Origin of the sequence: Pseudodesulfovibrio profundus (assembly GCF_900217235.1) — a bacterium.
GTDB classification, from domain to species: Bacteria; Desulfobacterota; Desulfovibrionia; order Desulfovibrionales; family Desulfovibrionaceae; genus Pseudodesulfovibrio; species Pseudodesulfovibrio profundus.
This window is the reverse complement of record NZ_LT907975.1, coordinates 1270515-1327433: the sequence shown is the minus strand read 5'-3', so window position 1 is coordinate 1327433 and position 56919 is coordinate 1270515. Positions and strand designations below refer to the sequence as shown.

At 53.1% G+C, this 56919-nt stretch carries 54 protein-coding genes, 1 tRNA gene and 4 pseudogenes (1 of these 59 cut by a window edge); 34 read left to right on the top strand and 25 right to left on the bottom strand.

Going from position 1 to position 56919, the window contains the following annotated elements; genetic code table 11:
- From DPRO_RS06445 to DPRO_RS06420, 6 genes are all read right to left on the bottom strand, one after another.
- Positions 1-282, bottom strand: the 5' end (the start) of a protein-coding gene (locus DPRO_RS06445) for an ABC transporter permease (RefSeq protein ID WP_097011308.1). 504 nt of this gene lie to the left of the window's left edge; 282 of the gene's 786 nt are visible here — the first part of the coding sequence; its start codon is at positions 280-282; the stop codon falls past the left edge of the window.
- On the bottom strand, positions 279-1169 hold the full coding sequence (locus DPRO_RS06440; RefSeq protein ID WP_097011307.1) for an ABC transporter permease: 891 nt from the start codon (positions 1167-1169) through the stop codon (positions 279-281). The genes DPRO_RS06445 and DPRO_RS06440 overlap by 4 nt, the downstream gene beginning before the upstream one ends.
- Positions 1156-2376 carry an ABC transporter substrate-binding protein gene (locus DPRO_RS06435; protein ID WP_097011306.1) on the bottom strand — a complete coding sequence of 407 codons (1221 nt, stop codon included), beginning with the start codon at positions 2374-2376 and terminating at the stop codon, positions 1156-1158. The genes DPRO_RS06440 and DPRO_RS06435 overlap by 14 nt, the downstream gene beginning before the upstream one ends.
- Positions 2377-3324 (bottom strand): ABC transporter ATP-binding protein, encoded by a 948-nt coding sequence (locus tag DPRO_RS06430; protein WP_097011305.1) that lies wholly within the window; start codon positions 3322-3324, stop codon positions 2377-2379.
- Complete coding sequence (locus tag DPRO_RS06425; RefSeq protein ID WP_097011304.1) at positions 3300-4301, bottom strand: phosphotransferase family protein; 1002 nt, start codon at positions 4299-4301, stop codon at positions 3300-3302. Before DPRO_RS06425 ends, DPRO_RS06430 begins: the two co-directional genes overlap by 25 nt.
- A 147-nt stretch (positions 4302-4448) precedes the next feature.
- Positions 4449-5606 carry a M20 family metallopeptidase gene (locus DPRO_RS06420; protein ID WP_157917381.1) on the bottom strand — a complete coding sequence of 386 codons (1158 nt, stop codon included), beginning with the start codon at positions 5604-5606 and terminating at the stop codon, positions 4449-4451.
- A gap of 177 nt (positions 5607-5783) precedes the next feature.
- Here DPRO_RS06420 and DPRO_RS06415 point away from each other — a divergent pair, with 177 nt between their 5' ends.
- Positions 5784-6287, top strand: coding sequence for an ABC transporter substrate-binding protein (locus DPRO_RS06415; protein ID WP_097011302.1), 504 nt, complete (start codon positions 5784-5786; stop codon positions 6285-6287).
- A 19-nt stretch (positions 6288-6306) separates the two neighbouring features.
- Here the strand turns inward: DPRO_RS06415 and DPRO_RS06410 are convergent.
- Positions 6307-7538, bottom strand: a protein-coding gene (locus tag DPRO_RS06410; RefSeq protein WP_097010824.1) for an IS3 family transposase whose coding sequence is annotated in 2 segments (ribosomal slippage) — positions 6307-7184 and positions 7184-7538 — 1233 coding nt in all. Because the reading frame shifts where the segments join, the coding sequence is not laid out codon by codon here.
- Here DPRO_RS06410 and DPRO_RS06405 point away from each other — a divergent pair.
- The 5 genes from DPRO_RS06405 (at position 7528) to DPRO_RS06385 (ending at position 12716) form a co-directional block, all read left to right on the top strand.
- Complete coding sequence (locus DPRO_RS06405; RefSeq protein WP_232005722.1) at positions 7528-8670, top strand: ABC transporter substrate-binding protein; 1143 nt, start codon at positions 7528-7530, stop codon at positions 8668-8670. The genes DPRO_RS06410 and DPRO_RS06405 overlap by 11 nt on opposite strands.
- 192 nt (positions 8671-8862) lie before the next feature.
- On the top strand, positions 8863-9837 hold the full coding sequence (locus tag DPRO_RS06400) for an ABC transporter permease (protein WP_097011300.1): 975 nt from the start codon (positions 8863-8865) through the stop codon (positions 9835-9837).
- A gap of 9 nt (positions 9838-9846) precedes the next feature.
- Positions 9847-10734 (top strand): ABC transporter permease, encoded by an 888-nt coding sequence (locus DPRO_RS06395; RefSeq protein ID WP_097011299.1) that lies wholly within the window; start codon positions 9847-9849, stop codon positions 10732-10734.
- Positions 10731-11702: an ABC transporter ATP-binding protein gene (locus tag DPRO_RS06390; RefSeq protein WP_097011298.1), complete on the top strand. Its 972-nt coding sequence runs from the start codon at positions 10731-10733 to the stop codon at positions 11700-11702. The genes DPRO_RS06395 and DPRO_RS06390 overlap by 4 nt, the downstream gene beginning before the upstream one ends.
- An 18-nt stretch (positions 11703-11720) precedes the next feature.
- Entirely contained in the window at positions 11721-12716 is a 996-nt protein-coding gene (locus DPRO_RS06385) for an ABC transporter ATP-binding protein (protein ID WP_097011297.1), read from the top strand.
- Between the two features lie 169 nt (positions 12717-12885).
- Here the strand turns inward: DPRO_RS06385 and DPRO_RS06380 are convergent, their stop codons facing one another.
- The 8 genes from DPRO_RS06380 to DPRO_RS06345 form a co-directional block, all read right to left on the bottom strand.
- Positions 12886-13869 carry an ABC transporter permease gene (locus DPRO_RS06380; protein WP_097011296.1) on the bottom strand — a complete coding sequence of 328 codons (984 nt, stop codon included), beginning with the start codon at positions 13867-13869 and terminating at the stop codon, positions 12886-12888.
- Entirely contained in the window at positions 13869-14909 is a 1041-nt protein-coding gene (locus DPRO_RS06375) for an ABC transporter permease (RefSeq protein WP_097011295.1), read from the bottom strand. The genes DPRO_RS06380 and DPRO_RS06375 overlap by 1 nt, the downstream gene beginning before the upstream one ends.
- Positions 14906-16399, bottom strand: a complete 1494-nt coding sequence (locus DPRO_RS06370; RefSeq protein WP_097011294.1) for an ATP-binding cassette domain-containing protein — start codon at positions 16397-16399, stop codon at positions 14906-14908. The genes DPRO_RS06375 and DPRO_RS06370 overlap by 4 nt, the downstream gene beginning before the upstream one ends.
- A gap of 3 nt (positions 16400-16402) precedes the next feature.
- Positions 16403-17578, bottom strand: coding sequence for a BMP family lipoprotein (locus DPRO_RS06365; RefSeq protein ID WP_173806755.1), 1176 nt, complete (start codon positions 17576-17578; stop codon positions 16403-16405).
- Positions 17579-17802: 224 nt separating this feature from the next.
- Positions 17803-19065, bottom strand: a complete 1263-nt coding sequence (locus DPRO_RS06360; protein ID WP_097011293.1) for a radical SAM protein — start codon at positions 19063-19065, stop codon at positions 17803-17805.
- A gap of 209 nt (positions 19066-19274) precedes the next feature.
- Positions 19275-19664 carry a 30S ribosomal protein S9 gene (gene rpsI / locus DPRO_RS06355; protein WP_097011292.1) on the bottom strand — a complete coding sequence of 130 codons (390 nt, stop codon included), beginning with the start codon at positions 19662-19664 and terminating at the stop codon, positions 19275-19277.
- Positions 19665-19676: 12 nt separating this feature from the next.
- A complete protein-coding gene (rplM, locus tag DPRO_RS06350) occupies positions 19677-20105 on the bottom strand; it encodes a 50S ribosomal protein L13 (protein ID WP_097011291.1) in 429 nt (142 codons plus the stop codon).
- Positions 20106-20533: 428 nt separating this feature from the next.
- Positions 20534-21601: an IS5 family transposase gene (locus DPRO_RS06345; RefSeq protein ID WP_097010253.1), complete on the bottom strand. Its 1068-nt coding sequence runs from the start codon at positions 21599-21601 to the stop codon at positions 20534-20536.
- A gap of 720 nt (positions 21602-22321) precedes the next feature.
- Here DPRO_RS06345 and DPRO_RS06335 point away from each other — a divergent pair.
- Positions 22322-22924, top strand: a complete 603-nt coding sequence (locus tag DPRO_RS06335; protein ID WP_097011290.1) for an SLATT domain-containing protein — start codon at positions 22322-22324, stop codon at positions 22922-22924.
- Positions 22925-23439: 515 nt separating this feature from the next.
- Positions 23440-23865 (top strand): annotated as a pseudogene (locus DPRO_RS06330) (IS1595 family transposase); the annotation flags it as partial.
- 173 nt (positions 23866-24038) lie between these two features.
- Here DPRO_RS06330 and DPRO_RS06325 read toward each other — a convergent pair.
- A protein-coding gene (locus DPRO_RS06325) for an IS3 family transposase (RefSeq protein ID WP_097010299.1) occupies positions 24039-25159 on the bottom strand; the annotation gives its coding sequence in 2 pieces (ribosomal slippage) (positions 24039-24883 and positions 24883-25159; 1122 coding nt in all).
- A gap of 72 nt (positions 25160-25231) precedes the next feature.
- Between DPRO_RS06325 and DPRO_RS06320 the strand changes: the two are divergent.
- The 6 genes and pseudogenes from DPRO_RS06320 to DPRO_RS06295 form a co-directional block, all read left to right on the top strand.
- Positions 25232-25459 (top strand): annotated as a pseudogene (locus tag DPRO_RS06320) (transposase); the annotation flags it as partial.
- 169 nt (positions 25460-25628) lie between these two features.
- Complete coding sequence (locus DPRO_RS06315; protein WP_097011289.1) at positions 25629-25988, top strand: hypothetical protein; 360 nt, start codon at positions 25629-25631, stop codon at positions 25986-25988.
- Entirely contained in the window at positions 25985-26221 is a 237-nt protein-coding gene (locus DPRO_RS20715) for an ABC-three component system middle component 6 (RefSeq protein ID WP_097011288.1), read from the top strand. Before DPRO_RS06315 ends, DPRO_RS20715 begins: the two co-directional genes overlap by 4 nt.
- On the top strand, positions 26212-27891 hold the full coding sequence (locus DPRO_RS06305) for a DUF2326 domain-containing protein (RefSeq protein ID WP_097011287.1): 1680 nt from the start codon (positions 26212-26214) through the stop codon (positions 27889-27891). The genes DPRO_RS20715 and DPRO_RS06305 overlap by 10 nt, the downstream gene beginning before the upstream one ends.
- Positions 27892-28324: 433 nt before the next feature.
- Positions 28325-29487 (top strand): IS3 family transposase gene (locus DPRO_RS06300; protein ID WP_097010279.1). Its coding sequence is split into 2 segments (ribosomal slippage): positions 28325-28597 and positions 28600-29487, totalling 1161 coding nucleotides; the frame shifts between segments, so codons are not numbered across the junction.
- A 75-nt stretch (positions 29488-29562) separates the two neighbouring features.
- A complete protein-coding gene (locus tag DPRO_RS06295) occupies positions 29563-30483 on the top strand; it encodes a hypothetical protein (protein WP_097011286.1) in 921 nt (306 codons plus the stop codon).
- A 593-nt stretch (positions 30484-31076) separates the two neighbouring features.
- On the opposite strand, the pseudogene DPRO_RS06290 reads toward DPRO_RS06295, so the two are convergent.
- The 3 genes and pseudogenes from DPRO_RS06290 to DPRO_RS06280 all read right to left on the bottom strand — a co-directional run.
- Positions 31077-31466 (bottom strand): annotated as a pseudogene (locus tag DPRO_RS06290) (transposase); the annotation flags it as partial.
- 168 nt (positions 31467-31634) lie between these two features.
- Positions 31635-32755 (bottom strand): IS3 family transposase gene (locus tag DPRO_RS06285; RefSeq protein WP_407681385.1). Its coding sequence is split into 2 segments (ribosomal slippage): positions 31635-32477 and positions 32480-32755, totalling 1119 coding nucleotides; the frame shifts between segments, so codons are not numbered across the junction.
- A 65-nt stretch (positions 32756-32820) separates the two neighbouring features.
- A pseudogene (locus DPRO_RS06280) lies at positions 32821-33657 on the bottom strand (IS256 family transposase); the annotation flags it as partial.
- A gap of 160 nt (positions 33658-33817) precedes the next feature.
- Here DPRO_RS06280 and DPRO_RS06275 point away from each other — a divergent pair.
- The 9 genes from DPRO_RS06275 (at position 33818) to DPRO_RS06235 (ending at position 40326) form a co-directional block, all read left to right on the top strand.
- Positions 33818-34360: an ERF family protein gene (locus DPRO_RS06275; protein ID WP_197706497.1), complete on the top strand. Its 543-nt coding sequence runs from the start codon at positions 33818-33820 to the stop codon at positions 34358-34360.
- Positions 34350-35567 (top strand): hypothetical protein, encoded by a 1218-nt coding sequence (locus DPRO_RS06270; RefSeq protein ID WP_097011282.1) that lies wholly within the window; start codon positions 34350-34352, stop codon positions 35565-35567. The genes DPRO_RS06275 and DPRO_RS06270 overlap by 11 nt, the downstream gene beginning before the upstream one ends.
- 59 nt (positions 35568-35626) lie before the next feature.
- A complete protein-coding gene (locus DPRO_RS06265; protein WP_097011281.1) occupies positions 35627-35899 on the top strand; it encodes a CopG family ribbon-helix-helix protein in 273 nt (90 codons plus the stop codon).
- Positions 35890-36159: a type II toxin-antitoxin system RelE/ParE family toxin gene (locus DPRO_RS06260; RefSeq protein ID WP_097011280.1), complete on the top strand. Its 270-nt coding sequence runs from the start codon at positions 35890-35892 to the stop codon at positions 36157-36159. Before DPRO_RS06265 ends, DPRO_RS06260 begins: the two co-directional genes overlap by 10 nt.
- An 82-nt stretch (positions 36160-36241) precedes the next feature.
- On the top strand, positions 36242-37225 hold the full coding sequence (locus DPRO_RS06255; protein ID WP_097011279.1) for an AAA family ATPase: 984 nt from the start codon (positions 36242-36244) through the stop codon (positions 37223-37225).
- A gap of 2 nt (positions 37226-37227) precedes the next feature.
- Positions 37228-38196 carry a DUF3150 domain-containing protein gene (locus tag DPRO_RS06250; RefSeq protein WP_097011278.1) on the top strand — a complete coding sequence of 323 codons (969 nt, stop codon included), beginning with the start codon at positions 37228-37230 and terminating at the stop codon, positions 38194-38196.
- A 5-nt stretch (positions 38197-38201) separates the two neighbouring features.
- Entirely contained in the window at positions 38202-39767 is a 1566-nt protein-coding gene (locus DPRO_RS06245) for a hypothetical protein (protein ID WP_157917380.1), read from the top strand.
- Positions 39768-39790: 23 nt separating this feature from the next.
- Positions 39791-40126, top strand: coding sequence for a hypothetical protein (locus DPRO_RS06240; RefSeq protein ID WP_097011276.1), 336 nt, complete (start codon positions 39791-39793; stop codon positions 40124-40126).
- A gap of 14 nt (positions 40127-40140) precedes the next feature.
- Complete coding sequence (locus DPRO_RS06235; RefSeq protein ID WP_097011275.1) at positions 40141-40326, top strand: hypothetical protein; 186 nt, start codon at positions 40141-40143, stop codon at positions 40324-40326.
- Positions 40327-40509: 183 nt separating this feature from the next.
- Here the strand turns inward: DPRO_RS06235 and DPRO_RS06230 are convergent.
- Positions 40510-40585: transfer RNA gene (locus DPRO_RS06230), tRNA-Ala, on the bottom strand.
- Positions 40586-40640: 55 nt separating this feature from the next.
- On the bottom strand, positions 40641-42206 hold the full coding sequence (locus tag DPRO_RS06225; RefSeq protein ID WP_232005720.1) for a glycosyltransferase family protein: 1566 nt from the start codon (positions 42204-42206) through the stop codon (positions 40641-40643).
- A 15-nt stretch (positions 42207-42221) separates the two neighbouring features.
- On the opposite strand from DPRO_RS06225, the gene DPRO_RS06220 reads away from it, so the two are divergent.
- The 3 genes from DPRO_RS06220 to ruvC are packed head-to-tail and all read left to right on the top strand — an operon-like array spanning position 42222 to position 44134.
- Positions 42222-42821, top strand: a complete 600-nt coding sequence (locus DPRO_RS06220; protein ID WP_097011274.1) for an RlmE family RNA methyltransferase — start codon at positions 42222-42224, stop codon at positions 42819-42821.
- 57 nt (positions 42822-42878) lie between these two features.
- A complete protein-coding gene (locus DPRO_RS06215) occupies positions 42879-43622 on the top strand; it encodes a YebC/PmpR family DNA-binding transcriptional regulator (RefSeq protein WP_097011273.1) in 744 nt (247 codons plus the stop codon).
- Positions 43622-44134 (top strand): crossover junction endodeoxyribonuclease RuvC, encoded by a 513-nt coding sequence (gene ruvC, locus DPRO_RS06210; protein ID WP_097011272.1) that lies wholly within the window; start codon positions 43622-43624, stop codon positions 44132-44134. Before DPRO_RS06215 ends, ruvC begins: the two co-directional genes overlap by 1 nt.
- 13 nt (positions 44135-44147) lie before the next feature.
- Here ruvC and DPRO_RS06205 read toward each other — a convergent pair whose 3' ends face one another.
- Positions 44148-44618 carry a hypothetical protein gene (locus DPRO_RS06205; RefSeq protein WP_097011271.1) on the bottom strand — a complete coding sequence of 157 codons (471 nt, stop codon included), beginning with the start codon at positions 44616-44618 and terminating at the stop codon, positions 44148-44150.
- A gap of 140 nt (positions 44619-44758) precedes the next feature.
- On the opposite strand from DPRO_RS06205, the gene ruvA reads away from it, so the two are divergent.
- The 8 genes from ruvA (at position 44759) to DPRO_RS06165 (ending at position 54525) form a co-directional block, all read left to right on the top strand.
- Positions 44759-45379, top strand: coding sequence for a Holliday junction branch migration protein RuvA (gene ruvA / locus DPRO_RS06200; protein WP_097011270.1), 621 nt, complete (start codon positions 44759-44761; stop codon positions 45377-45379).
- Positions 45376-46362, top strand: coding sequence for a Holliday junction branch migration DNA helicase RuvB (ruvB, locus tag DPRO_RS06195; RefSeq protein WP_097011269.1), 987 nt, complete (start codon positions 45376-45378; stop codon positions 46360-46362). The genes ruvA and ruvB overlap by 4 nt, the downstream gene beginning before the upstream one ends.
- Positions 46363-46377: 15 nt before the next feature.
- Positions 46378-48786 (top strand): DNA internalization-related competence protein ComEC/Rec2, encoded by a 2409-nt coding sequence (locus tag DPRO_RS06190; RefSeq protein ID WP_097011268.1) that lies wholly within the window; start codon positions 46378-46380, stop codon positions 48784-48786.
- A gap of 89 nt (positions 48787-48875) precedes the next feature.
- Positions 48876-49754 (top strand): HDOD domain-containing protein, encoded by an 879-nt coding sequence (locus DPRO_RS06185; protein ID WP_097011267.1) that lies wholly within the window; start codon positions 48876-48878, stop codon positions 49752-49754.
- Positions 49755-49921: 167 nt separating this feature from the next.
- Entirely contained in the window at positions 49922-50317 is a 396-nt protein-coding gene (locus tag DPRO_RS06180) for a response regulator (protein ID WP_097011266.1), read from the top strand.
- Between the two features lie 171 nt (positions 50318-50488).
- Complete coding sequence (locus DPRO_RS06175) at positions 50489-51622, top strand: PSP1 domain-containing protein (RefSeq protein ID WP_097011265.1); 1134 nt, start codon at positions 50489-50491, stop codon at positions 51620-51622.
- Positions 51623-51663: 41 nt separating this feature from the next.
- Positions 51664-53616, top strand: a complete 1953-nt coding sequence (metG, locus tag DPRO_RS06170) for a methionine--tRNA ligase (RefSeq protein WP_097011264.1) — start codon at positions 51664-51666, stop codon at positions 53614-53616.
- A gap of 123 nt (positions 53617-53739) precedes the next feature.
- On the top strand, positions 53740-54525 hold the full coding sequence (locus DPRO_RS06165) for a hypothetical protein (RefSeq protein WP_157917379.1): 786 nt from the start codon (positions 53740-53742) through the stop codon (positions 54523-54525).
- Between the two features lie 2 nt (positions 54526-54527).
- On the opposite strand, the gene DPRO_RS06160 is transcribed toward DPRO_RS06165, so the two are convergent.
- From DPRO_RS06160 to DPRO_RS06150, 3 genes are all read right to left on the bottom strand, one after another.
- Positions 54528-55484 (bottom strand): YbgA family protein, encoded by a 957-nt coding sequence (locus DPRO_RS06160; RefSeq protein WP_097011262.1) that lies wholly within the window; start codon positions 55482-55484, stop codon positions 54528-54530.
- A 7-nt stretch (positions 55485-55491) separates the two neighbouring features.
- Positions 55492-56442, bottom strand: a complete 951-nt coding sequence (locus DPRO_RS06155) for a YbgA family protein (RefSeq protein WP_097011261.1) — start codon at positions 56440-56442, stop codon at positions 55492-55494.
- A 174-nt stretch (positions 56443-56616) separates the two neighbouring features.
- Positions 56617-56901 (bottom strand): FeoA family protein, encoded by a 285-nt coding sequence (locus DPRO_RS06150; protein WP_097011260.1) that lies wholly within the window; start codon positions 56899-56901, stop codon positions 56617-56619.
- Positions 56902-56919 lie beyond the last annotated feature (18 nt).

The following is a 56919-nucleotide window of genomic DNA, read 5'->3' as shown; positions in this document are numbered from 1 at the left end:
CAGGTGTTTGCCCCTGAACCGTCTTCGGGCGAACAGGTGTGCAGGGCCGATACAGAGGAGAAATGTGAGAATCGCCGTGAGGAGCGAGTAGCCCAGAGAGGAGAGCAGGTGCCCGACCAGCGGCCCTCTTTGCGTCCACAGGTACTGGATGGCGTGCAGGTTGAACTCCGAAGGGATGACATCGGGAAATTTCCACCTCGGCGCCATGACATAGAGGATGAGAACCACCAGCGGGATCAGGGAAGTGAAGGCTATGAGTCCGAAAAACAGACGATGCCTCATAGTTTGCGCTCCCCTTCATCCAGCCGCGAAGCGATTCTGGTATAGATGACGATGAAGGCCAGAGAGAAAAGGAACATGCATACTAGTATGGCCATGGCAATGGGCCGGTTAACCAGATCACGACGGAAAAAAAGATTGTACACTTCCATGCTCAACATGCCGGGCGAGCTTTCACTGAGCAGAAACGGAATATCGAACGCCCCGAATCCGTAGAGAAATAAAATGATTCCTGCCGTGTGCAGGGCCGGTTTCATGTGCGGCAAGGCAACGCTTCGGAATGTTGATACCGGGGAACTGCCCAGCATGGTCGCTGTCTGGATCAGTCGTGGGTCAAGCCGACGCAGGACGGCGAGGGTCAGGATGATGACAAAAGGCACTTCCTTGAGCACGTAGGCGAGAATCATGCCGAGCCCTAGTCCGCTGTGAATAACGGGTGGAAAGTCGGCTGGTGCATCAATGAATCCGAATTGGTATGCCAGGGAAGCGAAGACACCTGACTGACTCCAGAAAATAAGAACAATAAACGCCACGGATATGTGCGGCAGTATGAGTGGGATTTTATATACGACCGAGAGCCTTGAGAGCTTGTGCGGCATTTGCCAGATTGCATAGGCCAGGACCGCACCGATGGTCACGGAAAGTGTGGTCGACGCCAGAGCGACCCAAAGGGAAAACAGGGCTGATTGAATGAAGTGTGGTTGCAGTAAAGCAGTGTAGGCGGAAAACGGCTCGCCCGTTGTCTGGACCGGCAGAAGGAATCCGAAGGACTGCACCACAGCCATGCCCAACCCTCCCAGAAAAAGCAGAACAAAGGGAATGAGCAGCGGCAAAAGTCTGATGAAGACCTTTGCCGCACTGCTCGCAGATGTCCGTTTATCTGAGGACATTTTCCTCCCAGCCCTTTTCCAGGGCTTCGACGTATTCCGCCGGGATTTCCGGCACGGCCACTTTGTTCAGTTCCTGTGGTGTAAGGGTAGCCTTACCCAGTTCAATGGCTTCGAATTTCTTGCGCTCTTCCGGTGGCAGCGTCATCAGTTCAATGGCAGGAAAGTCGCCCCAATTAGCAGGGTCGAATTTGGAAAGCTGCGCTTCGGGAGACATCAGGAAGTTGGCGACAACCATGGCTCCGGCCTTGTTGGGTGCATTGGCCGGGATGGCCGTGAAGTGCAGGTTGAAGATGGCCCCTTCTTTCAGCACAAAGGTGCGCACCGTGTCGGGGTAGGAGCCGTCAAGTATCTTGGATTGGGCATGCAGGGGATGATAGGACATGTTTATGTCCAGTTCGCCTCGTGCAAACAGGGTATCCATCTCGGCAGAGCTTTTGGGGTATGATTTGCCTTCCTGCCAGAGGTACGGCTTGAGTTCATTGAGGAAAGCCCACAACTTGGGTGCCTGCTCATCAAATTTAGCCTGACTCCAGCCCGAAAGGTACTGATCCGCACCATTGGTTACGGCATAGAACACCTGTCGGATGAAGGCGGAACCGGTGAAGTCCGGCGGCTGGGGATACGTGAATCGACCGGGGTTGGCCTTGACCCACTCCAACAGATCCGCATGGCTGCTTGGGGGCGTAGTGGAGCGGGCTGTGTCGTACTCGAAGACAAACTGCGCTTTGCCGTATGGTGTTTCATATCCTTCGGTAGGATAGCCGAAATCGAAGGATGCCAGTCCTTTGTCGACATACTTCTGGTAGTTGGGCAGTTTGTCTGCATAGGGACCGAATAGGGTCTCGGCCTCTTTGGTGGCCTTGAAATTTTCGCCGTTGATCCAGAGCAGGTCGATGGAACCAACGGTTTTTTCGGCACTCTTTTCGGTAAGGAGCTTGTTGACGAAGACGCCTGCGTCCATGGGAACACGAACCAGCTCGATGCCGTACCGGTTTTTGACTTCCTCTGCCACATACGTGTCGATCCACTTGTTCACATGAGTGAATCCTCCGTACATGTAAAATCGTACGGTACTGCCTTCGGCTGAACTGGTAATTGATTCCCAGCTCGACTCAAGCAAGGCTTTGTCGCTTTGTTTTGGCGGTTCGGACGCGCAGCCCGGCAGCAGGGTCAGAAGCAAAACTATCATAACGGCAAAACGAATCATCTATTTCTCCTTGGGTTGATACTGTATATGCACGCGCTGTCCCTCGCGGATGTCGACCCCCCCGCTGATGACGGTCAGACGCGTTCCTTTCCAATCGACTTCATATTTGTTGGTTCGCCCTGCAAAGATGGCCCGGCGGATGATGCCGCTGCCATTGTCATCGGGCCGGATGGACAGGTTTTCCGGGCGGACGAAATAGCCGCCATCCCGTATTTGAATACCCAGCAGAGCAGCATCCGGCTCGGTAAGAGTGTTCACCGGACCGAGGAATTCGGCCACTTCAAAGGATGCCGGATGTGCGTATACATCCCGGGCCGAGGCGAATTGCGCCAGCTTGCCGTTCAGGATGACTCCAATATCGTCAGACATCAGAAACGCCTCATCCTGATCATGGGTCACGCAAATCGTGGTCACACCGAATTCCTGTTGCGTATCCCGAATGAACTCGGCTGTGCGCATCTTGAGATTGCGGTCAAGGTTGGCGAACGGTTCATCGAGCAGAAGAATGGCCGGATTGACGACCATGGCCCGGGCAAGGGCCACGCGTTGCTGTTGTCCTGCTGACAGGCTAGCGGGATATTCATCCGATTTGCCTGCCAACTGGAAGTGCTCCAGCAGGGTCATGACCCGGGAGTGAATTTCAGCCTTTTTGATCTTTCTGGCCCGAAGGCCGAAGGCTACGTTGTTGAACACCGTCAGATTCGGGAAAAGCAGATAGTCCTGAAAGACCAAAATGACCGGATGTTCCCGACTGGGAGGTTCGCCAAAGGCAAAATGGCCGCTGTCAGGAGACTCCAACCCGGCAATCATTTTGAGCAGGGTGGTCTTGCCGACACCGGACGGTCCGATGAATGACGTGACCGACCCTTTATCCACCGTGAAGTCGATATCATGCAGGATGGGAGAGCCGTTGAAGGATTTGTTTATCTTTTCTGCCCGAAGAAACATTCCATTTTATCCATATTGTATTGAATTTTCACAAAGGTGTCGTTGTTCTTTAGCATCCTGTTGGATTGGGTGTATTCGTAATATGCCATGAAACACCATGACATGGCACGCAGCAGAATCGTTTTTTCCATGACGTCGGCGCATTGCATGGCCGTGTCGAGGTCCATGTCGGTGTCTGCGGCTTCAAGGTAGGCGGCGACAAATGCCTTGCGCCCTTCGTCATCGAATCGGAAATCGGTTTTCCAGAGTGTGGTGGTGGGAACAAGAAAATGCCCGATGTCCTGAAAACGGCTCGATACAACGGCCTTTTCCCAGTCCACGAGCCATCCCTGTTTGGAATCATCGTCTTCCGAAATAATGAAATTGTGCGAGTTGACCTCGGTGTTGACGATGACCATAGGATCATCCTCAAAAAGCGGGGCGGCCTTGTCCGCGAGGTCCATGATCCTATCCAGATAGGAGAGGAGCATGTCCCTTTGCTCTTGCAAAGGATGATCATCAAAGCGACGAATCAACCCTTCGCTCTCCCGGGCGATCTCAAGGACCGGATTGGCCTGGACTATCAGAGCATCATTGACCGGCTGGGCGTGGACCTTGGCAAAGATGGATGCGGCTTCCTGCCAATCCTTTTTGTAATCGAGCGGCACGCCGGGGAGATATTCCATGAGCAACACCCCGTGGCCCAGTTCATCATATCCAGGCTCTGGCTCGCAGAAGAACGGGCGCGGAGTCACGCCGGAGCGCGATAGCGCGTGGAGCACCGCATATTCATATTCAATCTGACGATCCAGTCCGAGCTGGCTGCCGTGATTGATGCGAAAGACGTGCTGCGCCTGCCCATATATTTCATTGATGGTGATCAGGTAATTGGCGTTGTACTCCCCAGCAGCAAGAAAGCGAATCTCCTCTTCCGGGTCAGTGATATGTAGCCAGCCGCGATCACTGAGGAAACTATTGATGGATTGAATCGTGTTCATATCTGAACCTGATAGCAGGTGGCGCAGGATCGGGCAACTTTCTTGTTCCCTGACCAGAGAAGAAAGCGAACTTCTGCCAGAAAAGATGTGACGGAGAAGAAGCGTGCCGCTCCTGAAGGGGTCACCTTCGGAAGCGGCACTTAGAAGCTACTTTTTATATTTGTCGTAGGCTTTGAGAATGCTGACGGCAGTGAGCAGGCCCTGTTTGACCATGCTGTCTGCCAACATGAACTCGTCAGGGGTGTGGTACTTGCCACCAGCCGGTCCCATGCCGTCGAGGACCGGAACTCCGGCTTCAGACACGGTGTTGGCATCGGAGCCGCCGCCGCGGAATGCCGCGGTGACTTCCATGCCGATGTCCCGGCCAGCCTCTTCGACCAGCGCATAAAGATTCATGATGGTGTCATTGGTGACCATGGGCGGCCTGTGGGTGCGAATGGCGACGCTGCCGCTGGTTCCTTCCAGGCTGCATGTCTCGGCGATTGCCTTGATGGATTCCCATACCTTTTCGCCTGCGGTCGGATCGACGAAGCGTGTTTCAGCGCGGATGGTCGCCTTGGCCGCCACGGTATTGGGACCGACGCCGCCTTCAATGGTGCCGATATTGAGCGAGGTGCCGGCGTCCATGTCGTTCAGGGCTTCCAATTGCGTGATCTTCTGAGCCATCTCGACAATGGCCGATGGTTTGGGGTGCGGAGTGTGTCCGGCGTGCGACGGCTTTCCTTCAACTGTCAGATCGAACACAATGCGTCCCTTTCGACCGGTGACCACTTCGCCACCTGATCCCGAGCCTTCCATGACAAAGCAGAAATCGGATTTCTTGGCTTCATCGACAATGAGATTGCGGGATCGGGGTGAGCCGATTTCTTCGTCTGCATTGAAAAAGAATGCCATGGGCATGTCGGTGACTCCGGCAGCCTGGAGTGCCTTGACCGCATATATGCCGATGACCAGACCGGCCTTCATGTCCGAAGTGCCTGGCCCGTATATGGTGTTGCCTTCGTGACGGAAGGTGTCGAATCCCATTTCCGGCGGGAAAACGGTGTCCATATGACCAACGAGCAGCGGCCCCCCGTTGTTTTCGATTCGGGCGTCGTTTTCAGCCAGCAGGTTGTCGCCGGTATCTTCAGTGGTCAGGCGTGAGGTGGCGAACCCCATGTCCGCGAGAACATCCTGAAGGACATCCACGACCTCGTTGACCCCTTCCGGGTTGGCGCTGTGGCTGTTTATATTCACCACTTGTTCCAAAAGGGCGAACATCTCTGATTCATGTTCTGTAAGGTATGTTTTTATGGTATCGATCATCAGGGTTTCCTTTTTTGAAAGTGACGTGTGCGCGCATGATACGGGAAATTGGCGCATTGGCAAAATTTAATCCAGGAAAAACAGCATTTGAGACATTATATGTTAAAAAAGTTGCCTTTTTGACGGTTGTGTGACACTTTTTTGTGCTTTTTTCTGGAAATCAACAAGGAGAATTTTATGAAAAGAAGACTTCTGATCAGTTTCGTTATTCTGGCAAGTCTGCTGCTCGGGGCTTCCGTGGCCATGGCCAAGGATCTGACCCTCGGTTTGAAAGGTGAGCCGACCTCGCTCGACCCGCACTTCCACAACGTCAGCCAGAACAACCAGATGGCTTTGTACGTCTTTGACAAGCTTATCCTTCAGGATTCACGCCAAAAACTGTACCCCGGACTTGCTGTCTCCTGGGAGCCTGTCAGCGACACTGTTTGGGAGTTCAAGCTCCGCGAAGGCGTCACGTTCCATGATGGATCACCGTTCACCGCTGAAGACGTGAAGTACACCATTGAGCGCATTCCCAATGTGCCCAATTCCCCGTCCTCCTTCTCCGGCGCCGTGTCCGCAGTGGAAAAAGTCGAGATCGTGGACCCGCTGACCGTGCGTATCCACACCGCAGCTCCGGCTCCGCTGACCCCGCGTAACTTTGCTTCTTTCGTTATTGTGAGCCGTCCTGAAATAGGTTGACGGTTTTTGAAGGTTTCAATCAGGCTGTGGGGCTAGCCCCACAGCCTGATTCGTGTACATCGTTTGGCGTTCTCATTCCTAGGCTGAGATGTGGCCGTTGTGAATTGTATATCTCAACGGATTCCCTCACCAGGGTATTGAGCTCTGCAAAGTCGTTGCATTTGGTGACCATGAACTCTTGCTTCAGAATTCCATTCATCCGTTCCGCCAAGGCATTTTGATAGCAGTCATAGCCATCTGTCATGGAAGGAACCATGCCGGATTCCTGGAGTTTTCTCTGGTAGACCGAAGAAGCGTATTGGAGTCCTCGATCTGAATGGTGAATTGTATTCACCCTCCTTCGCTTGTTTTCAACTGCCGCGTCCAGCGCTTTGGTTGTGCTTTCCGCACTGAGATCCCGGCTCACGTTGTATCCCATTATCTTCCGGCTGAATGCATCTGTCACCAGCGACAGATAGCATGTTTGCTCACGTGTATTCACGTAGGTAATGTCGCTTACGAACACCTGCTCAGGACATCTCGGTTGAACATCTTTCAACAAGTTGGGATGCTTTTTTAGCCAATGCTTCGAGTTGGTTGTCTTTGTATAGTTTTTCCGTCGCTTGATGAGCATATGCTCTCGCCGCAGCAGGGAAAACAACCCATCACGTCCGAGCCTGATTCCCTTTGCGGAAAATGCGTCCTTCAACAGGTGGTACAGCTTTCGAGTCCCAAGGCGGGGCATCCTGGTCCGCACGTTCAGGACCATGGCCTTTGCCTCCTGATACATGGCTTCCCGTGCATCATGGCGCTTTTCAGCCTGATACACGGACTGCCGACTGACCCCGAGCTGCCTGCAACAAGCAGACAAGCTTATTTGTCTTTCTCTCTGAAGACTTCGTGCAGCTCGGGGGTAAGCTTTTTTCTTATAGAAGTCCCAAACTCGCGGTCGGAAATCTCAATCATTTTATTGAGAAGCGCGGTCTTGATCTTTTCTTCCTCAAGCTCTTTCTCCAGCCGTTTGATCTTCTGGACCGGTGTTTCTCTGGCTTTTGGGTCTTTTCGGGAATGTACCATGGACTTGCTCCAATCAAGGGTGCCGTGCTTCCTGAGCCACTTCAGCACAGTGCTTCGCCCTTGAATACCATAAAGAGCCTGAGCCTGCTTGTACGTCATCTCGCCCTTTTCCACCTGTGCCACAACCGACAATTTAAAGGCCATCGTGTAATCGCGTTGGGTGCGTCTAACTCGCTGTTTGGATTTGTCTTCCATAAATAGGTCCTCTGGGTGTCAACCTATTTCAGGACGGGACATTGTTTCCAAAAAAGCCACCGAAGGAAAGGGTACTGAAGACTTCAACTCCGGTGTAGCCGCCATCGGTACCGGTCCCTACAAGCTGGTGGACTGGGCTCGCGGTGACAAGCTCGTATACGAACGCAACGACAACTACTGGGGTGACAAGCCCGAGTGGACCAAGATCACCGTTCGTCCCATTTCCAACGACGGTACCCGTGTTGCCGCCCTCAAGTCCGGCGACGTGGACCTGATCAACTTTGTTCCCCCGGCAGATACCAAGCACCTGAAGAAGGCAGACAACGTCACTGTTTCCATGTCTCCTTCCACTCGCCTGATCTACCTGCACGTGGACTCCGATCGTGATGATTCCCCGATGGTTTTCGGCAATGACGGCGAAAAGATCAAGAATCCGCTCAAGGACGTTCGTGTCCGCAAGGCCATCTCCAAGGCCATCAACCGCGAAGCCATCGCCGCCCGCATCATGGAAGGCCTGGCTATCCCCGCAGCCCAGATGCTGCCCGAAGGCTATGAAGGCACTTCCCCGAATCTGAAGCCCGAGCAGTACGATCCCAAGGGCGCCAAGGCTCTCCTCGCTGAAGCCGGCTACCCCGAAGGTTTCCGTCTGACCATCCACGGTCCCAATGACCGTTACATCAACGATGCCGACATCGCTCAGGCCATCGCCCAGATGCTGACCAAGGTCGGCATCAAGACCGAAGTCAATACCATGCCCAAGGCCTTGTACTTCGGTAAGGCTTCCGCTCTGGAATTCTCCCTGATGCTGGTTGGCTGGGCCACTGACACCGGTGAGCACTCCAACTGTGTCGGCTCCCTGCTGCACACCTACGACAAGGAGAAGGGCTTCGGTTCTTCCAACCGCGGTCGTTACTCCAACCCGGTGGTTGATCAGAAGCTCGAAGAAGCACTGGTCACCGTCGATCCCGAGAAGCACAATGAGCTGCTGATCGAGTCTGTGGAAGCAGGTATGAACGATCTGGGTATCGTGCCCATTCACTTCCAGGTTTCCGTTTGGGGCACCAAGAAGGGCTTGACCTACAACGGTCGCACCGACGGTTACACACTGCCGCACGAAATCAAGGCCCAATAAATCGTTACGGACCATCAACAATGAGGGGGCGTGTCTTGCGCCCCCTCATTTTCATCTGATAGTGGTTGTTCACAAGACCACGCCTGCGTCTCCACGCACCTCATCCGAATTCTTCGCAGGATCGTCGTCACTCTCTCAGTGACTCGCCGCTTAACTGTGGCGAACATTCAGAACAACCGTATAGGGATTATAATGCTAGCATTTTTAATTAGACGCATATCCCAGAGCGTAGTGGTACTCTTGGTCATGTCGGTATTGGTTTTTGTCGGTGTGTTCTACATCGGCAACCCCATCGACATCCTGATCGCCCCTGACGCCTCGCCTGCCGAGTATGCCCGCGCCGTCAAGGAGCTGGGGCTGGACCGGCCTCTCTGGGAACAATATTTCGTATTTCTGAAAGGGGCCCTGCAGGGGAATTTCGGCAACTCCTTCGTCTACAACGAACCAGCCCTGCAGATTATTCTCGACCGCCTGCCCGCCACCCTTGAGCTGGCATTCACCGCCATGTTCATGGCTGTCTTCCTGGGCATCCCGCTTGGCATGATCGCGGGTATCCAGCATGACAACTGGATCGGTCGCAATATCATGTCCTTTTCGATTCTTGGCTTCTCGCTGCCTACCTTCTGGGTCGGCCTAATGCTGATCATCGTCTTTTCGGTTCATCTGGGATGGCTGCCGTCAGGAGGACGGGGCGAGACCACGAGCTTCCTCGGCATGCAGGTCAGTTTCCTGTCGTGGGAAGGGCTGTCGTATCTGATACTTCCTGCCACCAACCTCGCCTTGTTCAAGACATCGCTGGCCATCCGGCTGAGTCGTGCAGGTGTTCAGGAAAACCTCCAGATGGACTACGTGAAATTCGCCAAAGCCAAGGGATTGTCCAACACCCGTATCATCGGGCTGCATGTCATGAAGAACATCATGATCCCGGTCGTCACCGTGCTTGGTATGGAGTTGGGTAACCTCATTGCTTTCGCGGTTGTTACCGAGACCATTTTCGCCTGGCCCGGCATGGGCAAGCTGGTCATCGATTCCATCGGTGTCCTTGATCGTCCCATCATCGTGGCCTACCTGCTCATTACGGTGACCATGTTCATTTTCATCAACCTTATCGTCGACATACTCTACTCGATCCTTGATCCAAGAGTACGGCTCGGCGACGAACGCTAGGAGGGGAATATGGCAGTAGAATCCGAATCCCTGTTCTGGCAGGCCGTCAAAGAGTTTTTCGAGAGCCGTGTAGCGACCATCGGATTGATCGTCCTTGCGGCGGTCATCTCTGTGGCCCTGCTGGCACCGTATATATCCCCGCAGAATCCCTATGACCTGATGTCCATCGACATCATGGATTCCAAGCTCGAACCGGGCAGCTCGTCATTTGACGAGTCGGTCACGTACATTCTGGGTACCGACAGCCAGGGCCGCGACATGTTCAGCTCCATCCTTTACGGACTGCGCATTTCGTTGGGTGTTGGCGTATTGAGTACAGTGATCGCCCTTGTTGTCGGTGCGATAATCGGCCTGTGGGCCGCCTATGTGGGTGGGAAAACCGATGCCTTCATCATGCGAACGGTTGACCTCCAGTTGAGCTTCCCGGCCATTCTGGTGGCGCTCATCCTGCTGGCGATTCTTGGAAAGGGGATCGACAAGATCATCCTGGCCCTTGTTATCGTTCAGTGGGCCTATTACGCCCGCGCCATTCGAAGCAACGTGCTGGTGGAGCGAAACAAGGAGTACGTGGAAGCGGCCAAATGTCTGGCCCTGCCCCAGCGGCGGATCATGTTCGGTCATGTCCTGCCCAACTGTACGCCGGAGCTTATCGTTATCTCCACGGTGAAAGTCGCCGGTGCCATTGCGCTGGAAGCGACCCTTTCCTTCCTTGGTCTGGGTATGCCGATCACACAGCCCTCACTAGGCCTGTTGATCGCCAACGGCTTCAAGTTCCTTCAGTCCGGGTATTACTGGATCAGTGTCTATCCCGGTCTGGCCCTGCTTATTCTGATCGTGACCATCAACCTTGTGGGTGACCGGTTGCGCGACGTTCTGAATCCGAGGTTGAAACGATGAGCGCACCACTTCTCGATATCAAGGATCTCCAGACCAATTTCTACACCCGTGCCGGTGTGGTCAAAGCGGTCAACAATATATCCCTTACCATCAACAAAGGTGAAGTCATCGGCATTGTCGGTGAGTCCGGCTCGGGCAAATCCGTTACCGGCTTCTCCATCATGGGGCTGGTGGACCAGCCCGGCAGGATTGCCGGCGGTTCCATCAAGTTCAAGGGGCGCGAGCTGGTAGGCCAGTCCGAGGCCGAGTGGCGTGCGTTTCGTGGTAACGAAGTTGCCATGATCTTTCAGGACCCCATGATGACCCTCAATCCGGTGTTGCGAATCGATACGCAGATGATCGAAGCAATCCGCGCCCACGAGAAGGTCTCCCGCGACGAAGCGCGCAGGCGATCAATCGAGGCGCTGGCCATGGTCGGTATCCCGTCCCCGGAAGAGCGCATCAAGGCGTATCCGCATCAGTTCTCCGGCGGTATGCGGCAGCGTGTGGCCATTGCCACCGGACTGCTCAACAACCCGGATCTGATCATCGCCGATGAACCGACAACCGCCCTTGATGTGACCATTCAGGCCCAGATCCTGTCCGAGATGCAGAAGCTCTGCAAGAAGACGGATATGGCGCTCATGTGGATCACCCATGACCTGACCGTCATTGCCGGTCTGGCCCATCGTGTGGCCGTCATGTACGCCGGAACCATCATTGAGGAAGGTCCGGTGCAGGATGTGCTCGATGATCCGCAGCATCCGTATACGGAAGGGCTGATCGGGTCGGTTCCCAGCCGCAACAGGCGCGGTGAACCGCTGTATCAGATTCCGGGCATGACTCCCTCGCTGATCAACCTGCCGGAAGGGTGTCCGTTCCGCATGCGCTGTCCGCGTTCTTCGGATGTGTGCCTTCAGGAACCGCCGGTTACGGTCAGGGAAGACGGACGAAAATATCGCTGCTTCCATCCCGGCAAACAATCGTAAACGATGGTGGAATAATATATGAATGAAACTCCGTTCATCCGCTGTGAAGAGATCAGCCGGATATTTCAGAAGAAACTGGACTTTGCCGCCAAGTTGGCCCGCAAGATGGGGGCACAGATCACCCGTGAACGCGTTCAGGCTGTCGATGGTGTCAATCTGGACATCATGCTTGGCGAAGTAGTGGGTCTGGTTGGCGAGTCCGGCTGTGGTAAGTCGACCCTTGGCCGTATGGTCTGCGGGATTCTTCCCCAGTCATCCGGCAACATTTACTACAAGGGCAAGAACGTGACCGAGATGACTCCCAAGGAGCATCTTGACTATGCCATCAACGTTCAGATGATATTCCAGGACCCGTTCGCCTCCCTGAACCCAAGAAAGCGCGTCAAGTCGATCATCGGTGAAGCGCCGCTGTACCATGGCCTGACTACCGCCAAGGAATTGGACGGCTATCTTGATGGCGTCATGGAACAGTGTGGACTCGATCCGTCCTACAAGAATCGGTACCCGCACCAGTTCTCCGGCGGTCAGCGCCAGCGCATCGGTATCGCCCGCGCCATGGCCGTGGACCCGGAATGTCTGGTTTGTGACGAATCCGTGGCTGCTCTGGACGTATCCATTCAGGCCCAGATTCTGAACCTGTTCATGGACCTGCGCGAGAAGCACAACCTGACGTGCCTGTTCATTTCTCACGATCTCGGTGTTGTGGAACACATATCCGATCGGATCGCTGTCATGTATCTGGGACGACTGGTTGAAATTGCCAAGGTCGATGAATTGTTCGACGCACCGTTCCACCCCTACACCAAGGCGCTGCTTGCCGAAGTGCCGCGACTGGATAAGCGTGCGGTCGAGTTCTCGGCTCTTGAGGGTGAGATCCCGTCCCCCCTCGATCCGCCGTCAGGCTGTCACTTCCACCCGCGCTGTCCGTACGTCATGGACGTCTGTCGCGAGGAAGTTCCCCTGCGTCGCGAGATTGCTCCCGGCCGTTACGCCTGCTGCCACCTCGATTCATAACGACCTGATAAATATGATACTCAAGGCTCCCGGTTGGTTCCGGGGGCCTTTTTTTATGACGTATCAGATGTGTTGGGTTTATGGCCGGAGGATGCGGTGGGTAATGGACACAAAAAAAGCGCTGGCATATGGGCCAGCGCTTTTGAGTTGTTCGAGTTCGGTTCTGGAATCAAAGTCCCTTTTTGGGATCAAAGTCCTGACCGAGGGCGGCAGGTGCTTCCACGGACCATGCTCCAGTGAACTTGTTGAGGAACGGATGGCGTCGGACTATATCCTGAATCCAGCCCATTCTTCCCATGTTCACGGCCAAGAGCGTGAGGATCATCATGGGGAAGGGGGCGACCTGAAAGACGGGCGCGGGGATGGATGGGAAGATTTCCTGTAGATAGATGCCGGAAATCTGCAAACCGGCAAAGAAGAATGCACCAAGTGCTGCACGTACCGGATGCCAGCCGCCGAAAATAACGATGGCCAGTGCGATCCAGCCCGCTCCCTCGCAGCCCTGAGGGCGTCCCCAGCCCGGTTTGACGGCCAGTGAGAAGGCAGCCCCGGCCAGACCGACCAGCGCGCCTCCTGCGAGACAGTAGTACAGACGGACCAGTCGAACACGAATGCCTCGCCCAAAGGCGGCGCGTGGTGATTCACCTACGGCGCGCAGACGCATGCCGCCCTCAGTGCGATACATCCACCACCAGCATCCGAAGATGGTAGCCAGGGCGATGTAGACCACAGGGGATTGCGAGCTGAAAATGGGTCCCATAAGCGGGATTGGACCTATCCCCGGGATGTTCCACAGACCAAGGTCCGGTCCGGGCTGACGCGAAAATGAGTGGCCCAGAAAGTAGGCCAGATCGCGGGAAAGGAGCGTCAGGATAAAGCCGATAGCCAACTGCGATTGGCCGAGGTAGATGCCGATCAGGCCGAGCACTCCGGCAATGCCTGCGCCAACAGCCATGCCTCCGACAACACCGAGCCACGGGTTGTCAAAGGTGGTGGATATGGCGAACGCGGTCATTGCGGCCAGCAGGATCGAGCCGTCAAGGGACAGGTTGATGATACCGGCTTTCTCTGTGAGTGTTTCACCCAGCGTTGCGAGTACCAGCGGTGCGCCAGCCAGAAGAATGGCGGCAATGGTCAAACCAAAGGTTTCCATTAGTCAGCCTCCTTCCGTTGTTTGAGCCAGAGTCGGAGTCCTTGCACGATGAACAGCGAGAGGACCATGATGCCCTGAATAACGCCCGAGAGAGAAGAATCCAGTCCCATCTGAAGTGGCAACTGGATGGACCCGACGTTGAGTATGGCAAAAAATAAACAGATGAACGGTACCAGCGGCAGCCTGAATGATGCCATCATGCCGACCAACAGGGCAGTGTAGCCGTAGTTGGATGAAATGGCGGGCAGCAGTCGGTGGTAGACGCCAAGAACCTGCACGGCACCAGCCAATCCGGCAAATGCGCCACAGATCATGAAAGCCTGCAACAGGCGTCGGCGGGGGCCAAGAGAAAAGAGCGTCGCGGCCTTGGGGTTTTCACCCACGGCACGGAGTTTCAATCCCCATTCAGATCGGTACAGCAGGTAGTAAATGGCGAAAATAGCCGCAATTGCCACGGCGAGGCTGACCCAACTTACCGACAGCTTCCCCAGTCTGGGCAGCCATAAGGAAAAGTCCAGTGGCTGGGTGCCCGACATGGAAGCAACGCCGGGGCGTTTCCATGGACCGAAAATGAGCCAGAGGGTGACGCCAAGGGCCACAAAGTTCAGGCCGAGGCCGGAAAAAATTTCATGAACCCGCCCGAAAACACGGAGCATACCGGCCAGCAATGCCCAGAGAGCACCGCCAAGCATGGCAGCACCCATGGCAAGGGCTATTTCCATGGCCCCGCCATTATCAAAGGGACGCAAGGCAGCCGTGCAGAAGATGGCGCCCATGACAACCTGACCTTCGACACCGATGTTCCAGAGTCGAGCCGTGAAGGGGACCAGAAGGCCCACAGCACATAAGGTGAGCGGAACCCAACCAGCCAGCACGCGACCGATCTTGGACATGGAGCCCACGCCACCCTTGAAGAGCACATAAATGGTCTCCAGCGGTGGAGCGCCTGATGGCAGTGTGACCAGAACGGTCAGTACCAAAGCCAGACCGACGGCAGCTAACAGCCATCCAAGTTGCTGAAGGAAGGATTCACGGATCATGCTACGTCCTCCCCAATATATTTTTTCATGACTTCATCGTACGGTTTACCGGCCATGAGCGCGCCCACCACTTCCATGGTCGCGTGTTCTCTATCAACAATACCGGCGATGGCGCGATCATAGAAGACGATGACGCGGTGCGAGTGTTCAAGCACCTCGTCGAGATCGGGCGAGAAATAGATCAATGATGCACCGTCACGACAGCGGCCCTTGAGATGGTTCCAAACCTGCCTGGCCGACCCTGCATCAAGGCCGCGAGTGGGATGTTCCATGAGCAGCAGCTTGGCGTCATCAGGGATGAGTGAAAGCAGCAGCCGCTGCTGGTTGCCGCCGGACAACTCACTGGCATTGGTATCGGGATGGGCGCGGAGATTGAAGCATTCCACACATTGGGAATCATAAAACTCGGTCAGGTCGCCCTTGCGGTCAGGAAACGCGAGTTTGATGTGTTCCATGAGATTCAATTCGGGGAAGAGGGCCATTTCAAGCCGGTCAGCCGGGACGAACTGGACACCTGCTTTACGCAGGGTATTGAAATCGTTGCTGCGGTAATTGGTGTCGTCCAGGGTGATGGAGCCTCCTGGCATGCGATCAAGACCGCACAGGCCGCGCAGAAACAACTCCTGACCAGAACCGTCAAGACCAGCCAGACCGATACATTCACCCGGTTTCGCCGTAAAATTCATGGGGCCCATGGAATATTTCGGGCCAGCAAAATGCGTGTCTTCCATGACCAGTCGCGTCGTCTGCGGTTGCGCGGACAACTCGGGCAGATCGTCGATCGTGCCGTTGGCAGCTTCGCCGAACATCAGGTTGACCAGCCGTTTCTCGTCGTAGGGCGGTTCCATTGTGGAAACGAGCTTGCCCTGGCGCATGATGAAGATGGCATCGGCCATTTCGTATGCTTCGGATAATTTGTGGGTGACGAGAATGACGGTGTGCTGATCTTCGCGAGCCAGCTTCATGAGCAGATCAAACAGGTCCTGCTTCTGCTCAGGGGTGATGCCGGTGGTCGGTTCGTCGAGAATCAACGTGGTTGCGCCAAGGTCGAGCAGCCTGAGCAGTTCGAGCAACTGGCGTTCGCCGACGGTCAGGGATGATACCGGTTCATCAGGCAGGAAACAGGCGTCCAGTCGGAAGGACAACTCGCCGATGATGTCGATGACTTCCTTCTTGGATCGCTTGGGAGCGCCCAACTGGAAGTTTTCCCATACGGGCATGGCAGGAAAATCGAGGGGATCCTGATAGAGCATGCCAACGCCATATTCGCGGGCCAGTGCCGGTGTCAGGTAGGAAATTTCCTTGCCGCTCATGGTGAGCGTGCCGGATGTGGGACGGGTATGCCCGGCCAGCACGCGCATGAGCGTGGACTTGCCCGCGCCGTTTTCTCCGACGAGGGCGTAAATTCGGCCGGGTTCGAGGGTCAGGCTGATGCCGTCGTTGGCCCGAACCCGGCCGTAATGTTTATGTATGTCGTTGAGAACGATCATGATTTATTTGGGGCTGGACAGTCCCTTCATGCCTTCGAGCAACTGCTGCATGTACCAGATCTGCTTGTCGGTGGCGGTTTCGCCAGCCTTCAGGAACGGGGTGCCGTCCTGGTAGTTCAGAGGACCGGTGAAGAGGTTCAGGGAACCGTCGCCGAGCTTGGCAATGAACTTGTCCAGTTCCGCCTTGACCTCAGGGGTCATGCCTTCGCCGGGCATGAAGCCGATGGGAGACTTCTCGTGAGAGTTGATGTCGGCCCAGTAGGGGGACTTCAGGACAAAGGCAGGCTCATAAGTGCCGGCTTTGACCTGCTGTGCAAGCTCCAGCATGGGCGGACCCCAGTTGAAGTAAGGAACGCCGAGGCAAACTTCGCCCTGGCCTTCGCAAGCCTTTTCGTAGTCGTAAGGGAGAGCCCAGATGGTCTTGCCAGCTTCGCGACGCTGCTTGGCAACAGTGACAACCTCGGGGGTGTCGATGCCGGAGATCAGGACGTCGTAACCGGAATCATACAGGGAACCAGCTACCTGGGCAGGGTCAGCGGTAACGCCGGGGATGTTGAACCAGAAACCGATCCACTTGACGTTGAAGGTCAGATCCTTGGGATCTTTACCGCGGACTTCGGTCCAGGCGTACTTGGCGCCAAGGTAGGCAGCACCCATCAGGCGGCGGGTTTCCTCGTTGATGAGCGGACCAACCACACCGATCTTGCCGGTCTGGGAGGTCATGGCAGCGGTAAAACCGGCCATCATCTTGGAGTATTCCATGCGGCTGAACAGGTTACCGAGGTTCTCGGGAGCGGTGCCGGTCAGGGTGGAGTCGCCGGAGACGTGGACGAAGGTCTTGTCCGGGTGCATCATGGCGGCTTCGAGGATGCCGTCCTTCATGTCGTCGGAACCGGCGATGATCAGGTCAGCGCCTTTTTCAACCAGATCGTCAACGATCTGCGGGATGGTCAGGCCAGGACGATCGGCCGGGTTGACCTTGTCCAGAAAAATGAGCTTGGCGCCATCCATGTGCTTTTCCACATATTGGCCGCCTTCGTATTGTGCCTGGCTGTAGCCCTTATCGTTGTAAGGACCAACCAGAATCAGACCAATGGTAAAGTCTTTTGCCATGGCCAGGCCGGGCACCATGAGCAGTGCCATGAGCGCTGTGGCTATCAGGGTACGAAATTTCAACATCCTCTCCTCCGTGTAAATGGCTGGTTACCGATTGCGTGTGCGTTTGGCAGCCAAAAGTTCATTCGCCGCGACCCTGATTTACAGGGCCAAAAAAAATATGGCGAGAACCAAAAAATTTCGGTTCCCGTTAACCGCAGTATTCTTGGATTATCGATGAAGGTGTGTCAACTGATAGTATGCCTTATTTGCAGAAAACACGCCCTCAGCGACGCTCCTGATACAGACTACCCGAGATAGGGATTGAAATATCCGTATTCTATCCAGGGCAACGCTTTTTTCAGGCGCCGTTTGAAATTCATAAAACCCATGCTGGGTGAATGCCCAAACGGTCTCATGAGATCGAGGTAGAGTTCCGGATCGAGATTGAGATTGCGGAGCTGGATGAAGTCGTAGTGGCCCTTTTCCCCGAGCTCCACCAACGCATCGAATTCCTCTTCGGTGTCGGTAATGCCGGGGAAATAGAGCAGATTCAACGAAACATGCATGCCAACCTCATGCGCTTTGGCAATGGTCTCGCTGACATCTTCAAAGGAATACCCTTTGGGGCGATAGTAGGCTTCGTATGGACCCTTGCGAGCCGAGTTCAAGCTGACGCGGATGGAGTTGACCCCGGCGATCTTGAGCGCTGGCATGGCGGCGGGTTTGGATGCATTGGTATTGACGTTTACGGTGCCGGTGCCGCCGTCTGCACGATACGCTTTGACGGCATCGCAAATCAGTTCGGCTTCGGTCAGCGGCTCGCCTTCGCAGCCCTGTCCGAACGAAAAAATCGGACGTCGTTCACGGGATTCGTGGCGTTGCATGATCTGTACGATCTCTTCGGCGGTGGGCGTAAAGGAAATTCGGCACTGCGGAGAAGGAAACCCGGAATCTTCGGGTTGTTCGGATATGCATCCGACGCATCGTGCATTGCAGGTGCGTGCTGTGGGCAGCGGGCACTCGAAGCGACCAAGAGCAAGATTCTTCGCAGCAGGGCAACCGCTGGTAAGAGCGCAACCGGCCAGATGATTGACCAGTCGGTTCTCGGGCATGTCGCGTATGAGCTGTCGTGCTCCACCATCAACGCGGTCCTGCGGGATGTGGGTAAAAACCTGTCGTTTGTCCTGATCCACTTTTTTGGCGCAGACCCAGAACTTGCCGTTGGCGTAACCTATGGCTCCGTAGGAAAGCAGCGGCAGTATGGGCGCGTCTTCATCGGATTCGTAAGCGGACACGCCCGTTACGGTATGTCCGGGGCAGGCAAAAGCGGCAACCGCCAGTTCCTCCATTATTTCGGCCTGTCCTGTTTCGTCATTGTATCCCATGGCATGTCGTCCTGGGAGCATGAAAAATTCGGACTCCGGCGGCAGCGGGGTGATTTCATCAGGACGTGGCAGGCCAAACTCCTCTCCACGGCGAACCATGAGCAGGAGGTCTGGGTGATCGTATATTTCGCCGTCCGGTGTGGCGAACAGCATGCGCGGTTGTGGCTTCTTTTTTGATGACATAGGGGGGATATACTGGAAGTGAAGAGGTTTGTCCAAATCGGGATGGTTGTTATAATGGGACGATTTGGTGTCGATTTGGTGAGTCGGGGGCGTTGGGCAATCCCTGCTTTACATATGGGCCGAGAGTCAAGTGGTGAGCTGTAAACGGAAAAGGTCGGCACCCATATGGGCACCGACCTTTGATATCTCTTGCTTGACAGGTTCTCGGCTTAACGCTTGGAGAACTGGAAGCTGGCGCGTGCGCCGCGGAGACCGTACTTTTTACGCTCTTTCTTACGAGCATCGCGGGTCAGGAGACCGGCGGGCTTCAGAACAGCGCGGAGTTCAGGATCGATCTCGCAGAGTGCGCGGGCGATGCCGTGGCGCAGGGCTTCTGCCTGACCGGAAACGCCGCCGCCGCAGCAGTTGGCTTTGATGTCGTACTTGTCGAGCATCTTGACCAGCTTCAGAGGCTGCTGAACAACCATCTGCAGGGTTTTACGAGGGAAGTAGTCCTCGAAAGGACGACCGTTGACAGTGATCTGGCCGGTACCGGCGTACAGGCGGGTACGGGAGATCGCATTTTTACGTTTGCCAGTGGCGTAAGTGAAATCGCTCATAGTAATCCCCGATTAAAATTCCAGAGGTTTGGGAGCCTGGGCTGCGTGCGGGTGCTCGCTGCCAGCATAGACCTTCAGCTTCTTCAACTGCTGAGTGGCCAGCTTGTTCTTGGGCAGCATGCCCTTGACGGCGGCTGTGATGACATTCTCAGGCTTCTTGTCCAGCATCTCGCGCAGAGTCTTTTCCTTGAGACCGCCGGGATGGTTGGAGTGCTTGTAGTACATCTTGCTGTCGAGCTTCTGGCCGGTGACCTTGATTTTCTCGGCATTGATGACAACAATGAAATCACCCATGTCCATGTGGGGGGCGAATTCAGGTTTGTGCTTGCCGCGCAGACGAGTAGTGATCTCGGTGGCGAGGCGACCCAGGATTTTGTCCGTGGCGTCGACGATGAACCATTCGTGGTTCGCGTCTTCCGGCTTCGGGCTATATGTATTCATAAGAGTGCTCCTTAAAAAGCAAAAATAGTGGGCGGCAAACGCAGTTCACTTGCTTGCCAGCCTCTCGTGCATGACGTGTAACCTGCCGTAAACCATCAACAAACGTACACGAGCTAAATGTAACGGGGTAAGCCCGCGTAACGCCGGTGGACACGACTGGGAAGTGGTACTTACATAAAATCGGACCGGTCGACAAGGGTTTTCTTGCACTATACCTGGATTTCGTAGGCGTCACTTTTCTGGAAAAGAGTATTCACGAAAGTGCACAGTCCTCATCTTGTCGAGACCTCTGCGCATCCCCTTTTCGCGTCCGTGCCTTGCGCTCCGCACCCAATTTGATGTTCTGACCGCACCCCAGCTTGGGCTCATTCCCGGCCTTTTCCTGCCATTTCTGGCCGAAATGCCGGATTTTGGACGCACCTCTCCCTTCAGGCTCGCGCCAGTCGAACAGCTTTTTTCAAATTGAACGCCATGGCGAGGATGTGGAACTCTCCCTCCACCTTCTCACGACCCACGTATCGGGACCGAAAGAATGCGTAGCCACGTTTGAGTGTGCCGAAGGCCCGCTCGACTATTTGCCGAATGCTGCTGATGTCACGGTTGCGGGTCTTTTCGAAGTCTGTCAGCCTGCCGCCACGAGGCGTCTTGTCCATGGTTCCGTCCTCCAAATCGCGATCAAACAGAATGTCCCGGTTCTTCCCGCTGCAATAGCCCTTGTCCGCATAAACCCGTGCGCCGGGATCAAGGCCGACGCCATTCACGAGCCGCTCGAATTCGCCCGTGTCCGAATGGTTCGCGGGAGTGATGTGACCACAGAGCAGAAACCCGTCTCGACTGTCCGTCGCGGCATGGAGCTTGTAGCCGTAATAGGCCCGATTTCTCTTGCGGAGCCAGGCCGCCTCCTCGTCATCCGAATAGCTGACCCGGCAGTCCACCGGCCCATCCTGTTCTTCGGCGTCCTCGGAACGGTCCTCAGGCATCACGTCGATAACCTTGCGCGGCCGCCGCTGCGACTCGACTACCGAGGCGTCCACCACGGCTCCCTCACGGACAAGAAGCCCTTGTCCTTCAAGCTGGCGGTTAAGCATGTCGAGCAAGGAGTCCAGCACCTTCAGGCGGATCAAACCGTTACGGAAACGGCATATGGTGGTCTCGTCCGGCACGTCGTCCTCGATGGAAAAACCGGTAAATCTGACAAAGGAGAGCCGGTCGAGCAGCGCCTGCTCCACGCCCGGATCACTCAGGTTGTACCAACGCTGCAAGAGCAGAATCTTGAACATCGCCAGAGGCGGATAGGCGGGATTGCCCACGGCGTTGGCCTTGCGCCTGATCTTCTTGCACAGAAAGGCGTTGATGGGCTGCCAGTCGATGAGTTCGTTGATCTCATCCAGAAATGTGGTCTTGGTTCTGCGGTGCCCCAGGAAGTAATCACCCAACCGAGGTCCTTTCTGCCGAATAGCCATGCCTTCCTCCTTTGGATGGAGAAATAATAGCATAATAAATCAAATAGTTAAAGAGTAAAAGTGTGGGATTTGCCGTGCAGAGGTCTCAAAAAAGGCCATTTACATCGATGGAAAACGAAAGGACAAGCAGATCGGAGTAGAGAACATAAAAAGGGCTTTCCTTGAAGACCTCAACGTCAAGATCACTGGCGCAAAGTTTCAGACCAAAAGATACGGCTGGCTCCAGTATTTTTCAGAAATTAATGACAAAAAGATACCGTATCTCATTGATAATTTCGTGCGTGGTCAGTTCAAGCGGTGCTCGGTTTTCCAGGCGATTCCAGATGACCTAAAGAAAGCATCAAGAGCTTTTTATGAGCTTAAATTCAATTGGCGGGATTCAACCTACCTGCATGACTATGAGCTATCGGACTTCAAGGATAAACGTGCTTGGTTGACAAACCGAGGACTGGCCTTGGGACAATTCAGTAAGGACGAGATCGATAGACTATACGACTATCATGTTGGACGGTTTTTGAATCAAATCGAAAAGGATATGGGAGTTGACTACAGAATTTGAGGAGGGGGATCTCCACCAGAGAACCTGCGACAGCTTTAATGAGGTCGCGGCTAATCTAACCTACACGTTTAAGTACAGCTAACCGAACGGGCATGACCCTAGTAAGTACAAGAACCCCTGAGCATTGCTTTGGATGGTAAGTGCTTTAAGGTTTTTCCCCTCCTCATCCTTTTATCGACACAACGAGAGGCAATATGCGAAAGAAACTTGAAGCACTGTCCAACAGAGTGTGGAGCACTGAAAAATCACGCTACACTGCGGCTGAAAGATCAAGAAAGAAGCACCAAGCCCTTGTCTTTGCTATTTCATTCCTATCAATTTTCCAGGTAGTTATCGCAATATCAACAATTTGTGGGTATTACATCCCCTTTGTTGGTGAAAGTAAGTCAGAATACTTAACCTTGATGGCATCTGTAATCATTCTCGTGATCGCCAACCAAGATTCCTTGAGCAAACTACTAAGCCATTCAGACAGCTACCATAGATGTGCCAATAGGCTCCACAGGCTGCAACAGGCAATTGCTATTGAACTAGGCAATGAGGCTATTGACCAAGAAAAAGTTCAGGACTTTGCTGATCGATACTCTGAGATAATAGACTGCCATGACCTTAACCACCTGCCTGTAGATTACAGAAAAATGATCTCAGAATACCCAGATGACTTTTCCACAACTCGCTGCGCTAGAAACTATTATCGGCTGATGTACTTTATTAATATTTACATGCTCCCAACAGTATACTGCGCTGCTCCATTTGTGGTTGTCCTGATAGCAAAAAAAGTAATCTCAAATTCATAATAATTAGAGATTTTGACGAACTAATCTATAAGAGCGTATGGTCTGCACAAAACGCTCATGGTGCACAACGAAGAAGAGGTAACGCTTTGCTCGAACTGTTCAAACTATCTCTTAAGGCTGGTGGAGGATTAGGCACAATAGGTGCTGCCTTGTTCTATTTTGTGCACACTGAATTAATCAAGTCAGACTTATTTTCAAAGCTATCCCCAGATCAGGCATTCCAATACTGCCTATATTCATTGGGACTTGCAGCACTATGCTCGATCTCCCTCTTCTATATTCACTATAAGCAAAAGAACAGTCGAGGAGTACATGCCAGCAATGGGTCCATAGCTGTCAGTAATAGTGGTGACAATAGCACAATTAACATAGGGAATGCAGGACGGCGCGATGGTTCTAGACAATAAAAATATTTCCGCGTCGGATGACTCCGTAGCCTTCGCTAACTATGGAGATCACACAACAATTAATGTCGGGGCTGTACCAGATAACTCCTTTGGGTTATCGGTATGGCAATGCGAAAAAGTCGTTTGAGCAAGGACAAGCAGCTTCGTTTAATCGAACATTTTGTGGCTGGCACGACAGCTCGTTGCGCTGCCGATCTGGTTGGTGTGAACGTCAAAACAGCCGCCTATTACTTTCACCGGCTCCGGGAAATCATAGCGGTAGAAGAGTCCTGTGAAGGGATGGATTTTGGCGAATTTGAGGTCGATGAGAGCTACTTCGGTGGCAAGCGAAAGGGCAAAAGAGGACGTGGGGCGGCTGGTAAGGTTCCTGTTTTTGGAATCCTTAAAAGGGGCGGGAAGGTCTATACACAGGTGATTCCTGATGCGAAAGGTAAAACCTTGCTTCCCATTATTCAGGAAAGAATCCAGCCAGACAGTGTGGTTTACTCGGACTGCTGGTATGGCTACAATGTCCTTGATGTGTCAGCGTTCAAATGCGCCTCCCCCCATCCTTTGGACCACTGATCGGCCATTTTAAGGTGGAGTCCTGCGTCCGAGTTTGTGCCTCCGTGGAGGCGGTTCGCCGCAGCCGTTGTGGAGCGTAGCCCGTCCCCGCAGGGGCGGCCCGAAGGGCCGAGGGCGGAGCGGAGCAACGGCTGCGAGCCAAGTCAATGAACATTCAGGTTGCCTCTGTATACGGCAGCGGGAGTTCTTTTGTCCAACGACGAATGTCCGCGCTCTTCGTTGTAATACCGAAAATAGCGCGTAAGCCCATGGTATAGCTCGATTCCATCAGAATACGCCTTGGGGTAAACATCCTCGTATTTCACCGTCCACCACAACCGCTCGATAAATACGTTGTCGATTGCACGGCCTTTGCCGTCCATGCTGATTGCAATGCCCTTGCTCTGCAAAACGCCGGTAAATTCACGGCTCGTGAATTGCGCTCCCTGGTCCGTATTGAACATCTCTGGCGTGGAGATGCGCAATGCCTTGCTCAGTGCGTCCACGCAAAACGAACTGTCCATGGAATTTGACAGTTCCCAAGCCAATACGAATCGGCTCCACCAGTCAATCACTGCCACCAGATACAGAAAGCCGCGCTGCATGGGGATGTAGGTGATGTCAGCACTCCAGACTTGATTCTTTCGCTCAATGGCAACTCCTTTCAGCAGATAAGGAAACACGGGATGCTCCGGGTTGGGGACACTCGTATGCGGCCCTGGAGTAATCGCTTGCAAGCCCATCAGCTGCATCAGTCGCTCAACTCGCTTGTGGTTGATCTGATGGCCTTGTGTCTTCAGCCAATCCGTCATGCGCGGCGAGCCGTAATCCGGCTGACGCAGATACTGCTCGTCGATGAGACGCATCAAGGCCAAGTTCTCATCGGACTCGGCTGCAGGTTTGTAGTAAAACCCCGAGCGGGAAATGCCTGCCAACTTGCATTGCCGCCGGATGGAATACTCCCGATCCGGTTTGATCCACTGGCGGCGTACCTCAAGCGGCAGGCTTACAACTTTTTTTCAAGCCACTTGATATCCATCTTGAGCCGACCGATCTCCTCGAACAAAGGTGCGGTGACCTCCTCCTGGCTCTTGGCTTTCTTGCCACCGGAAAAGATTCCTTCGGCATTTTCAAGGAGCTGCCTTTTCCAGGTGGATATCTGGTTGGGATGCACTTTGTACTCCGCAGCCAACTGCGCCAACGTTTTCACGCCACGGATAGCTTCCAGCGCGACCTTGGCCTTGAACTTATCCGAATGCTTCCGTCTTTTGTTGCTCTTTGTCATACGTCCTTCCTTATCGGTTTAAGGACGCAGATTCCACTTTAACCGGTGGTCCGAATTTCGGGGGAAAGCGCAAAACACTTCCGAATCAACCACTCGAAGCTGTTTGCAGATAGCCACAACCACATCAATGGAATCGAGAATTTTTGGAACCAGGCCAAACGCCATATGAGGAAATTCAACGGCATTCCAACCAAGCATTTTTCTCTGTTTTTAAAGGAATGCGAGTGGCGTTTTAATAACAGCAATCCGCGAAGCCAGTTTAAACAACTGAAACAGTGGGTTAGAAGACATATGGGCTAGTTATCTGGTACAGCCCCTTAATGTCATTAAAAACGGCTGCGAAATCAATTCACTACTCAATCCACTAATTGCAGAAATCGTCAACAAGCACTCTCTCGACTACTCATCTTCTGCCAAACACACCCTCCCTCCAGAAACAGAAGAAAAAATTGAATATAACACCGTAAAGGTGTTTGCTGAAGAAATTCGTGAAAATGCTGGCTATATGGTGCTCGTCGAAGAAGCTATCAACAACCTTGATGACCTGACACCAAACGCAAAAGACACTTTTCTTTGGGCTATTAGCCAAAAGTATTCTCAGATCAGAAAAGAACTCTTCCTCCAAAACTCAACAGACCCCAGCGACATCGAAGCTAGGCAAGAGCTTATTTCTAGCAATGCCGACAAAATTCTACATGCTGTATCAGAAGAAATCGAATCGACCTCCTCTCAGCTTAACTACCCTGTAGAATTGAAAAAAGTTGCTCGGGAATTAATCGTTATCTATGGTTTTATTAACTGCAAGATTCTAGAGAAGCCTCCAGTATGATTATATACAATACTCAGTCGCCACAAAAAGCATTGTATCTAGTCGGTGCAAACATACTGGCTACAGTTCAAAAACACAAAATCTCCGAATCTAGCGTACAGAGGCTTCATGAGAAGTATAATGAAGCATACGATAGCATCTCGTTCTCATATTTTATGTATGCACTCGACTGGCTCTTCCTTTTGGGAAGTATTTCTATGAACAATAACGGACATATCCAGATATGCAGCTAATTAAGTTCCAGTTGTTTAGCGGTGACAAGCTAATCCGAGACATTCCTTTCAAGAAAGGACTAAACATCATCACCAACCAAGATGCTGCTGGAAATCAGATTGGGAAAAGCACAGCATTGCGTGCCATTGATTTTTGCCTTGGTGGTGACATCCATCAGCTTTGGACAGACCCTGAGACAAAAGCGGCAAACAAGGATGTAAAGCAATTTTTGACATCTGGAAATGTAGTCTTTCATTTAGTGGTTTCCATCAACGGCTATCAAAGCACGATAACCCGCTGTGCAACTCTAAAAGGACGGCAGATTAGAATCCTTAGCACCATTGATGGGACTGAATACACGACTGACACATCTTTTCAGCAAGTGCTACCGTCAACACTTGGCCACACTGTGGCACGTCCAACATTCAAACAAATTAAAAGACGTTTTTTTAGAGTTTTCAAAAAGAGCTCAAACCAAACACTCAAATACCTTCATTCATACACATCCGACGACGAATACCGTTTCGTCAACTTATACCTTTTCGGATTTGACGGTGAGGACAAACTCCAAAAAGAGTACAAGCTTAATAAACGCCTTTCAGACATTCAAAGCCGCCGGAAAGCTATACTCAACGCACGCCACCTCGCCCATTATGAAAAGCAACTCGCTAGCATAGACAAAGAGATTCAAATCCTTTCAGAGAAAGAAGAAGCGATTGATATCACTGGCGTTCAAGAATCTGTAATCCAAAAATTACAAGAGGTACGGTCGAAAATTGCCAACCTTTCATCCAGTGTCTCTTACCTAGAAATCAGATTAGTCTACTACAAAAAAACCATTGATGAATACGAAAACAAAGTCCAACAAGTAGACACACAGACTATAAGAAATATTTATGAAGAGGCCAAAGCTCTCATCCCAGACCTGTCAAAATCATTTGAAGAGACTGTCGCCTTTCACAATTCGATGCTTGAAAGCAAAGCCCGCTATGTAAAGGACCAAGTCGAAAAAATTGAAAAAGAACTTACGACTCAGCGACTCGAGCTAAGAGCACACCTAAAAAACGAGGAGAGACTGGTAAAAGAGGTCGCAGCAGCAGGTCAACTAGATGGCTTCATCTTGATCGAAAAAGCAATCCAAGAACAGCGAGAAAAACGGGGACAAGTTAATTTTGTAGTACTAGAAGTCAAACGTATTGATTCAGAATCAGAGCATCTCGATAGTGAACTGAAAAGGCTTCGAGCAATCAATGAAGAACTTGAGAACTCATTTAACAACAAGATTGCAGTCTTCAACAAGGAGTACACACCCCTTGCCCAAAATGTTTTTGGTGTCCCCCTCAAGCTTGAAAAGGAATCCAGTGATGACGGAAAAATCACTTTCAGTATTCAAAAGGAAGATGAAATTTCAGGTGATGGCGCACCTCGCGCCGCTGCAATGACTTTTGAGTTAGCGTTGGTGAAATACTCACAAGAAACAAACTCAAAACTTCCGCAATTCACAATGCAGGACTACATCGAAGCCGTTGATGACGACAAGATCGAAAAGCTTTTTAACTTTGCAAACAAGAACAAAGCGCAAACAATCGTGGCGGTTCTAAGCTACAAACTACATCCCTTAGGCGAAAAATTCTGTGACTCAAATACTGTTTTGACTCTTTCACAGGCTGACAAATTCTTCAAAGTATAGCATCTCGCAAGACAAGCAGTTTATTGCATTCATATGAACAGAAAAGAGTACTTTGAATCACCCGAAGGACAACGTCACCTGTTCGCCAAAAGGCGCAGAAGACGTCTTATGTTCACTTGGGACCTCGAACCCCGAAGACACGGGAAAATCAAAAGAAAACAAAAAATAGATTTCGTTAATCATTTGGTCCAGGAGATGACTGACCGAACTAGGAAAGCATACAGATCAAACTTAGCATTAAGCATAAATATTGACGTTTCATCCCAAAACCCACCGTCAATTGAAAAAATCCCTAAAGGGTATATCGACCTGTTGCATCAAAAATACCATCAGGATGATCCTTCTCTCTTGCCTCAAGGTGACAGGGAGAAGTGGCCTCGGAAAACTGGACCACTCGATAAGGTGGACATAAACTGCCCGAAGGAGGCAATTCATGTCCAAGACGAGAAAACGTTTCAGCGCGGAATTCAAAGCCCGAGTCGCCCTGGATGCCCTGTCCGGGGAACACACCCTGTCGGAACTCGCCAGCAAGTACGGCGTACACCCCAATCAGGTTTCCCAGTGGAAGAAGCAGGCCAAGGAAGGGATCGTGGCGTCCTTTTCAGGCAAGGCCGTCGGCCGTCAGGATAACGGGGCCCAGATCAAGGAGCTTCACGCCAAGATTGGCCAGCTCACGGTGGAGAAGGATTTTTTGCAACAAGCCTTCGCCAAAATTTGAGCTGTGAGCGAAGGCGAGAGGTGGTCGACAAGACTCACCCCGAGCTCAGTATCCGGCGGCAATGCCGAATTCTCAAGCTGTACCGATCGACGTACTACTACGAACCGATCGGCGAATCTCCGGCCAACCTGGCCCTTATGCGCCGAATCGATGAGTTGTTTATGGAGCTGCCGTTTTTCGGTTCCAGACAGATGCGTAATACCCTACGAGACGAAGGGCAAAGGGTCGGTCGTGAACGGGTACGACGTCTGATGCGTAAAATGGGCCTGATGGCGATTTACCAAAAGCCAAAGACAAGCCATCCGCATCCGCAACATAAGACGTATCCGTATTTGCTGCGGCACAAGGCGATTACGAAGCCCAATCAGGTTTGGTGTGCCGACATCACGTATATCCCCATGACACGCGGCTTCTTATACCTTGTGGCGGTCATGGACTGGCACAGTCGGGCCGTCCTGTCGTGGAGGCTCTCAAACACGATGGATGCTGATTTCTGCGTGTCTGCCTTGGAAGAAGCCCTGAATCGTTATGGGGTGCCGGAAATCTTCAACACCGACCAGGGATCACAGTTCACCAGCTACGAGTTCACACGGACGCTCAGAGAGGCTGGAATTCGTATCTCCATGGACGGTCGAGGCCGATGGATGGATAATGTGATGATCGAGCGTCTGTGGCGTTCGTTGAAATATGAATGTGCTTACCTGCGTGAGATGGGAACCGGAAGCGAACTGCGGCAAGCCTTGGCTTGGTGGTTCGATTTCTACAACAATCGACGTCCGCATTTTGCTTTTGACGGCAAGAAGCCGATGGAGATATATCAGAACCGTTCCAGGCCAGAGGGGGTACCCCCTCTGGCCTGGAACGAAAGAGCGGCGTAGCTCGTAAACGTGTCCACCTTAAAATCGTCGCTCAGTGGTCCGAAGAACCGAGGCCACTTCTGGGGTCGGCTGCTGATGAAAGACGACTCCCAAATAAAATTTCTAAGTGTCAACTTCTACTTTTTAAAAGAAGTGGACCCAGTTAAGCACATGAAACCTTGCTTACGACTCAAGGTTGATAAGCTTGACCACCTAGTCCAGGACTTAGCCCTATTAAACAATTTGTCCCCCCACCACCTAGATGAAGGCAATAGGTATCATCAAGAGCATGATTCCTCTTTTGATCCAGCAGATTATGATGGTGTGTTAGGAGACAAAGCAATCGCTGCGATGCAATACATGAGCGACAGCCAAAGACAAGAAGACCTCTTGGGAGTTATCGACTTCAATTTCGGCATGTTTGAAACGTTGATGTCCGGCTATGAAACTCATGAAGATTATTTGAAAAACTTAAAACAGGAACTTTACAAGATTCACCGCAGGCAAATCCTCGGTTTGCCGAGCTGTGTAGCACTGGGTTCTCCACCGTTGAAGCAAGGTGATTCCTCAGACTTCAAAGAACGGATTGAACAAAAGTTAAAAAAACAGATGGCAAAATACAGGCTTCAGAAGCCTCTTCTGCACCCTATAAGCTGCACAATAATTGTCATACAACCAGATGAAACCCAATACGCTGGAAAACAGAAGGATATTGACAATTACGCCTTCCATTTCATTTTGCCTACTGTCCACCAAGAACTTGCCCCACTCACCACTCTTGGCGGCATATTCAATGACACTTATCTGCATTCTGAGGACTTTGAAGGCTTTCCACCACAAAAGGGGCTACCAAAGAGCGTATTGCAATATACTATTATTGAGATTCCTCGACTGAACGACGACCCTAAAGAAGGTTCGGTGTTTATGTTTTTAGGAAAAGGTAGATTCCATGAATGCTATTGGAAAGAACTAGACCACAAGATTGATAAAGCCCTAGAAGGCGATGGACTATACTAAATCTGAGCCTCATCCTTCAAAAACCTGACCCATCCCACTTCTCAAGCAAATCCAAGAGGATAAGCGCATATAGCCGGAAGCCGCGACAAAATCGCACATTCCAACCCTGCGCGATTACTACCTAAAAATAAAAATGTGTCCGATGGATGTGTCCGATGTTTTTCGGACCAGAAAATAGAACAAGGATCTTAACCTAAACGATTAAGATCCTTGTTCTTTACTGGCGGAGCCGAAGGGACTCGAACCCTCGGCCTCCGGCGTGACAGAGCGCCAGCCGTTACCTGCTTTTCAAAAAAATACAGATATATATCACCTCCATGAGAGCTAGTTCTTTTTAGCTTCGGTTTGACCAACTACCCCAGTGTCGCATCTCGCGACACTGGGGTTTTATCTTTTCGAGGAGGTAATCATGAATTCCCAAATGAGTTCACCAGAAATTACGGAATTGGCGGAGGCGATGATTCAAGTGCAGCAGACTCTTTCTCCTGCGCTCAAGGATGCAGAGAACACTTTCACCAATAGTCGGAGTTGTGTCCCGTCAAGTGGTGTAATTCCGTCTTAGCTCCCAGGGTTACTACCTTCCTTTCGATCCCCTACGCGGCCTCTTCCAGGCCCAGCTCCCCCCGCGGGGGGAGCTGGGGCCGGGCGGCGTTGAGTTTGGCCATTGAGGCTTCGCTGATATAGCGCCGGGCCTCCATCCACTCCTCGTTCTCTTCGATCAGTACGGCGCCAACCAGGCGCTCCAGCGACCTCTCGTCAGGGAAGATGCTGACCACTCGGGTGCGGGCCTTGATTGTCCGCATGAGGCGCTCCAGCATATTCGTGGAGTACAGTTTGCGCCAATGCTCTGGTGGAAACGCCATGTAGGTCAGCACCTCGTCCTCAGCCTCCTCCACGAGCTTTGCCACGTCTGGAAATTTAGGCTCAAGCGCATCGACCACATTGCGCAGTTCCCTACGGGCCTCTTCCAGGGTGGGCTGCGCCTCCCCCCATCCTTTGGACCACTGATCGGTCTTTTTAAGGTGGAGCCCGGCGTCCGAGTTTGTGCCTCCGAGGAGGCGGGTCGCCATAGCCGTTGTGGAGCGTAGCCCGTCCCCGTAGGGGCGGCCCGAAGGGCCGAGGGCGGAGCGGAGCAACGGCTACGAGCCAAGTCAATGAACATTCAAGTTGCCCCTGTATACGTCAGCGGGAGTTCTTTTGTCCAACGACGAATGACCGCGCTCCTCGTTGTAGTACCGAAAATAGCGCGTAAGCCCATGGTATAGCTCGATCCCATCACAGTACGCCCTGGGGTAAATATCCTCATATTTCACCGTCCACCACAGCCGCTCAATGAAGACGTTGTCGATTGCGCGACCTTTGCCGTCCATGCTGATTGCAATTCCCTTGCTCTGCAGAACTCCGGTAAATTCACGACTCGTGAACTGCGCTCCCTGGTCCGTGTTGAACACCTCCGGCGTAGAGATGCGCAAAGCCTTGTTGAGCGCATCCACGCAGAAAGAACTATCCATCGAGTTCGATAGCTCCCAAGCCAGCACGAAGCGGCTCCACCAGTCTATCACTGCCACCAGGTACAGAAAGCCGCGCTGCATGGGGATGTAGGTGATATCAGCGCTCCAGACTTGATTTTTTCGTTCAATGGCAACTCCTTTCAGCAGATAAGGAAACACGGGATGCTCCGGGTTGGGGACACTCGTATGCGGCCCTGGAGTAATGGCCTGCAAGCCCATCATCTGCATCAGTCGCTCAACCCGCTTGTGGTTGACCTGATGCCCTTGTGTCCTCAGCCAATCTGTCATGCGCGGCGAGCCGTAATCAGGCTGACGCAGGTACTGCTCGTCGATCAGACGCATCAGGGCCAAATTTTCATCGGATTCGGCTACAGGCTTGTAGTAAAATCCCGAACGGGAAATGCCTGCCAACTTGCATTGCCGCCGGATGGAATACTCCCGATCTGGTTTGATCCACTGGCGGCGCACCTCAAGCGGCAGGCTTACAACTTTTTTTCAAGCCACTTGATGTCCATCTTGAGCCGACCGATCTCCTCAAATAACGGTGCGGTTATCTCCTCCTGGCTTTTGGCTTTCTTGCCACTGGAAAAGATGTCATCGACATTCTCAAGGAGCTGCCGCTTCCACGTGGAAATCTGATTGGGGTGCACTTTGTACTCCGCAGCCAGTTGCGCAAGCGTCTTCACGCCACGAATCGCCTCAAGTGCGACCTTGGCCTTAAACTTGTCCGAATGTTTCCGTCTTTTGCTGCTCTTTGTCATGCGTCCTTCCTTATCGGTTTAAGGACGCTGACTCCACCTTAACCGGTGGTCCGAATTTCGGGGGAAAGCGCAGGCTGGGCGAAAATGGTCTTGAGCAACGCGGACACCATTGGCTGATAGCGCTTGGAAACATGAGCCAGCATGGAGCGCATGAAGTGAACGCGGCAACGCTGCCAGCTTGTTCCGGAAAAAACTTCGGTGATGGCCCGCTTCAAACCTTCATGGGCATCACTGACTATCAGTCGGACGCCCTGCAACCCACGGCTGGTCAGATCCTGCAGGAAATCCCGCCACAGGAGATAGCGTTCTCCCATCGTGGGCTCCACTCCAAGCACCTCACGGTGGCCGTCCATGCGTACGCCAACGGCCACCAGCACCGCCATGCTTGTCACGCGGCCTTCCCGGCGGACCTTCTCGTAGCGTGCATCCACAAACACATACGGGAACTCGCCCTCCAGGGGGCGGGACTTGAACGCCAAAACCTCAGCCTCGATGTCCTGGACCATGCGCGAAACGAAATTCTTGTCCATCCGCTCGATGCCCATCTGCTGGCACAATCGTTCCACACGGCGCGTGGACACGCCTTGGACGTAGGCTTCCTTGATAACGCCGATCAGGGCCTTCTCGGAGCGCCTGCGGGGTTCCAGGAACGTCGGAAAATACGACCCCTCGCGGAGCTTCGGGATGTGCAGATCAATGTCGCCGACTCGGGTCGTCCACTGACGCTCCCGGTAGCCATTGCGGTGCGTGTTCCGCTCCGCCTTTCGTTCGCCGTAGCCGGCTCCAGCTATTGCGCTCACCTCAGCCTCCATCACTTCGTGCACGATCGCCGTGACCATCTCACGCAGCCAGTCGCCGTGGGACTCGACGAAAATCTTGTCGAACCCGTCCCGACCTGTCATTCTCTTCTCAGGCATGCCGTTCGTTCCTCCTTCGGGCTTGTTTTAGCTACAAAACCCTATGGAACGAACGGCGGCCTCTTTCAAGACCTTGAGGCTTTACCCCCAATTACACCACGTCGTGGGACACTACCATAGTCGGTATGCAACGCTTCATTCTGTCATGAATGCCTGCAGTGATGCTCTGCTTCAGCACGGCATCTGGCTGACCCAGTACCCGGTATCGGTCGAGGCGAACCAGCTTGGGCTGGTGACCAAAATCGTCCATGCTGAGACAGGACAATGGCAGGCATCATTGTTAACCATGCCGCTGCCGAAGAATGATCCCCAAGGATATGGCTCGGCCATGACCTATGCTCGTCGATATGGATTGTCGGCTTTGATAGGGATTGTGACCGAAAGTGATGATGATGGCGAAATGGCATCTCATCAAAGAGAATCGTACAACTCCTCATTTTCACCCCGTAGCCACGGGATGAATTCGGACGATTCACAGCCGAAATCGGTTGCCGTGGGTAGTGGTACTGGTATGGTTAATCTGCCTCGTCTTGATGGCGTACAGTATCGAAAAGGTACAGCCAGTGACGGCAAGCAATGCGTGCTTGCGACCGGTGATACCCACGCGAAGAAAGAATTCCTGCGTAAAGCCGGATTCCGCTGGGATGGCAATCGTAAGGTCTGGTGGAGGTATGCCGATGCAGCCTGATACAATCAAAGCACAGGAGCTGATGCGGCTGCTGACACAAGGCCTTCTGGCCCACGCCGAGGAGAAGACCGCCAGTGAACTTGGAAACCGCAGCCAGTACATCGGCATGTCAGACATCGGCAAGGGGGTGGAGTGTATGCGGGCAGCCGTTGCGAGTAAGCTCGGCATATCCGCTATTCCCGCCACAACCGACGTGGGGGAACTTGCCCATGAGGATCTGGTCCGTGTTCTTGGGCGACAGATCATCCTGCAGCGTGGTCACTGGCAGGAGTATGGCATTGAGAAGGCTCTCACAGCTACCGGCGTGAAGCTGGTGCCGCAGCTTGAGATCTCTATCGAGCACAATGGCGTGACTATCAAGGCTCACCTTGACTTCACCCTGGTTTGGGGTGGGAAACGACCTGCTGTCCGGATTTTGGAACTCAAGAGCAATGGGCGCATTCCGGAGTCACTTTATGCGTCGTACGAAGCGCAGCTCTATGGCCAGGTTGGACTGCTTAAGTCCTGCTGGGCACAGCCGTGCTTTTCAGTTCCACAGACGGATTTACGGCAAGTCACATTCCCGCAAGCCATAAAGAAAATGTTCGGCGTGGACCTTCCCGAGTCATCGGATAACGTGGATGTCGAGGCTTGGGTTCTTTCAATCTCCATGTCCGAAGTGAAACCGTTCGGGCCATACTTGCCGGATATGGATATGCTTGAGGCATGTATGCAAACGGCTGTGGCAATCTGGCGGGCGGCGGAAGATGTGCGAGCAGGCAACCTGGGGTTGAGTGATCTGGATTACTGCCGGGGCTTTCATCCCTTATGTGACTGGTGCGATGTCAACGGGGACTGTCCCAAGTTTCAGGCCGCGAGCATCCCCTCGGATTCCGCTTGCGGCTTGGAGTTGGAAGAACTTGCAATGCTCAAGGAAAGAAAGGCCGTCTTGGAAGAACGCATCACAGATGCTGAAGAACGTATCCGGCAGACGTACAGTTTGATCGGAACACAGGACTGGATCTCGACCGGCGCCCACCGTTTCCGGGTCACAACCGTAGCTGGTCGAAAGACGCTGGATCGCTCGCCGGTGGTGGATAAGTTGGCCTCATTGATCGGCGATGAGCTCAAGGTCCAAACCGCTTTGGAGCAATGTGAAAAGGAGGGAAAGCCGCATGATCGGCTGTACATCGGCAAGATCAACAAACCATTGAAGTTAGCAGCCTGAGTAAAAAAGGTTTACACTTCACCCCCTGTGGCATAATGTAGCTACAGATTGGAGGAGCAATGCAAGAAACAATTCGGGCGAGGGTCGATACCGCCCTCAAGAACAAGTTTGAAGCCATAGCCAAACGCGAAGGCAAAAATTCAAGTCATCTCCTGCGGGAGTTCATGGCTGACTTTGTGGCCGAGCATGAGGAGCAGGCGAAACGTCGCGAAGAAACTCTGTTGGCCATCGAAAGCATAGAGGCTGGGAGGTTCGTCGAAGGCGACGAGGTCTTTGCTTGGATGGACAGCTGGGGAACTGAAGCAGAAACGGATGCTCCGGAATGCGAATAAGGTTCTCGCCCGAGTCCGTTCAGGACTTGAAACGGCTCCACGACTTCCTGGCCAAGCATGACGTTGAGACAGCCAGCACGACTGTGCTCAACCTGAAGGCTGCCATCAACCGATTTATTGAAATGCCCCGTATCGGGCGACCTCTTGAGGATATCGAAAACGTCCGTGAATTCGTATTTGGTCGCTATGTAGTGCGCTACCTCGTGAAAGACGAGTCTGTGTATATTTTACGACTTTGGCATTCGAAAGAATCAAGATAACCGTTAAAAAAAATACAATTAAACCAAGCCCCGGATCTGCGCAAGCAGGTTCGGGGTTTTCTCGTTTCCAAAGGAGAAAAGCATGACTGATATTCTCAAGGAACTGCAATCTTTGCAGCCAATCGATCATGACGCCGGTGAAATTTTCAGTGGCAAGAAGTCCAAACGCAAGGTCCGTGGATTTGCGTCCGCATCTTCGTTCACCCCTGACCTTAACTCTGAGTACCTGTTCCATGATTCCAGCCGAGACGCGGTCGTGTGGTTCATGGATTCGTCCGACCCGCTCTATGTGTTCGGCCCTGCTGGCAGTGGAAAGACCAGCCTTATCAAACAGCTTGCCGCCAAGCTCAATTACCCCGTCTTCGACATCACCGGACATGGGCGACTGGAGTTCCCGGATATGGTCGGCCATCTGACCGTGGAAGACTCGAACATGAGTTTTCAGTACGGGCCATTGGCCCTGGCTATGAAATTCGGAGGGCTCTTCCTCCTCAACGAGATCGACCTGCTCGACCCGGCGACTGCTGCTGGCCTCAACGGAATTCTGGACAGCGATCCGCTGTGCATCGCTGAGAATGGAGGTGAAGTGATAAAACCCCATCCATTGTTCCGATTTGCAGCCACAGCCAACACTAATGGAGGGACGGATGAAACCGGTCTCTATCAAGGCACACTTCGGCAGAACCTGGCTTTCATGGACCGCTTTTGGCTCTGTAAAATTGGCTATCCCAAGCCTAAAGATGAGCGAGAACTGCTACACCGAAAAGCTCCCAAACTCCCGAAAGAAGTACGGACCAAGATGGTTGAATTTGCCAATGAGATTCGCAAACTTTTCATGGGTGAAGCTGATGGCAATTACCGTGACACCATTGAAGTGACGTTCTCGACCCGTACCCTCATTCGGTGGGCAGACCTCACTGTCCGATTTCAACCTCTCGCAAGGCAAGGCATTCAGCCTGTGACTTACGCGCTTGATCGCGCTCTTGGCTATCGTGCAAGTTCCGAAACCCGGACCATTCTGCACGAACTGGCTCAACGCATATTCCCACAAGAAAACAAGGAGTAATTATGGATACCCATACGGACATCACTGTGCTCGACAATTTGATGGCCTTAAATCTGGATGTAAACATCTGGACTGCTCGGAAGAAGCTGACACCGGCAGATTTTGGTGGTGCTGATTTGCCGCCTGAAGAGCTTGCTTCTCTTGGCAGCAAGAAGATCTGCAACCCTCAGGAGCTACGTATCTTCGGTACGCTCAAAGCGCGTGCAGTCAACCTGCTGGATAGAACCGGTGTTCGCTTCCTCGGTGGATGGGCCATTCCTGAAGATAAGGCTGATGACATTGTGTCTGAGCTGACCGTGATTCGAGATGACTTCCTGGCTGCAAAGGAACAGTTCCTCAATCGTTATGACGAGGCTGTGCGGGACTGGATCTCACAGCATCCTGGTTGGGAGAGTTTGATCGGTAGTTCTACCGTCAGTGCGGATTATGTGCGTAGTCGTATCGGCTTCAAGTGGCAGTTGTTCAAGCTGTTACCTCCAACCGATGATGCCGTACACCAGGGGTTGCAGGATGAAGTCAAAGACCTTGGTGGGACTCTCTTCGATGAGGTGGCTAAAGCCGCTACCGACACATGGAAGAGGTGCTTTGAAGGGAAAGACAAGGTGACGCATAAGGCGTTGTCTCCTTTGCGTTCCATCCACTCCAAGTTGTCTGGCCTGAGCTTCGTAGAACCTCGTGTTGTGCCGGTTGTGGACTTACTGGATACGACATTCAACCGTGTGCCTGCTCGCGGGTACATCCATGGCAGCGTATTGGTTCTGTTGCAAGGCGTGGTCTCGCTCCTACGTGATCCTGTGACGCTAATTGCCCATGGTCAGAAAATCCTGGACGGTCAGGATGCAGCCGACATCTTGTCTGGCCTGGTTGCGGATACGATCCCGGTTGTGACTGGTGAAATACCTTTGGACACCACTGACTTTGTTCCTGAACCGGTGCACGAGCATCAGATAGACAGCCACGGGTTGTGGTGATCGACATGAAGAATCAACTCATCATGCGATCATTGCCCATGGTGGCCTCGGTGCTTGGGCGCAAGTACGGCGTAAAAGTCGTCATCGGCGGCAGAGGGGCATATACGGATGGGAACACCATCCACCTGCCCGCATTGCCATTGGAATGCAGCGAGACGCTAATAGGCTTGGCTCGCGGTTACATCGACCATGAGGCCGCGCATATCCGAGAGACGCGATTTGACTGGCTCAGGCTGGCGAATCTGACTCCCTTGGAGATGCACGTTTGGAATACGTTCGAGGACTGGCGCGTTGAGCACCGGCTGGCCCGGCTATTCCCCGGCTGTCGGTCGAACTTCAACTGGCTCATCCGGCATCTTTTCGGGAATGCATCGGAAAACTCAACCAACCCGGCCATGGCCATTTTGAATTGGCTGTTGCTGTCGGTTCGGGCATGGGACGTACCGTCACTGACCGAACAACGGGACGATGTCGGCGACTTCCTTGAAGCCAATTATCCTGGCCTGATCGGGCGGTTGAATCATGTCTTGATAAAGGTGAATGCGTACTGCGATTCCACTCAGGACTGCATCCTCTATGCTCGGGAAGTCGTTTCGCTTCTCAAGGAGAAATTGGCTTCTCAGCCCCGGCAAAATGGGGGATCGAACTCAGGTAATTCGGCTGAAAAGGGGACGCCTAATGCACTACCTTCGGACGCTTTGAAACGGTTGATTCGTTTTGATGAGAATGATCTCCCTGATGACCTAGGTGAACTCCTGGCAGGCAGGCTGCGTAGGGAAACACCCAAAGAATTGGACGAATCCCTTCATGTCGCACAAGTTGGCATCAAGAAGACAAAACCTCTTGAAGCCGAGGATACTGCCGCAATAAGGCGGGCATCAATTGCCCTGCGGACGCAACTACAAGGTCTGCTTCAGTCGTCAGTAATGACTCGAAGCAAGGTTGGTCGTAATGGCCGATTGGATGCACGGCAACTGCATCGCGTGTCGGTGGCTGATGCTCGCGTGTTTAAGCGGGATGGTCAGCGTGTGGGTATCGACACCGCCGTGCATATCTTGCTGGATTGTTCCGGCTCCATGCGGCGGCGTATCGCGCTGACCACACAGGTCTGTCATGCCGTGGCCACGGCGCTGGATACCATTGACGGCATCAGTGGGGCTGTGACGGTATTCCCGGCAGGTTCTCCCACAGATGGTGGAAATGATAATGGCACTGGCCCCACTGTCTGCCCGATACTGAGGCATGGAGAACGGCTTCACGCCAACTTCGACATGAGCGCTACCGGCTTTACGCCTCTCGGTGAAGCCTTGTGGTGGGTTCTTCAGCAAGTGCAACCGCTTCACGAATCCAGGAAGATCATCCTTATTCTAACAGACGGAGATCCCGATTCTTTCAATTTGGCACTCGATGCCATTGAAAGTGGAAGGCGTTTCGGCGTCGAAATCTACGGACTGGGCATCATGTCCGAAGCCATCTCCAAACTGCTTCCCGATCATAGTCGTACTATCAACGACTTGACTGAGCTGCCCCCTGCCATGTTCGGTATGCTTTGTGGAGCACTTCTCAAATAACCGCAAACAATCATGAGGAGAATATGGATAAAGAGATCCCCAAATGCCCGAGCTGCGAAAGTTCGGCTTTCGTCGTTTTGGTAAATACCACCCAAAAAGCTGGAACCGCTGCTGGCGGCGTAGCCGGAGGATGTGCTGGATACTACGGCGCGTCTTCTGGCGCAGCGACAGGGGGAGTTATCGGCTCGGTGGTCCCGGTCTTCGGCACCTGCCTTGGAGTCCTTGCTGGAGGTTTGGCCGGAGCCCTTGCGGGCTTCTTTGCAGGTTCCGCTGTAGGCAACCAAGTCGGCGAGCACATCGATCGACATGTCATCTGCAAATACCGCTGCAACCGCTGTGGCACTGAATTCGAAATATAGACAAAGGTGATATCATGTGTGATTTATGGGTCTCCATCGGTGGAGTTGCTGTTGGCGTTATGGTTGTGACCGGAGTCTTCGTCAGGGAAGAGGGTGAAAAGTTTCGTTTCGTTGAACACGATGAGGACGAATTGGAGGAAGAGGACAATGAGAGTGGAGAAGAATCAAATGACGAAAAGTTGATTGTTCGGGAAATGTAAGAACGAAGAGTCGCTGGCATGTGCCGGTGACTCTTTATTTTTTATGGATTGTGCATGTTCTTACTATTGGTATTATCAATACACAGAGGGTGAGTACCGATAAGAAAAGTTGTACAGGGGTTGTACAAAATGACATAAAACAAAAATACTCTCAGCTAAGCGGCTGAAAGGATTTTATGTTTCTGGTGGAGACGAAGAGATTTGAACTCCCGACTTCTGCCTTGCGAAGGCAGCGCTCTCCCAGCTGAGCTACGTCCCCGGATTGATAGATTCCATTAGCCCGTTTTCTGCATTGAAACAACCCCCCTGTGGGATCAGGGGGATTGGATGGTCTCCAGAATCGTTGTGATGCGGTGGGCGTATGTGTGGTTGTTGAGGATATGCTGCCGCCATGCGTCGCGCAGAGCGCTCTTTTCCTGGGTTTCGTGTTTGAACTGAGCAAAGAGGGTGGGGATTTCACTCGCGGTTCGGAATGTAATTGGATCGCAGAGGTCCTCGGGGAAAAGTTTCAGGCCGGGGTTGTTGTCGGTGAGCAGAAAACCGCCGGCGGCCCAGACGTCGAAGTGACGCTGTGTCAGTCCGGCAGGCAGTTGGAGGCCCGTGATATTCAGGGTCGCCGCAGCGGTTCGATAAATAGCGGGCAGGTGGGCGTAGTAGTCGACAAACGGCCGCGTATCTGCCGTGATGCCATTAATGATCGACCATTTGTCATCGCCGAAAATTACGGTCGCATCACCGGCAGCGGACAGGCATCGAACCTTCCACGTGTATCCCGCGACTTCGGCCCCGATCCCCACGTGGCGGATATTGTTGCCGGGCCAGAGTTGGGCGCGGATATGCTCCTCCCACCAGTGGAAATGCGGGCGTTCCCCTTCGTCGAGCATGGCGACGGCGTTTTGCAGCAGGAGTTGATTGGGCGTCAGTCCGGCGAAGAATCGGTTCTTGCCCGGAAATTCGGAGCGTCCGACAAACACAAGCCGATCCTCAAGTCCTCCCGCGTGATCGGGGAGCGTGCCGCCCTGATCGAAAAATCGGGGCGAGGTGGCGAGCGGAAGGTGAGTGACATGGCTCGCACCGTACTTCATGAGCGGGCCGATAAAGGAGTGGTCAGTGACAAAAAGATTCGCTTCTTTCCAGTAACCGGATTTGACACTGGTCAGGATGTTGAACGGATTGTCCACCAACCAGATGGCAACCGGGACGCCCGCCTCTCGCAGCAGGTTGAACCCCAGTCCAAACGGCTCCAATCCCTTGAAATTGACGGAGAGAAACAGCTCGGGCGTTTCCTGTTGCAATAGATCGGGCAGCACGGTGCCGGGGGAGCGTTCCAACTGCTCGCGATCCAGTGCGCGTACCGTATAGCCTTGTTCTTCAAAGGCTGCGGTCAGCTCCTTGCTCAACAGGTCGGCTTCGCCCAGGGGGAGCCACACGGATTTGCTTGTCGTTCCCGGCTGGAGTCGCGAAGTGGCGGTGCGTGCCGTCAACGGTCCCCAGAAAGAAGGGAAAGCCTTGAGGCCGGGGCGGTATCGAATGATGGTGCATTTGCCTGCCATCTCAGGGGTGAACGCCTCGGGAGACAAAGGCGACATTGTGGCCGGAATACGGCTGTCCCACTTCTCAATCTGTCTCGCGATTTCAGGGTGTTCTATGTATCGGGCTTCGATATTGCGTGGAAAATAGTCGACCAGTTTGCCCGGTGCGGGACCAAGGCCGAGAAAAACCGTTTGAGGGCCGCCCGGTATGACCTCGAATTGTCCTTTGTCGTCAGGCAGCGTCTGGGCATTACCCAGTTCGTTGGTGATCGTAATTCTTTTTGGTCTGTTCACAACGGCACACTTGGCTTTTGTGGCGTATTCGGCTAGGTAAACGCTCCACGCCACATGGGAGTATTACCTATGAAACAGTATCAAGACAAATATTTCAAGCGGGCCAAAAAGGAAAACTACGCCGCACGGTCCGTGTATAAACTCAAGGAAATGGACAAGCGGTTTCGTCTTTTCAAAAAAGGCCAGACTGTCCTGGATTTGGGCGCAGCCCCCGGCTCCTGGACACAATTCGCCGGTGAAAAGGTCGGTAAAACCGGTCACGTGCTCGGTGTCGATATTCAGGAAACCAAGCATTCCTTCCCGCCGAACATAACCTTTTTGCAGGCAGACGTCTTTTCCGATTCGCCAGAACTGCTCGAAGCCATGGAACCCCATCGGCCCTTCGATGTCATCATCAGTGACATGGCTCCGAAAACCACTGGTATCAAATTCGCGGATCAGGCCAATTCCCTGGAATTGTGTGAACGCGCCTTTGAGGTCGCCCTCAAGTATCTGAAGAAGGGCGGTAATTTCGCCGTCAAGATTTTTGAAGGCGGCGAGACAAAGGAATACCGTGATTCCTTACGTCCATACTTCGGAAAAATCAAAAATTTCAAGCCTTACAGCTCACGCTCCGAGTCCAAGGAGATATTTATCGTGGCGCTTGGCTTTAAGGGCGCGGACGTATAAGATAACCGACCCCGATAACAATAGATCATATTGTATTGACCATATTCAGGAGGAAACATGGCCGGACATAGTAAATGGGCTAACATTCAGCACCGCAAAGGGCGTCAGGACGCCAAAAAGGCAAAGTTTTTCACCAAGGCCGCCAAGGATATCATTCTTGCAGCCAAGGCCGGTGGCGGCAACCCTGAGGACAACTCCGCCCTCCGGCTCGCCATCCAGAAAGCCAAGCAGGTGAACCTGCCCAAGGACAAGATTGAAAACGCCATCAAGAAGGGCACCGGCGAACTGGCTGGCGGCGATATTCTTGAGATTCTCTATGAAGGGTATGCTCCCGGTGGTGTCGCTATTCTGGTCGATGTCGCAACCGACAACAAGAATCGTGTCGTTGCCGAGATTCGTCACGCCTTTTCCAAGCATGGCGGCAACATGGCTGAAGCTGGCGCTGTGGCATACATGTTCAATAAAAAAGGCGTCATCGTTTTTGATAAAGAAAAATACACCGAAGACGAACTGATGGAAGTCGGTCTCGAAGCTGGTGCAGACGATATCATTGACGATGGTGACACCTTCACCGTTCAGACTGAGCCCGGCGATTTCATGGCCGTGCAGCAGGCTTTCACCGATGCGGAAATGGAATTCCAGAACGCAGAAGTCAGCCAGGTCCCCGAGAACCTCGTTCCCGTGGATGTCGAGACCGGCAAGAAAGTCATGAAGTTGTATGACACTCTGGAAGACAACGATGACGTTCAGAAAATCTACCTGAACGCCGACTTCCCTGACGAACTGTTCAACGAAGAATAATGAGCGGCAACGGTCTGATCGTTATTGGTCTCGACCCCGGTTCACGGGTGACGGGATATGGCATAGTCCGCGAAATATCCGGTCAGGCCGAGCTTATCGAAACCGGCACTATCCGTACTCCGGTCAAGAAAGACATGGGAACGCGGCTGGGTGTCATCTTTGATAAACTCGATGAGTTGATCAAGCTCCACGGTCCTGTGGAGGCGGCCATTGAAAACGTTTTTGTTTCCAAGAATCCTTCGTCTGCCCTCAAACTGGGGCAGGCGAGGGGTGCGGCCATGGCGGCATGTGCCACCAATGGCCTGACCGTCTCCGAATATGAACCGTCCAAGGTGAAAAAGAACATCGTTGGGGTCGGCAATGCTCCCAAGGATCAGGTGGCGTTCATGGTCGCCCACTGCCTCAGTGTCAAAAAGCCCAAGTGGGCTGAAGACGCCTCGGATGCTCTGGCGGTCGCCATCTGCCACCTCAATGAGCGGCGGATGCGCAAGCTGACCTGTACGCAGCGCTAATACTCAGCAGGCGCTATTTGTTTTTCCCTTTGCCCTTGTTCTTATTCTTGTTTTTATTCTTGCCCTTTCCTTTGCCTTTCCCCTTTCCAGCAACGGACGGGTGAACGCCGCATTCTTTGGCAATGCGCCCCCACCCCATGCCGGAATCGCGCATGGACTGGATTTGCGCCCTTGAAGTGCCGCACTCGCGGGCAAACGCATCAAGGCGAGCCGTGTCCAGTTTTTCCTGTGAGCGGCGATAGCGTGTTTCCGCTTCCTCCACACGATCCCTGGCCTGTTCTTGTTCTGCCTGTGTGCCGTTGCGGAGAATGACATCCAGCACCTCTTTGGCCTTGCGGACTTCTTCCGAGGCTTGGGTGGTCTCCTGAACGATGGCTTCGCCGACCAGGCTGATTAGTTCATCCTGCGCCGTACGAGGGTCCTGCGCATATGCGATGGCGGGAAGGAGAAGAGTGATAGCGAGACTGTAAAAAAGACGTTTCATGCTGGTTGCTCCTGTTTTTTCGCACTATATCAGACAATGCAGATTAATCCACCAGCGTTATTTCGTGCTGATTTATTGTTCGCTTAATCTTTGAATTGCACACGCTAATGCGGTAATACCTGCTTCAACGGAGGCGATTCATGATCGGATATCTTCAAGGAAAAGTTTTGTCTGCCACAGATAAGGGACTGGTGGTACTGACTCCGGGCGGAGTCGGATACGAAGTGGCCGCACCGACGTCGGTGCTTGCCAAGGTCCCGGGGCGCGGTGGTGATGTCGAGATGTACATTCACACCCAGGTGGCGGAAAAAGCCATTGATCTTTTCGGTTTTCTGGAAGCAGACGATCTGGAATTGTTCAGGACGCTGATTTCCATCGACAAGCTTGGTCCCAAAAAAGCGTTGGCCATTCTTTCCATGTTTGATGCGGAACATCTGCGGGAAATCGCATTCCGTGAAGATGTGACCATGCTGTCCACGGTGCCGGGCATCGGCCCGAAGTCGGCCAAGCAGATTTTGTGGCACCTGAAGGACAAGGTGAAGAAGCTTTCGCCCACCACGGGCAAGCGTGCTTCCGCGGCTTCCGCCCCCCAAGGTCCGCAGGGTGAATATCTCGATACTCTTGCAGGGTTGAAGGGGCTGGGGTACGCTGAGGATGAAATTCGTCCCATGATCCTCGAAACATTTGAAGCGGAACCAGACCTTGACGCCGCCGGTGCCATCCGCGCGGTATTGAAGAAAATCAACGCAGCACGTTCATGAGTAATACCCACCAAGAAGAAAACGTCCGACCCAGGAAGCTTTCCGATTTTATCGGGCAGCAGGACCTGCGAGAAAACCTCGATATTTTTATCCGGGCGGCCACCGAGCGTGAGCGTCCTCTGGACCATACGCTGTTTTACGGCAATCCCGGTCTCGGCAAAACGACTCTGGCTCGCATAATGGCTTCCGAACTGGGCGTGAATATGGTCTCGACCTCCGGGCCTGTCATCGAACGTTCCGGCGATCTGGCCGCTATCCTGACCAATTTGGATCGCGGAGATATTTTGTTCATCGATGAAATCCACCGCATGCCAGCCACCGTTGAAGAGGTGCTCTATCCGGCCATGGAAGATTTTCAGATCGATCTGGTCATCGGTTCCGGCCCCGGTGCGCGAACGGTCAAACTCGATCTGGAACCGTTCACACTGGTCGGTGCCACCACGCGCCTCGGGCTGCTGACTTCTCCCTTGCGGGATCGATTTGGCTCCATCTTCCGCATCGAATTCTACTCCCCGGAAGAGTTGGCACGTATCGTCGAGCGAGCTGCCACTATTCTTGGTGTGGAGGTTGCCCCGGACGGCGCCCTTGCCATTGGTCGCCGGTCTCGTGGAACCCCTCGTATTGCCAACCGGTTACTGCGTCGTGTGCGGGATTACGCACTGGTGCAGGGCGACGGACGGGTGACCAAGGAAATTGCCGAACGTTCTCTGGATCGCCTCGATGTCGATCAGTACGGTCTGGACAACATGGACCGAAAGATCCTCATGCTGATGGTCGAAAACTTCAATGGTGGTCCTGTGGGACTGAAAACCATAGCCGCTGCATGCGCTGAAGAAGTCCGAACCATCGAGGATATTTACGAGCCGTATCTCATCCAGTGCGGTTTCCTCAAGCGTACACCGCGAGGACGTGTCGCCACACCCAAGGCCTACAAACACCTCAAGTTGCGTCGGGAAGACGACGATCAGCACATGCTTATCTAAGCGGCGGATACGTTTGTGTCGCGCTTGCTGACCGAGGAACGCCCCCGTTTTGCTGCTGGCCTGCTGCCGTGGCAGAGCTATTTTCTTGCCTTTGTCCTTGGTGTTTTCGCTTTTCGATACCCTGTGGCTTCCAGTGCCGCACTTTTTGCTCTCATATTGGTCGATACGACCTTGCGCGGCTGGCTGCGACGGCTGCCGGCACTGGCGTTCCTGCTCTGTAGTGTGTTCGGATTCGCCTATGCAGCCCAGTGGGCGCCGGAACCGGTTGATCCCCCTCAGTGGATGATGCAGCGCGATGCCGTGATCATCACCGGGGTGGTGGAGCGAGTGGAGCCGAGGCCCGGGCATCGGTTGCGTCTTGTCCTTGGCGAAATAACCGCTCAGTCACAAGATGGCACAGCCATTCTGCCGGGACGGTTGGCATGGAGTTGGCGCAATCCCGATCATACCCCGGTTCCCGGGCAGTCTGTTACGGCCCGTCTTCGAGTTGTGCCGGTCCATAATTTCGGCAATCCCGGTGCGTGGGATTACGAGTGGTACTGGCAACGGCAGGGAGTGTTCTGGCGCGCATGGCCGGTGGGGCGACCCGCTTTTATCGAGTGGGGCGCAGAGCCGGAGAGTTGGTTTTCGGGGTGCAAGCAACGGTTGCGTCATACGGTGGCACAACTGGTGCCGGATACCCAGGGCGGAGCCATGGTCCGGGCATTGACCACTGGTGACAAATCCGGCCTGGATGTGGAAACCACGGATGCAGCGCGCAAGGCCGGGCTGGCGCATACGCTAGCGTTGTCCGGCATGCATGTGGGGTTTGTTGCGTGTCTGGGATTGGCCCTTGCATGGGGTGTGACACTGCTGTTCCCGGGGCTGCTTCTCGTTATACCAAGACAGAAATTGGCCGTGCTGATCGCCATCCCGCTTGTGCTTGGGTACGCATGGTTAGGCCAACCCTCCCACTCGTTGATCCGGGCCACTATCATGTACGGCTTTTGGGGATTGCTACTCTTTCAGGGGCGAGGGCGCATACTGCTCGACGGGTTGTTCTTTGCCCTTGCCGTGATTGTCGCCCTATCACCACTGGCTGTCTTTGATCTTTCCTTGCAGATGTCGGCCACAGCGGTGGCGGGAATCGGACTGCTGTTGCCCTTCATCACTCCCTTGTTCGGCAGGAAGGAGCAACTATGGAAAAAAGGGCTTGCCTGGGCTGGCGGTCTTCTTGCGGTGAGCATCTGCGCCAATATAGCGCTGCTCCCGATCATTTCCTGGTACTTTGGAACGTGGTGTCCCAATATTCTTCTTAATCTCATCTGGCTTCCTGTATTGGGCTTTATTGTCATGCCGCTCGGTATTATCGGTATGCTCCTGTCTCTAGTCGGCTGGACTGTCCCGCTTGGAAAAGCGCTGCTGACCATTGCGTCTTCGGCCATGGATATACTGCTGTCAGTGCTGCACTGGGTGGGCGATATGGGCATGGCTCCGGCGTTCTCCGTCCTTCGTCCGTTGTGGCCTGAAATCCTGGGGTGCTTCATTTTGTTGGTCGTGGTCATCGTTGCCTTGAGCAATCGACGCCTGTTCGTTGGATTGGCTGGAGTGGGGTTTGTGTGCCTTGTCGCTCCTCACGTCACAGTCATGGTGAGCGATGCCCGGGATGAGACTCGCGTTTCCGTTATCGATGTCGGGCTGGGACAGTCGGTGCTTGTTTCCGTGCCGGGCGGTCGGCAGTGGCTCATCGACGGGGGCGCTGGTTCCAAATATTTTGATATAGGTGAAGCCGTGGTCGCCCCGTATCTTACCTATGGACGCCCGCCCCGACTGGAAGGGGTGTTCATGAGTCACCCGGATGCGGATCATAGCCACGGGCTGCCGTTTATTCTCTCCCGATTCGATGTGGGGGCATTCTACACCAACGGCATGCTGCCTCGCGGTCAAACTGGCAAGCGCCTGCGTGCGGTCCTGGATCGCCAGCAGATCACCCCTGTGGTCCTTGGCGCAGGAGATGTGATCGAATTGACGGAAGATACACAGTTGGAGGTCCTGCATCCTTCTTCATCGTTCAAGGGAACGCACGCCAACGAGCGGTCACTGGTGCTCAGGTTGGTTCAAAATGATAAGGGATTGGCGTTGATCCCCGGTGATATAGAGGAGAAAGGGGTTGGTGCACTTTTAGAGGAGGCTGCTCCACTTCGTGCGGAGGTGTTGGTCCTGCCACATCATGGAAGCAAATCCAGTCTGAGTACGGAGTTTTATCAGCGGGTCGCCCCATCCCTGGCTTTATGCTCAAACGGTTTTCTGAATCGGTTCGATTTTCCGCACGAGGCAGTGACGCAGTCTGTGGGCGTTCCCGTGTTGACCACGGGGCGTCATGGATTGCTTGCTGCCTGCTGGGGAGAAGGGGAATCGTTGAAAACACGAGTCTTTCGTCCCTGAGTCCTTGCCAATAAACGGCATTCTTGTAATAAATGAATGGTCGTAATCAGGTCTGCCCAATCAATTATTCTGGCCTACTGAGAGATGTCATGACGTCGGTGATAGAAAAACATGAGACTCGTCAGCAACTGCTCGACGCTGTTGAGTTGATGCCCGAACTTCCCAAAAGTGTGAGGGAAGTGCTGAGGTTGTCCAACGATGCCACGACATCGCAGAAGGAATTGGTGGATGTGATCAAGCGAGACCCGGTGTTCACGCTTAAGATGTTGCGCCTGGTGAACTCTCCGTATTTTGGGTTGTCTCGTGAAATAACCTCCATCAATCACGCCAGCGTCTATCTTGGCTTGAACACGCTCAAAAATGTTGCTGTTTGCCTCGGTATAGTTGGTGTTGTTCCGCACTTCAATCCGGCAGGGCTGGAGATGGGGGCCTTCTGGCTGCATTCCCTTGCGGTGGCCAGCGGAACCCGGATGCTCGGCGCCATGTTGGGTGTCTCCCGCGATGAGGCTGCGGATTATTTTGCCGCTGGATTGCTTCATGATGTCGGCAAGGTTGTCATGGCGTTGCATGCGCCTGAGCAGTTCAGCCAGGTGCGTGAAATCGCCATTGAAACCGATGGTGTCCTGTCCCGAATGGAAATGAATCATATGGGCATGACCCACTCTGAAATCGGCGGCCTGTTGGCAGAAAAGTGGAATTTACCAAGGGGGTTGCATGATGCTCTTCGGTTGCACCATACCCCACTTGAGGGCAAGCCTTCACAACTGGTGGATTGTGTCTTTGTTGCTGACCAGATAGCCAAGAAGCTCGCTTTCGGGTCGGCAGGGGATTATACGGTTCTTGAACTGCCACAGCCCATTCAGGATCGTTTTTCATTGGACCTCAATGGACTGATCAAGGAAATGGGGTCACTGGATGAGGAAGTTGAAAACGCACGTATTTTCATCCAGTTGGGTGAGCCCGGTTGATTGTGGCCCTGTGCTGAAAATTCCCTGTGAAATGCGTGTGTTGAGAAACCTTGCACTATCTTCTTGTTCCAAAGTGGAAAACTGCTGACCTGAGTTGATTTTTCCATGATAAAATGCCAAATATCTATGCCGTTAGAGGTAGGTAACTATCACTCGTGGAGGCGAGCATGAAAGCGTTGATCGTTGATGATGATTTTTATAGTCGGAACATGATCCATGAGATCCTGCGCGGTGTGGCTCAGTGCGATATTGCCGTCAACGGCGAGGAAGCCATTGAAGCGTTTCGGCGTGGGGTTAAGGACGGCGAGCGGTATGACCTCATCTGTCTGGATTTGTTGATGCCGGAAATGGACGGCCAGCAGGCATTGCGGGAAATTCGGGCCATCGAAAAAGAGCACAAGGTCGCTCCTCAAAACGAGGCCAAGGTTATTGTCACCACCATGTTGGATGACAAGAAAGAAACCCACGATGCCTTTTTTCTTGGCGGTGCAACTTCCTATCTCGTCAAGCCCATCGATGAAGAGAAGCTTCTATCTGAAGTCAGGAGTCTTGGGCTTCTGTAATATTTCAAAAGATCATGGCATGTTCCCCGGGCGGACGCCTTTTGGGCGTTCGCCCGTTTTATGTATTGAGCGGTGATTTGCTCATGTTGCCTTTTTCTAATATGTTACTCCTTCTTCACGACAAATGCTCACCCGCAGGACGGGTTTATATATAGATAGGATAAAGAATTCATGAGCCAAATACTTGGTGTTAAATTCAATGATTACGGTCAGGTGTACTACTTCGGTTCAGGGCCGTTCGTGGTGCGCGAAGGGCAGCACGTTATCGTCAAGACCGATCAGGGCATGGGGCTTGGCAAGGTCATACTGACCAAACAGGCGCCTGTGGAAATCGGGGAAGATGAGGAAGGGCACAAGCCCATCTATCGTCTTGCCAACGAAAAAGACATGGAGTCCGTGGCAGAGAACGAAGAACTGTCCAAGGATGCCTACAAGTTCTGCCGCAAATGCATCACGAAACACAAACTCGGCATGAAACTGGTCGAAGTCGAAGTGTTTTTTGATCGCTCCAAAATGATATTCTACTTCACAGCCCCCGGGCGGATCGACTTTCGCGAACTGATCAAGGATCTGGTGCGTGAATACCGGACCAGGATCGAGCTTCGTCAGATCGGGGTTCGCCATGAAACACAGATGCTTGGCGCAATCGGCAACTGCGGCCAGATGTGCTGCTGCCGTCGATTCATGCGCAAGTTTGTTCCCGTGACCATCAAGATGGCCAAGGAACAGAATCTTTTCTTGAATCCGACAAAGATTTCGGGAATTTGTGGTCGACTTCTCTGCTGCCTGAGCTTTGAGCAGAAGGGGTATGAAGAGTTTCACCGCATGTGTCCCAAAGTGGGGAAAAAATATACGACATCCATGGGAGCTGTAAAAGTTCTAAGATCAAATTTCTTCAAGAAAACCTTGTCGTTATTGACGGAGGGATTTGAAGAAAAAGAAGTTTCCATTGACGAATGGAACGAAATAGTTAACAAGCCGCCCAGCAAAGAGGCCATAGAAGAGGCGAACAATCGCAACAATAAAGGCCGCCGCAGTGGGCGTAAACCTCCCAAACCTGCGGCCAATGCTGGCAAAGATACTCCAGACGGAGCCCCTTCGGAAGACAAGGGGAGCGCCGGACCCGGCAAGAAGAGCGAAAAGCGTCCGGCCAAGGGGAAAACCGGTCAGGACAAGCCGCGACAGGAACGATCGCGCAAGCCGAAATCCCGTTCGGGAAAGCCTGACACTGACGGTTCCGGGGAAGATAATAAAAACAAAAAGCCTCGTAGACCCAGAAGGCGTCGACGCAGGCCAAGGAAGTAACTATCCCGCCGGTCATCTGCGACGGGATAAGGAGATTCAGTTTGAAGCCTTTTTACATTACCACTCCCATTTTCTACGTGAACGCCAAGCCTCACCTGGGGCATGCGTATAGTGCCATTGTGGCCGATTCGATAGCGCGTTTTCATCGACTCATGGGCGAGGATGCCTATTTTCTTACAGGTACGGACGAGCACGGAGATAAAATCGTGCAGGCAGCCGAGGGCGAAGGAAAGTCACCACAGGAATACGTTGATACCATCAGCGCCTTGTTCCGCGACCTGTGGCCCAACTTGAACGTTTCCAACAACGATTTCATCCGGACAACGGAACCTCGCCACAAGAAAGTCGTTCAGGACATCCTTCAAAAGGTTTACGACTCCGGGGATATCTACTTCGGTGAATACGGCGGGCACTATTGCTTTGGCTGTGAGCGTTTTTATACCGAGAAAGAACTGGTGGACGGAAAATGCCCGGACCACCAAACCGTGCCTGAATATATTGCTGAGAAGAACTACTTCTTCAAAATGTCGAAATATCAGCAATGGTTGAAAGAGCATATCACCAATAATCCTGATTTCATTCGCCCCGAGCGGTACAGAAATGAAGTCATGAGCCTTCTTGAATCCGGCGAATTGGAAGATCTGTGTATCTCCCGTCCGAAATCCCGCCTGACATGGGGTATCGAGCTGCCCTTTGATGAAGAGTACGTAACCTATGTCTGGTTCGATGCACTCATCAACTACATCACTGCTCTGGATTACCCCGAAGGCGAGAAGTTCGAGAAATACTGGCCCAGCGCCAACCATCTCATCGCCAAGGATATCCTCAAGCCCCACGCCATTTTCTGGCCCACAATGCTCAAGGCCGCAGGTATCGAACCCTACCAGCATCTCAACGTGCACGGCTACTGGCTGGTCAAGGATACCAAGATGTCCAAGTCCATCGGCAACGTTGTTGAGCCGCTGGCCATGAAGGACACTTACGGCCTGGATGCGTTCCGTTATTTCCTGTTGCGCGACATGGTCTTCGGTCAGGATTCCAGCTTCTCCGAGGAAGCCCTTGTCGGTCGCCTCAATGCTGAACTGGCAAATGATCTCGGCAACCTGTTCAACCGCACGGTCTCCATGACCCACAAGTATTTCGGTGGCGAGATTCCTCGTCCCGATATCGAAGACATCGAAGAAGCCGAAATCAAGAAGCTCGGTCAGGAAGCCATGAAAGCATTCCAGGACCACTTTGGGGAAATGCGTTTTTCCCGCGGTCTGGAAGGGCTGTGGGAACTGGTGCGCGGCCTGAACAAGTACATTGATGCCACCGCTCCCTGGACTTTGTTCAAGAACGAAGACATGGGACGTCTCTCCACAGTGATTTATGTCCTGCTGGAGAACATGCGCAAGATCGCTGTCCACCTGTGGCCGGTCATGCCCGAAGCCAGTGAGAAAATGCTGTCCCACCTCGGGATTGCCTTTGATTCCGAGAAGGTCAACCTGCCCAAGGAATTGGATGTCTGGGGACTGCTCGAATCCGGTACCCAGGTTGCCAAGACCTCCACTTTGTTCCCCCGTGTCGAGCTTCCCGAGGCCAAGCCTGAAGCGGAATCCGGGAAAAACGGAGCAAAAGGGAAAAAGCAGAAAAAACAATCCAAGAAAAGCGGACAGGACGAGGTGCCGACCATCGAGTTTGAAGATTTCCAGAAAATCGACATGCGCGTTGGAACCGTCAAGGAAGTCGAGAAGCATCCTGATGCTGATCGTCTGCTGTTGGTCCGGGTGGATACAGGCGATGACAAGCTGCGACAAGTTGTTGCAGGTATTGCCGATTTCTTCTCCCCGGATGATCTTGTCGGCAGGCAGGTAGTAGTGGTTGTGAACCTGAAACCACGCAAACTCCGCAAGCAGCTTTCTCAGGGAATGATCCTGGCTGTGAAGCATGGCGACTCCATGGAACTGTTGACTCCTTCCGGCGAGGTTCCTCCTGGAAGTAAAGCAAGTTAGAATATATTCGCTGTACGTATCAAAGGCCCGTCGTTATCGACGGGCCTTTTTGTTTGGCAAAGTCTTTGCAAATGCAGCTTCGAGCCGTCAAAAAAACAAACTCGTGTCGGCTCGGGGTGGATAATGAAATTACGATTATTGACTCGTCGAACCATGGGGAATGGCTCGGCGAAGTACACCGGAGCAGGTATTGTCACATCATCGGAAGGGGGGAGCCTTGCGGATGTGGCGGTCGAGATTGCTCATCATGACTTGCAGTGTCTTATCTTTCAGGATGAGGCTCTGTTTCGGGATGAGTTGAGCGCTATCTCGTTTTGTAGCGAGATGCGTACGTGTAAAATCAATGTGCTCTGGAGCGCACGTCTTGACTCCTTGCCTACCCGAGTCCAGTTGCATGCAATGCGGCTTGCCGGATGCCAGCATCTGGAGCTGAGTTTGCCAGTTGAAGAGGCGGATCAGGCGTATGACCTTGTGAGAGAATATGGTTTCGACATGACGCTTCGACACCCGGACGGCACTCCATATGCGGTTGATGTGCCGGACTATACAGTCGCGGAGCGGGAAGCTGTGTGTGGTATCTTTCCTGATCTCCATACAGCTCAGTTCGATTTGGCCGTGGCCTATTTCAAGGCGCGACGTTACCGAGATGTGATGCTGCCATTGGCGAAATCCATGACACTCGGGTTCCCTGCCAACGAACTTTGTCTGAATTTGCTGGCCTGCCTCAGTGCTGCCAAGCATTATCCGGAAATGGCGGCAGGCTTGCTCAAGCAGGCCCGCTACGGCAACAGTCACCCCGTTGTCGATAAAAACGCCGACACCCTTCGGTCCTGGGTCCGAAATGGTGGCGACGTTCGGGGCATCCGGCTTCTGTTGGAACCGGCACGCGCATCACTGAAAATGGCATAACATCAGGCGTGATTACGGAGTTTCAGCTCCAGCGGGTGCGGGTTCAGGTAATATTGTTCCTTCAAATACGCGACATCGTACTTGCGGACATAATGGTTCATGAGCGTGACCGGAACAATGAGGGGCACCAGATTGTTTCGGTAGTTCTCTATGATTTCGAGACATTCCTGCTTTTCATCACCTGTAAGCATCTTTTTGAAGTAGCCGAGGATGTGCATGAGAACATCCACGTTCTTCTTGATGGTCGGCTTGAGCGATAGCGCTTTGGCAAGTCGAGCATGATACTGATCAAAGAGCGTTTCGATGCCGAGGTTCTTCCCATCAGCCACCAGTTTGCCGAGTTCTCTGTATCCCGCCACATCATGCGAGCGAATCAGCATCTTGTGGCGTGAGTGGAAATCGATAAGCCCTTTCATGGTCTTGCCTTCGTCTAACAGCTTGTTCCAGCGGTGTTCAACAAAGATGCGCTCGATAAAGTTGGAACGCAGCCTAATGTCGTGCATTCGTCCGTCGTCTTCAACCGGCATCAGCGGAAAACGGTCCATGAACATGCCGGCAAACAGGCCAACCCCGGCATAGCTGACCGGCTGGCCGCCTTCTTCTGGATAAATCTTGATTCGTTCCATGCCGCTGGATGGCGATTTGGCTTTGAAAATAAAACCGCAAAGCCGCTCATCCGCGAGCTTATCCAGGGTGCCTTCAGCCCATTGGCGCATGGTATCAGTCCAATCCTTGCCGCTTTGCCTTCCTACCAGACGTGGATTCTCGGGCGTGCCTACCAATCGTACGGCTTCACGGGGGACAGGCATGCCGCACCCGACTTCCGGGCACACAGGACGAAATTCCAAATAGTCGGCTAGGGTGCCGGTTAAGTGCTTCGCCAGGGCCGATTGGCCGTCATACCGAACGTTTTCACCAAGAAGGCAGGCGCTGATGCCTATGCGGATACGATCTTTCATGATGGTCCTATAAATGGTTGAGAAGTTTTAGTTCCGTGCTGTCCGGATTGAAAAACAGCTGTTGCAACAAGTATTGTTTGTCATGCTTGCGAGCAAAATGATTAATAAGCGTCACAGGGATGAGTAGCGGGATTTTCCTAGCCTTGTACGCATTGATCTGTGCCGTCAGGTCCTGCTTGTCACCTTTGTCGAGCTCCTGCTTGAGATAGCTGATTGCGTGCATGAGCACGTCGGCATTTTTTCTTGGCGTGGCTTTGAGCTTGAGTGACTGAAACAGGAGTGTGGCATAGGTGTCGAAAATTTCGTCAACATTGAAAACGGAGCTTTCTCCGAGCAATCGGCATAACTGTCTGTAGCCTTTCAGGTCGTGGGCGCGAATGATCAATTTGTGGCGGGTGTGAAAATCAACGAGGTTCCCGATTTGCATGCCTTTGTTAAGCATGTCCCTCCATCTGCTGAGTATAAAGACCCGGCGAACGAAGTTTTCTCGTGCGATGGGATTGGTGAGGCGCGAAGCCGTTTCAATAGGCAGAAGAGGGAAGTGCTCGACAAGTTTTCGAGTAAAGTATCCGGTGCCACGTCGAGCCGGTTTGCCGATAGTCGAATGGATGGTTGCCCGTTGTAGGCCGCAGGAGTTCGAGTCGCTTTTCAGAATGAAGCCGTCAAGATGCTCGGATTCGAGATCGGGCAGCACCTTGTGGCACCAGCGGTCCATCCGTTGCGTCCAGTCTTCCCCAGAGTCGCGACCGATAAGGCGAATGTCTCCGGCGCAATCAATCTGCCGTACTTCTTCTCGGGGGATACCCATGCCACAGGCCAACTCCGGGCACAGCGGAACGAACTCCACATATTTGGCCAGTTCTTCGGCAGCATGCAGGTCTCGGGCATGGCCGCCGTCACGGCAGACCTTCTCTCCCAACAGGCAGGCACTTATTCCGATTTTGATAGGAAGGGACATACGTTACGCTCCTCTGGTTCCTGTTTTGGAGCGTATCATTCTCGCAGATCAATTCAAGTGGAAACAGGTTATAAGATGACAAAAGCGATATTTGGCGAGTGAACAGGGGGAGCAATAGGAAACGCCCTGGCTGTGAGGGGCAGGGCGTTTGTAAAAATATGTGTTGTCAGTTGGTTAGGATGCTTTCATGTGCTGGGTCGGGCAGCAGTCGCAGTGCGGTCCTTCCGACGCTTCGTTCTCGACTGCCAGGATTTTTTCAGCCAGTCCGCAGCATAGGACCACTTCGGATCCCCGTACTCGAACACGGCAGCCACTGTGGTCTTCGGCCAGAACTTCCACGGGACAGCCGGGAGTCATTCCAAGTGCCAGCATTCGGGAGCGAGCTCCTTGTCCGCCGTTAATGTCGGCAACACGGACCACACTCCCGGACGGGTAATGGGTCAACGGTTTTTGTGTCATAGCTTCCCTCAAAGTTTG

Bases quoted from the DNA above. Each gene is read 5' to 3' on its own strand.
- DPRO_RS06235 (WP_097011275.1), top strand. From the start codon at position 40,141: ATGTGTGATTTATGGGTCTCCATCGGTGGAGTTGCTGTTGGCGTTATG.
- DPRO_RS06425 (WP_097011304.1), bottom strand. From the start codon at position 4,301: ATGAACACGATTCAATCCATCAATAGTTTCCTCAGTGATCGCGGCTGG.
- DPRO_RS06365 (WP_173806755.1), bottom strand. From the start codon at position 17,578: ATGTTGAAATTTCGTACCCTGATAGCCACAGCGCTCATGGCACTGCTC.
- DPRO_RS06395 (WP_097011299.1), top strand. From the start codon at position 9,847: ATGGCAGTAGAATCCGAATCCCTGTTCTGGCAGGCCGTCAAAGAGTTT.
- DPRO_RS06390 (WP_097011298.1), top strand. From the start codon at position 10,731: ATGAGCGCACCACTTCTCGATATCAAGGATCTCCAGACCAATTTCTAC.
- ruvA (WP_097011270.1), top strand. From the start codon at position 44,759: ATGATCGGATATCTTCAAGGAAAAGTTTTGTCTGCCACAGATAAGGGA.
- DPRO_RS06205 (WP_097011271.1), bottom strand. From the start codon at position 44,618: ATGAAACGTCTTTTTTACAGTCTCGCTATCACTCTTCTCCTTCCCGCC.
- DPRO_RS06295 (WP_097011286.1), top strand. From the start codon at position 29,563: ATGAAAGACGACTCCCAAATAAAATTTCTAAGTGTCAACTTCTACTTT.
- DPRO_RS20715 (WP_097011288.1), top strand. From the start codon at position 25,985: ATGATTATATACAATACTCAGTCGCCACAAAAAGCATTGTATCTAGTC.
- DPRO_RS06420 (WP_157917381.1), bottom strand. From the start codon at position 5,606: ATGATCGATACCATAAAAACATACCTTACAGAACATGAATCAGAGATG.
- DPRO_RS06385 (WP_097011297.1), top strand. From the start codon at position 11,721: ATGAATGAAACTCCGTTCATCCGCTGTGAAGAGATCAGCCGGATATTT.
- DPRO_RS06180 (WP_097011266.1), top strand. From the start codon at position 49,922: ATGAAAGCGTTGATCGTTGATGATGATTTTTATAGTCGGAACATGATC.
- rplM (WP_097011291.1), bottom strand. From the start codon at position 20,105: ATGAATACATATAGCCCGAAGCCGGAAGACGCGAACCACGAATGGTTC.
- DPRO_RS06250 (WP_097011278.1), top strand. From the start codon at position 37,228: ATGGATACCCATACGGACATCACTGTGCTCGACAATTTGATGGCCTTA.
- DPRO_RS06160 (WP_097011262.1), bottom strand. From the start codon at position 55,484: ATGAAAGATCGTATCCGCATAGGCATCAGCGCCTGCCTTCTTGGTGAA.
- DPRO_RS06400 (WP_097011300.1), top strand. From the start codon at position 8,863: ATGCTAGCATTTTTAATTAGACGCATATCCCAGAGCGTAGTGGTACTC.
- DPRO_RS06335 (WP_097011290.1), top strand. From the start codon at position 22,322: ATGCGAAAGAAACTTGAAGCACTGTCCAACAGAGTGTGGAGCACTGAA.
- DPRO_RS06150 (WP_097011260.1), bottom strand. From the start codon at position 56,901: ATGACACAAAAACCGTTGACCCATTACCCGTCCGGGAGTGTGGTCCGT.
- DPRO_RS06175 (WP_097011265.1), top strand. From the start codon at position 50,489: ATGAGCCAAATACTTGGTGTTAAATTCAATGATTACGGTCAGGTGTAC.
- DPRO_RS06215 (WP_097011273.1), top strand. From the start codon at position 42,879: ATGGCCGGACATAGTAAATGGGCTAACATTCAGCACCGCAAAGGGCGT.
- ruvC (WP_097011272.1), top strand. From the start codon at position 43,622: ATGAGCGGCAACGGTCTGATCGTTATTGGTCTCGACCCCGGTTCACGG.
- DPRO_RS06380 (WP_097011296.1), bottom strand. From the start codon at position 13,869: ATGGAAACCTTTGGTTTGACCATTGCCGCCATTCTTCTGGCTGGCGCA.
- DPRO_RS06275 (WP_197706497.1), top strand. From the start codon at position 33,818: ATGAATGCCTGCAGTGATGCTCTGCTTCAGCACGGCATCTGGCTGACC.
- DPRO_RS06305 (WP_097011287.1), top strand. From the start codon at position 26,212: ATGCAGCTAATTAAGTTCCAGTTGTTTAGCGGTGACAAGCTAATCCGA.
- DPRO_RS06240 (WP_097011276.1), top strand. From the start codon at position 39,791: ATGGATAAAGAGATCCCCAAATGCCCGAGCTGCGAAAGTTCGGCTTTC.
- DPRO_RS06375 (WP_097011295.1), bottom strand. From the start codon at position 14,909: ATGATCCGTGAATCCTTCCTTCAGCAACTTGGATGGCTGTTAGCTGCC.
- DPRO_RS06360 (WP_097011293.1), bottom strand. From the start codon at position 19,065: ATGTCATCAAAAAAGAAGCCACAACCGCGCATGCTGTTCGCCACACCG.
- DPRO_RS06370 (WP_097011294.1), bottom strand. From the start codon at position 16,399: ATGATCGTTCTCAACGACATACATAAACATTACGGCCGGGTTCGGGCC.
- DPRO_RS06415 (WP_097011302.1), top strand. From the start codon at position 5,784: ATGAAAAGAAGACTTCTGATCAGTTTCGTTATTCTGGCAAGTCTGCTG.
- DPRO_RS06345 (WP_097010253.1), bottom strand. From the start codon at position 21,601: ATGCTATTATTTCTCCATCCAAAGGAGGAAGGCATGGCTATTCGGCAG.
- DPRO_RS06165 (WP_157917379.1), top strand. From the start codon at position 53,740: ATGAAATTACGATTATTGACTCGTCGAACCATGGGGAATGGCTCGGCG.
- DPRO_RS06430 (WP_097011305.1), bottom strand. From the start codon at position 3,324: ATGTTTCTTCGGGCAGAAAAGATAAACAAATCCTTCAACGGCTCTCCC.
- DPRO_RS06435 (WP_097011306.1), bottom strand. From the start codon at position 2,376: ATGATTCGTTTTGCCGTTATGATAGTTTTGCTTCTGACCCTGCTGCCG.
- DPRO_RS06260 (WP_097011280.1), top strand. From the start codon at position 35,890: ATGCGAATAAGGTTCTCGCCCGAGTCCGTTCAGGACTTGAAACGGCTC.
- DPRO_RS06265 (WP_097011281.1), top strand. From the start codon at position 35,627: ATGCAAGAAACAATTCGGGCGAGGGTCGATACCGCCCTCAAGAACAAG.
- DPRO_RS06245 (WP_157917380.1), top strand. From the start codon at position 38,202: ATGAAGAATCAACTCATCATGCGATCATTGCCCATGGTGGCCTCGGTG.
- DPRO_RS06255 (WP_097011279.1), top strand. From the start codon at position 36,242: ATGACTGATATTCTCAAGGAACTGCAATCTTTGCAGCCAATCGATCAT.
- rpsI (WP_097011292.1), bottom strand. From the start codon at position 19,664: ATGAGCGATTTCACTTACGCCACTGGCAAACGTAAAAATGCGATCTCC.
- ruvB (WP_097011269.1), top strand. From the start codon at position 45,376: ATGAGTAATACCCACCAAGAAGAAAACGTCCGACCCAGGAAGCTTTCC.
- DPRO_RS06155 (WP_097011261.1), bottom strand. From the start codon at position 56,442: ATGTCCCTTCCTATCAAAATCGGAATAAGTGCCTGCCTGTTGGGAGAG.
- DPRO_RS06270 (WP_097011282.1), top strand. From the start codon at position 34,350: ATGCAGCCTGATACAATCAAAGCACAGGAGCTGATGCGGCTGCTGACA.
- DPRO_RS06185 (WP_097011267.1), top strand. From the start codon at position 48,876: ATGACGTCGGTGATAGAAAAACATGAGACTCGTCAGCAACTGCTCGAC.
- DPRO_RS06440 (WP_097011307.1), bottom strand. From the start codon at position 1,169: ATGTCCTCAGATAAACGGACATCTGCGAGCAGTGCGGCAAAGGTCTTC.
- DPRO_RS06220 (WP_097011274.1), top strand. From the start codon at position 42,222: ATGAAACAGTATCAAGACAAATATTTCAAGCGGGCCAAAAAGGAAAAC.